This is a genomic window from Aquamicrobium sp. YD-1-mutant5 (assembly GCF_059509755.1).
Window position 1 is genome coordinate 56,430 of record NZ_JCAKKP010000012.1, and the last position, 48,038, is coordinate 104,467.

General features: G+C 61.7%; 47 protein-coding genes, 1 tRNA gene and 3 pseudogenes. 12 read left to right on the forward strand and 39 right to left on the reverse strand.

The window, feature by feature from the left end; all coding sequences use genetic code 11:
- Positions 1–99: 99 nt before the first annotated feature.
- From AC5XE7_RS15625 to AC5XE7_RS15645, 5 genes are all read right to left on the reverse strand, one after another.
- Positions 100–891, reverse strand: coding sequence for a tetratricopeptide repeat protein (locus AC5XE7_RS15625; RefSeq protein WP_183829559.1), 792 nt, complete (start codon positions 889–891; stop codon positions 100–102).
- Between the two features lie 472 nt (positions 892–1,363).
- A complete protein-coding gene (locus tag AC5XE7_RS15630) occupies positions 1,364–2,485 on the reverse strand; it encodes an outer membrane protein transport protein (RefSeq protein WP_495366726.1) in 1,122 nt (373 codons plus the stop codon).
- Between the two features lie 424 nt (positions 2,486–2,909).
- Positions 2,910–5,693, reverse strand: a complete 2,784-nt coding sequence (locus AC5XE7_RS15635; RefSeq protein WP_495366727.1) for a valine--tRNA ligase — start codon at positions 5,691–5,693, stop codon at positions 2,910–2,912.
- A gap of 72 nt (positions 5,694–5,765) precedes the next feature.
- Entirely contained in the window at positions 5,766–7,274 is a 1,509-nt protein-coding gene (locus AC5XE7_RS15640) for an NAD(P)H-hydrate dehydratase (RefSeq protein ID WP_495366728.1), read from the reverse strand.
- Positions 7,271–7,456, reverse strand: coding sequence for a hypothetical protein (locus AC5XE7_RS15645; protein ID WP_280200416.1), 186 nt, complete (start codon positions 7,454–7,456; stop codon positions 7,271–7,273). Before AC5XE7_RS15645 ends, AC5XE7_RS15640 begins: the two co-directional genes overlap by 4 nt.
- 126 nt (positions 7,457–7,582) lie before the next feature.
- Here AC5XE7_RS15645 and AC5XE7_RS15650 point away from each other — a divergent pair, with 126 nt between their 5' ends.
- From AC5XE7_RS15650 to AC5XE7_RS15660, 3 genes are all read left to right on the forward strand, one after another.
- Positions 7,583–7,921 (forward strand): P-II family nitrogen regulator, encoded by a 339-nt coding sequence (locus AC5XE7_RS15650; protein ID WP_035025932.1) that lies wholly within the window; start codon positions 7,583–7,585, stop codon positions 7,919–7,921.
- 45 nt (positions 7,922–7,966) lie between these two features.
- Positions 7,967–9,376, forward strand: a complete 1,410-nt coding sequence (glnA, locus tag AC5XE7_RS15655) for a type I glutamate--ammonia ligase (RefSeq protein ID WP_495366729.1) — start codon at positions 7,967–7,969, stop codon at positions 9,374–9,376.
- A 312-nt stretch (positions 9,377–9,688) separates the two neighbouring features.
- Positions 9,689–9,778, forward strand: a tRNA-Ser gene (locus tag AC5XE7_RS15660).
- Here the strand turns inward: AC5XE7_RS15660 and AC5XE7_RS15665 are convergent.
- The 4 genes from AC5XE7_RS15665 to AC5XE7_RS15680 are packed head-to-tail and all read right to left on the reverse strand — an operon-like array spanning position 9,746 to position 12,451.
- Positions 9,746–11,395 (reverse strand): recombinase family protein, encoded by a 1,650-nt coding sequence (locus tag AC5XE7_RS15665; protein WP_495366730.1) that lies wholly within the window; start codon positions 11,393–11,395, stop codon positions 9,746–9,748. The genes AC5XE7_RS15660 and AC5XE7_RS15665 overlap by 33 nt on opposite strands.
- A complete protein-coding gene (locus AC5XE7_RS15670; RefSeq protein ID WP_226935642.1) occupies positions 11,392–11,781 on the reverse strand; it encodes an HVO_A0114 family putative DNA-binding protein in 390 nt (129 codons plus the stop codon). Before AC5XE7_RS15670 ends, AC5XE7_RS15665 begins: the two co-directional genes overlap by 4 nt.
- Positions 11,778–12,131 (reverse strand): toxin-antitoxin system TumE family protein, encoded by a 354-nt coding sequence (locus AC5XE7_RS15675; protein WP_495366731.1) that lies wholly within the window; start codon positions 12,129–12,131, stop codon positions 11,778–11,780. Before AC5XE7_RS15675 ends, AC5XE7_RS15670 begins: the two co-directional genes overlap by 4 nt.
- Entirely contained in the window at positions 12,128–12,451 is a 324-nt protein-coding gene (locus tag AC5XE7_RS15680; RefSeq protein ID WP_495366732.1) for a hypothetical protein, read from the reverse strand. The genes AC5XE7_RS15675 and AC5XE7_RS15680 overlap by 4 nt, the downstream gene beginning before the upstream one ends.
- Before the next feature lie 180 nt (positions 12,452–12,631).
- Between AC5XE7_RS15680 and AC5XE7_RS15685 the strand changes: the two genes are divergently transcribed.
- On the forward strand, positions 12,632–13,363 hold the full coding sequence (locus AC5XE7_RS15685) for a DUF2971 domain-containing protein (RefSeq protein ID WP_495366733.1): 732 nt from the start codon (positions 12,632–12,634) through the stop codon (positions 13,361–13,363).
- 31 nt (positions 13,364–13,394) lie between these two features.
- Here the strand turns inward: AC5XE7_RS15685 and AC5XE7_RS15690 are convergent, their stop codons facing one another.
- The 16 genes from AC5XE7_RS15690 to AC5XE7_RS15765 form a co-directional block, all read right to left on the reverse strand.
- Positions 13,395–13,610 (reverse strand): DUF2274 domain-containing protein, encoded by a 216-nt coding sequence (locus tag AC5XE7_RS15690; protein ID WP_495366734.1) that lies wholly within the window; start codon positions 13,608–13,610, stop codon positions 13,395–13,397.
- Positions 13,611–13,612: 2 nt separating this feature from the next.
- Positions 13,613–14,749, reverse strand: coding sequence for a TraB/TrbI/VirB10 family type IV secretion system protein (locus tag AC5XE7_RS15695; RefSeq protein ID WP_495366735.1), 1,137 nt, complete (start codon positions 14,747–14,749; stop codon positions 13,613–13,615).
- A complete protein-coding gene (trbG, locus tag AC5XE7_RS15700) occupies positions 14,746–15,747 on the reverse strand; it encodes a P-type conjugative transfer protein TrbG (RefSeq protein WP_495366736.1) in 1,002 nt (333 codons plus the stop codon). Before trbG ends, AC5XE7_RS15695 begins: the two co-directional genes overlap by 4 nt.
- Positions 15,744–16,433 carry a conjugal transfer protein TrbF gene (gene trbF, locus AC5XE7_RS15705; RefSeq protein WP_495366737.1) on the reverse strand — a complete coding sequence of 230 codons (690 nt, stop codon included), beginning with the start codon at positions 16,431–16,433 and terminating at the stop codon, positions 15,744–15,746. The genes trbG and trbF overlap by 4 nt, the downstream gene beginning before the upstream one ends.
- A gap of 11 nt (positions 16,434–16,444) precedes the next feature.
- On the reverse strand, positions 16,445–17,815 hold the full coding sequence (gene trbL / locus AC5XE7_RS15710) for a P-type conjugative transfer protein TrbL (RefSeq protein ID WP_495366738.1): 1,371 nt from the start codon (positions 17,813–17,815) through the stop codon (positions 16,445–16,447).
- 2 nt (positions 17,816–17,817) lie between these two features.
- Complete coding sequence (trbK-alt, locus tag AC5XE7_RS15715) at positions 17,818–18,105, reverse strand: putative entry exclusion protein TrbK-alt (protein WP_495366739.1); 288 nt, start codon at positions 18,103–18,105, stop codon at positions 17,818–17,820.
- A 14-nt stretch (positions 18,106–18,119) separates the two neighbouring features.
- Positions 18,120–18,896: a P-type conjugative transfer protein TrbJ gene (trbJ, locus tag AC5XE7_RS15720; protein WP_495366740.1), complete on the reverse strand. Its 777-nt coding sequence runs from the start codon at positions 18,894–18,896 to the stop codon at positions 18,120–18,122.
- Positions 18,893–21,385 (reverse strand): conjugal transfer protein TrbE, encoded by a 2,493-nt coding sequence (gene trbE / locus AC5XE7_RS15725; RefSeq protein WP_495366766.1) that lies wholly within the window; start codon positions 21,383–21,385, stop codon positions 18,893–18,895. The genes trbJ and trbE overlap by 4 nt, the downstream gene beginning before the upstream one ends.
- Positions 21,386–21,397: 12 nt before the next feature.
- Positions 21,398–21,679, reverse strand: a complete 282-nt coding sequence (locus AC5XE7_RS15730; RefSeq protein WP_495366741.1) for a VirB3 family type IV secretion system protein — start codon at positions 21,677–21,679, stop codon at positions 21,398–21,400.
- Positions 21,679–22,011: a TrbC/VirB2 family type IV secretion system protein gene (locus tag AC5XE7_RS15735; protein WP_021696279.1), complete on the reverse strand. Its 333-nt coding sequence runs from the start codon at positions 22,009–22,011 to the stop codon at positions 21,679–21,681. The genes AC5XE7_RS15730 and AC5XE7_RS15735 overlap by 1 nt, the downstream gene beginning before the upstream one ends.
- A complete protein-coding gene (gene trbB / locus AC5XE7_RS15740) occupies positions 22,008–23,003 on the reverse strand; it encodes a P-type conjugative transfer ATPase TrbB (RefSeq protein WP_495366742.1) in 996 nt (331 codons plus the stop codon). The genes AC5XE7_RS15735 and trbB overlap by 4 nt, the downstream gene beginning before the upstream one ends.
- Before the next feature lie 146 nt (positions 23,004–23,149).
- The gene (locus AC5XE7_RS15745; protein ID WP_495366743.1) at positions 23,150–23,629 is read right to left on the reverse strand and encodes a CopG family transcriptional regulator; all 480 of its coding nucleotides are present in this window, start codon (positions 23,627–23,629) and stop codon (positions 23,150–23,152) included.
- Positions 23,630–23,639: 10 nt separating this feature from the next.
- Positions 23,640–25,628: a conjugal transfer protein TraG gene (locus tag AC5XE7_RS15750; protein WP_495366744.1), complete on the reverse strand. Its 1,989-nt coding sequence runs from the start codon at positions 25,626–25,628 to the stop codon at positions 23,640–23,642.
- A 185-nt stretch (positions 25,629–25,813) separates the two neighbouring features.
- Entirely contained in the window at positions 25,814–26,755 is a 942-nt protein-coding gene (locus AC5XE7_RS15755) for a LysR family transcriptional regulator (RefSeq protein ID WP_495366745.1), read from the reverse strand.
- A gap of 28 nt (positions 26,756–26,783) precedes the next feature.
- Positions 26,784–27,386 (reverse strand): NADPH-dependent FMN reductase, encoded by a 603-nt coding sequence (locus AC5XE7_RS15760; protein WP_495366746.1) that lies wholly within the window; start codon positions 27,384–27,386, stop codon positions 26,784–26,786.
- Between the two features lie 15 nt (positions 27,387–27,401).
- Positions 27,402–28,610, reverse strand: coding sequence for an MFS transporter (locus AC5XE7_RS15765; RefSeq protein WP_495366747.1), 1,209 nt, complete (start codon positions 28,608–28,610; stop codon positions 27,402–27,404).
- A gap of 114 nt (positions 28,611–28,724) precedes the next feature.
- On the opposite strand from AC5XE7_RS15765, the gene AC5XE7_RS15770 reads away from it, so the two are divergent.
- Entirely contained in the window at positions 28,725–29,636 is a 912-nt protein-coding gene (locus AC5XE7_RS15770) for a LysR substrate-binding domain-containing protein (protein ID WP_495366748.1), read from the forward strand.
- A 51-nt stretch (positions 29,637–29,687) separates the two neighbouring features.
- Here the strand turns inward: AC5XE7_RS15770 and AC5XE7_RS15775 are convergent, their stop codons facing one another.
- From AC5XE7_RS15775 to AC5XE7_RS15800, 6 genes and pseudogenes are all read right to left on the reverse strand, one after another.
- On the reverse strand, positions 29,688–30,920 hold the full coding sequence (locus tag AC5XE7_RS15775; protein ID WP_495366767.1) for a DUF3363 domain-containing protein: 1,233 nt from the start codon (positions 30,918–30,920) through the stop codon (positions 29,688–29,690).
- Positions 30,921–31,094: 174 nt separating this feature from the next.
- Positions 31,095–31,742: pseudogene (locus AC5XE7_RS15780) on the reverse strand (relaxase/mobilization nuclease domain-containing protein); the annotation flags it as partial.
- Positions 31,743–32,055: 313 nt separating this feature from the next.
- Entirely contained in the window at positions 32,056–32,988 is a 933-nt protein-coding gene (locus AC5XE7_RS15785; protein ID WP_495366749.1) for a lytic transglycosylase domain-containing protein, read from the reverse strand.
- Entirely contained in the window at positions 32,985–33,320 is a 336-nt protein-coding gene (locus tag AC5XE7_RS15790; RefSeq protein WP_495366750.1) for a DUF736 domain-containing protein, read from the reverse strand. The genes AC5XE7_RS15785 and AC5XE7_RS15790 overlap by 4 nt, the downstream gene beginning before the upstream one ends.
- A gap of 34 nt (positions 33,321–33,354) precedes the next feature.
- A complete protein-coding gene (locus AC5XE7_RS15795; RefSeq protein ID WP_495366751.1) occupies positions 33,355–33,900 on the reverse strand; it encodes a S26 family signal peptidase in 546 nt (181 codons plus the stop codon).
- On the reverse strand, positions 33,897–34,415 hold the full coding sequence (locus AC5XE7_RS15800; protein ID WP_495366752.1) for a DUF2840 domain-containing protein: 519 nt from the start codon (positions 34,413–34,415) through the stop codon (positions 33,897–33,899). Before AC5XE7_RS15800 ends, AC5XE7_RS15795 begins: the two co-directional genes overlap by 4 nt.
- Before the next feature lie 247 nt (positions 34,416–34,662).
- Between AC5XE7_RS15800 and AC5XE7_RS15805 the strand changes: the two genes are divergently transcribed.
- Positions 34,663–35,721, forward strand: coding sequence for an IS110 family RNA-guided transposase (locus AC5XE7_RS15805; protein ID WP_495366753.1), 1,059 nt, complete (start codon positions 34,663–34,665; stop codon positions 35,719–35,721).
- Positions 35,722–35,969: 248 nt separating this feature from the next.
- On the opposite strand, the gene AC5XE7_RS15810 is transcribed toward AC5XE7_RS15805, so the two are convergent.
- Positions 35,970–37,133, reverse strand: a complete 1,164-nt coding sequence (locus tag AC5XE7_RS15810; RefSeq protein ID WP_495366754.1) for a replication initiator protein A — start codon at positions 37,131–37,133, stop codon at positions 35,970–35,972.
- The gene (locus AC5XE7_RS15815; RefSeq protein WP_036284017.1) at positions 37,134–37,403 is read right to left on the reverse strand and encodes a helix-turn-helix transcriptional regulator; all 270 of its coding nucleotides are present in this window, start codon (positions 37,401–37,403) and stop codon (positions 37,134–37,136) included.
- A 465-nt stretch (positions 37,404–37,868) separates the two neighbouring features.
- On the opposite strand from AC5XE7_RS15815, the gene AC5XE7_RS15820 reads away from it, so the two are divergent.
- The gene (locus AC5XE7_RS15820) at positions 37,869–38,156 is read left to right on the forward strand and encodes a DNA -binding domain-containing protein (RefSeq protein ID WP_495366768.1); all 288 of its coding nucleotides are present in this window, start codon (positions 37,869–37,871) and stop codon (positions 38,154–38,156) included.
- Positions 38,157–38,172: 16 nt separating this feature from the next.
- Here AC5XE7_RS15820 and AC5XE7_RS15825 read toward each other — a convergent pair whose 3' ends face one another.
- The 3 genes and pseudogenes from AC5XE7_RS15825 to AC5XE7_RS15835 all read right to left on the reverse strand — a co-directional run bounded on the left by AC5XE7_RS15825 (position 38,173) and on the right by AC5XE7_RS15835 (position 39,675).
- A complete protein-coding gene (locus AC5XE7_RS15825) occupies positions 38,173–38,688 on the reverse strand; it encodes a DUF2285 domain-containing protein (RefSeq protein WP_495366769.1) in 516 nt (171 codons plus the stop codon).
- A 130-nt stretch (positions 38,689–38,818) separates the two neighbouring features.
- A pseudogene (locus tag AC5XE7_RS15830) lies at positions 38,819–39,067 on the reverse strand (transcriptional regulator domain-containing protein); the annotation flags it as partial.
- A gap of 80 nt (positions 39,068–39,147) precedes the next feature.
- Complete coding sequence (locus tag AC5XE7_RS15835; RefSeq protein WP_495366755.1) at positions 39,148–39,675, reverse strand: antirestriction protein ArdA; 528 nt, start codon at positions 39,673–39,675, stop codon at positions 39,148–39,150.
- Positions 39,676–39,983: 308 nt separating this feature from the next.
- On the opposite strand from AC5XE7_RS15835, the gene AC5XE7_RS15840 reads away from it, so the two are divergent.
- Both AC5XE7_RS15840 and AC5XE7_RS15845 read left to right on the forward strand, forming a co-directional pair.
- Complete coding sequence (locus AC5XE7_RS15840) at positions 39,984–40,925, forward strand: HamA C-terminal domain-containing protein (RefSeq protein ID WP_495366756.1); 942 nt, start codon at positions 39,984–39,986, stop codon at positions 40,923–40,925.
- On the forward strand, positions 40,925–43,039 hold the full coding sequence (locus AC5XE7_RS15845; protein ID WP_495366757.1) for a DEAD/DEAH box helicase: 2,115 nt from the start codon (positions 40,925–40,927) through the stop codon (positions 43,037–43,039). Before AC5XE7_RS15840 ends, AC5XE7_RS15845 begins: the two co-directional genes overlap by 1 nt.
- Before the next feature lie 126 nt (positions 43,040–43,165).
- Here AC5XE7_RS15845 and tnpC read toward each other — a convergent pair whose 3' ends face one another.
- The 3 genes from tnpC to tnpA form a co-directional block, all read right to left on the reverse strand.
- Positions 43,166–44,698, reverse strand: coding sequence for an IS66 family transposase (gene tnpC / locus AC5XE7_RS15850; RefSeq protein ID WP_050742833.1), 1,533 nt, complete (start codon positions 44,696–44,698; stop codon positions 43,166–43,168).
- A 69-nt stretch (positions 44,699–44,767) separates the two neighbouring features.
- Positions 44,768–45,124, reverse strand: coding sequence for an IS66 family insertion sequence element accessory protein TnpB (gene tnpB, locus AC5XE7_RS15855; RefSeq protein WP_113943066.1), 357 nt, complete (start codon positions 45,122–45,124; stop codon positions 44,768–44,770).
- Positions 45,121–45,567, reverse strand: a complete 447-nt coding sequence (gene tnpA, locus AC5XE7_RS15860) for an IS66-like element accessory protein TnpA (protein WP_050746558.1) — start codon at positions 45,565–45,567, stop codon at positions 45,121–45,123. Before tnpA ends, tnpB begins: the two co-directional genes overlap by 4 nt.
- A gap of 413 nt (positions 45,568–45,980) precedes the next feature.
- On the opposite strand from tnpA, the gene AC5XE7_RS15865 reads away from it, so the two are divergent.
- The 3 genes and pseudogenes from AC5XE7_RS15865 to AC5XE7_RS15875 form a co-directional block, all read left to right on the forward strand.
- Positions 45,981–46,268 carry a sunset domain-containing protein gene (locus AC5XE7_RS15865; RefSeq protein ID WP_495366770.1) on the forward strand — a complete coding sequence of 96 codons (288 nt, stop codon included), beginning with the start codon at positions 45,981–45,983 and terminating at the stop codon, positions 46,266–46,268.
- A gap of 503 nt (positions 46,269–46,771) precedes the next feature.
- Positions 46,772–47,770 (forward strand): hypothetical protein, encoded by a 999-nt coding sequence (locus AC5XE7_RS15870; RefSeq protein ID WP_495366758.1) that lies wholly within the window; start codon positions 46,772–46,774, stop codon positions 47,768–47,770.
- A gap of 158 nt (positions 47,771–47,928) precedes the next feature.
- A pseudogene (locus tag AC5XE7_RS15875) lies at positions 47,929–48,038 on the forward strand (IS5/IS1182 family transposase); the annotation flags it as partial.

Sequence of the window (48,038 nt, forward strand, 5' to 3'; positions counted from 1 at the left end):
GCCCGCATCCTGCGGAAAAAGAATCACAATCGCGTCTGGCTGTGATCTCCGGGCGCGTTTGGCTTTGAGCAGCGGACGCGCCGGGCTGCCCCCGGTCAGTTACTGGTTGATGCCCTTGGTCAGCATGTCATCGGCCAGAGCGATAGCCGTGCGGCGGTCGGCTTCCGGCGCCAGGGCGAAGGCCTCTTCCTGCATATTGCGGATCCAGCCCTGATCGACAGGCTGGGCGCGCTCAAGGGCTACGGTCATCAAAGCCAGACCGCGAACCGCCTTGCCGCTGTGAAACAGCAGATTTCCGAGCGTTGCCTGCGCGCCGGCGTGCCCCTTTTCGGCGGCAAGCTGCAGCCAGCGGCCGGCCTGCCTTGCGCTGGCCTTCACGCCACCCTCGCCATTGAGGAACATCCTGCCCATTTCGTACTGGGCATTCGGGTTGCGGTAATTGGCTGCCGCGCGCATGAAATATTCCTGCGCAGCGGTCGCATCCGGCTGGACCGGTGTGCCGGGTATTCCTCTGCGGATATAATCTCCCAGCGCAACCAGCGCATCGGAAACATAGCTTTCCTCAGGCGAACCCGGCTCGACATCCTGTTCGGCGATTTCGCTGAAAAACTTGAAGGCTTCATAGTCGTTGCGGGCGACACCATCGCCCTCGGCATACATGCGGGCCAGCTTCCACGTTGCGCCGATCTGGCCATTTTCCGCTGCGTAGCGATATGCCTCGACCGCCTGCTCCTTGTGACCGCTGTGATAGGCGGAGAAACCGAAACGGAAAACGGCGAACGGATTGGACTTCGGCTTCACGCCCGTCTTGTCGTCGAAGACCTTGTCGTCAAAGGCCAGGGCGGGCTCGACAGCAGACAGGGAGGCACAGGCTATCACAGTGCCCAGCATACATGAGCGCAACACTCCTGAAATCTGTCGGGAATGGGTTGACACCAAATGAGCCGGCTGTTGCCGCACGCCGGCATCTCTTCCCGCGCGGGGAAGCAACATCGAAACTGAGCGGGAAATAACCGGGACTTCCATACTCTTCCTTGCGCCTGCCACACTGCCAGCCTGCCTCATCATCCGTTGATGAAACCACGACTGAAAATACCTGCGGACCCCTATTCCTTGCCGCTTGTTTTTCCGGGGGCCTTAACGAAGTGCCCCCGGTTTATGGCGGGAAGTGGGCGGTTCTCGCTGCGGCAGGCCTAGCACAAGGGAAGTTGAACGACTGTTGCAGATTCACCACAAACTGAAGACGTCGCTAACCGAAGGTGAACGCCGTTCGGAAACAGATTCCGAAAAACCCGCCAAACATATGATCTTAAAAGATAAAAGCCCGGCAATGCCGGGCTTTTATGTCATTCAGGAGATCACCTCACCACTTGAGGCTGTAGCCTGCAAGACCGGAAACGGACCAGCCATTACCAACCGCATACTGGCCTGTAGTTTTGGTTTCCTTCACCGATCCAACACGAGAAACGCCACCGCCCAAGCGAAGTTCACCAAATCCATCCTTCATGATGAGACCAGCGCCAAGCGTTACGACATCACCGTGCAAATCGTATCCCGTCGAAGTGCCGCGGTCCCACATAAGGAATGCGGTTCCTGAGATCTGTTCATTGAACGAGTGACCGATACCGCCCATGATCGTCCAGCCATCACGCCAATAGTACTCATTCTTGCTCTCAAAGAGAACATTGGTGGTAAGATCCAACGTCTTGTTGACCGACCAGTCAGTCCACTTCACAGAACCATATGCTAGCCAACCCGGAGCTATACCTGTCTGAAACTTAGCTTCGACGCTCTGGGGAAGCTTCCCCTTACCTTCTGCGGTACCAGGACCCATCAGAGCCCCGGCTGTTGAGCCACTCGCCTCGATCTTGCTGCCAGAACGATAGAGCAGTTGCCCGCGCAGCGCGATATCGGGGATTTCATAAGCAACCCCGGCACGCCACCCCCAAGCAGTTCCCGAAAGGTCAACAGTGCCCATCCCTGTCCCATATGCAGGGTGACGAACGGCAAGATCATAGTCAAAATCATCAACATAAGCGCCACCGAGCAAAGATAATCTGCCCTTGCTCAAATCGAAACCGACAGCACAGGTGGCACCATACTCCATGACTGTGAACTTTTCTTCCAGTTTCCCGAAAGGTATACCCGGCGCCGGCGCGCGCGGCTCAGCAAACGATGAGGCTGCACCAAAAGAATTGCTGATCGTACCAGCGCAGGACAGATTGTCCGAGATGCGGAATTTGGCTGCAAGCGATGGCATCACATAAGTATCGGCATAGTCATGCCCGATGTTTGAAGCACCGCTGACGATCTTGCGCTCGGGGCTCACCACGGTCACGCTGGTGCGGACGTTGAAATTGCCCTGCTCGAACAGAATATCCGTATCTGCGGTTCCACGCGAAAAACCGCCAGCATTGGCCGCAGCCATCGCAAGAAGAGAAAGCGCGGTTGCTCCGGAAAGCGTCGCGATACCCTTAATAACCATGAAGTCCTCTCCCCGAAAGTTCCTGATTTCTAGGTAGAACCAATTAGACGGCGCGATGCAACACCGTTGTGTACACCGTACAAGTACGGGAAAAACCGACAACTGTCCGCAGACTTGCCGTCATCTTGAGCAGGCGCCTGAAAACCCAATTTTTCAGCATCGCAAGCCTTGAAATTGCCCGGCATGTTATATGGGATACTCCAAAACAGGCCGTTTTCGAGAGAAAAAGGGGCCATTGTTACATTATGGCAACAATGGGGCCTAATCTTCCGTATACGTCAATTCTTACGTTACGGGAGGGCCTCGAAATGAGGCCTCAAAGCGCAACCGCAAGTTTTGAGAGTACGCGAATCGCGCAACAAAAAGACCCGAAAACCGGGCAGGGTTTTCGGGTCTTTCAGCAACAGCAAGCTGCCCTGATTGTTTAACCGGCTGAGCGCACCCGTTCGAGAGCGGTGGCAAGCCGGGCCTGCGTTTCCTCGAACTCCGCCAGCTTCTCCCGCTCCGCCGCCACCACATCCTCGCGAGCGTTGGCGACGAACTTCTCGTTTGAGAGTTTCTTGGCGATGCGGGCGATCTCCTCGGTGACCTTGGCCACTTCCTTTTTCAGGCGCGCTTCCTCGGCCTTGAGGTCAACCAGATCGCCAAGCGGCAGACATATCGTTGCCTCACCCAGAACGAGCTGTGCGGAGCCCTTCGGAGCGGTGTCGGCCAGCGTTATATCGCCCACGCGCGCCAGCCGGCGAATGGCCGTCTCATGACGGACAAGGCGTTCGCGGGTGGTGTCATTGGCTTCCACCACGACCAGCGGGGCGATTGCGGCTGCCGGCACATTCATTTCCGAGCGAACCGAGCGGATGCCGGAAACCAGATCGACAAGCCAGTTGATGTCGCCCGCTGCCTCCGCATCCTCGAACTCGGGAGCCGGCCATGCCGCGTGGCACAGAAGCGTCGAACGCTCACGCCCCTCGCCCGCCGTCTGCGCCCACAGCTCTTCGGTCATGAACGGCATCATCGGATGCAGAAGCTTGTAGATCTCATCCAGAACGAAAGCGAAGCAGGCGCGGCTTTCGACCTTGGCAGTTTCATCGTCCCCCATGAAGACCGGCTTCAGCAATTCGACATACCAGTCGCAGACCAGATTCCAGACGAAGCGATAGGCAGCACCCGCGGCCTCGTTGAAACGATAGCTGGTAATGGCTTCGGTAACAGCACGCGCAGTGCGGGTCAGTTCCGTGAGGATCCAGCGATTGACCGCCAGCTTCGCATCGCCGAGCCAGAAATCGTCATTGCGCGCCACGCCATTCATCTGTGCGAAGCGCGTGGCGTTCCACAGCTTGGTGCCGAAATTGCGATAGCCGGCAATGCGGGCGGGATCGAGCTTCACGTCGCGCCCCTGCGCGGCCATGATGGTCAGCGTGAAGCGCAGCGCATCGGCGCCGTATTCGTCGATCAGTTCCAGCGGGTCGATGACGTTGCCCTTGGACTTCGACATCTTGGCGCCGTTCTTGTCGCGAACCAGCGCATGGACATAGACCGTGTGGAACGGCTCCTCGTCCATGAAGTGCAGGCCCATCATCATCATGCGGGCGACCCAGAAGAAGATGATGTCGAAGCCGGTCACCAGCACGTCGGTCTGGTAATAGGTCTTCAGCTCGGGCGTCTGATCCGGCCAGCCAAGTGTCGAGAATGGCCACAGCGCTGAGGAGAACCATGTGTCCAGCACATCCTCGTCGCGGGTGAGAATCGCGCCCGGCTCAAAATTCTCCAGCCGCTCCTCGACCCATGCCTTCCACGGGCCTTCATGAGCGAGATAATGCTGGATGGCCGCGTTCAGCGCCTCTTCCTCGCTCTTTTCCACGAAGATATGGCCGTCCGGTCCGTACCAGGCCGGGATCTGATGTCCCCACCAGAGCTGACGGGAGATCGTCCATGGCTGGATGTTTTCCATCCAGTCGAAATAGGTCTTCTCCCAGTTCTTCGGCACGAAGTTGGTGCGGCCTTCACGAACCGATGCGATGGCCGGCTTCGCCAGTTCGGCGGCATTCACATACCACTGGTCAGTCAGCAGCGGCTCGATCGGCACGCCGCCACGATCTCCGTGGGGAACCATGTGGCGGTGCGGCTCGATCTTTGCGAGGAAACCGCCCTCTTCCATGATCTGAACGATGAGCTTGCGCGCCTCGAAACGGTCGAGGCCGTGGAGCTGTTCCCACACGCCCTCGCGCAGAGGCGTGACCTCGACACCTTCGAGGAAATCCTCGTTGTCGCGGATATCGATCTTCGCTTCGGTTGTCAGGATGCTGATGGCACGCAGGTTGTTGCGCTTGCCGACCTCGAAGTCGTTGAAGTCGTGCGCGGGCGTGATCTTGACCGCGCCGGTTCCCTTTTCCGGGTCGGAATACTCATCGGCAACCACCGGGATCAGCCGGCCAACGATCGGCAGCACGACATTGCGCCCGACCAGATTTTTGTAGCGCTCGTCATCGGGATGAACGGCAACGCCCGTATCACCCAGCATCGTCTCGGGACGCGTGGTGGCGACGGTCACATAGGTGGCCGGGTTTTCAGGGTCGTAGGTCTCGCCCTCGACGGGATAGCGGAAATGCCAGAGATTTCCGTCCATCTCCTTCTGCTCGACCTCAAGGTCGGAGATCGCGGTGAGCAGCTTGGGGTCCCAGTTCACAAGGCGCTTGTCCTTGTAGATCAGCCCTTCCTTGTAGAGGGTGACGAATACTTCGAGCACGGCCTTCGACAGGCCTTCATCCATGGTGAAGCGCTCGCGCGACCAGTCGCAGGATGCGCCCAGACGCTTGAGCTGGTTGAAGATCGAGCCACCTGACTCGGCTTTCCACTCCCACACCTTGTCAATGAATTCTTCGCGGGTCAGATCGCGGCGATGAATGTTCTTTTCCGCCAGACGGCGCTCGACAACCATCTGCGTGGCGATGCCCGCATGGTCCATGCCCGGCTGCCACAGAACATTCTTGCCGCGCATGCGCTCGAAGCGCACCATGATGTCCTGCAGCGTGTTGTTGAGCGCATGGCCCATATGCAGCGAGCCGGTGACATTCGGTGGCGGAATGACGATGGCGAAGGATTCAGCGCCTTCCTCGGCACCGGCGCCGGCGCGAAAGGCTTCTGCCTCGTCCCACGTGGCGGCAATTCTGGGTTCGACGGTCTTCGCGTCGTAGGTTTTTTCAAGCATCAAATGGGGTCCGGACTGTCGGGAACTGGTTTTCACGGTAAATCGGATGGGCAGCTACAAGTCAACCGCGCGTCAACGGCGCGCCGCAGCGACAAGTTCCGCCAATACGGGCGGAATCGCCTGTGGCAGGTCTTCGGCGATCAGACCCGGGCCGAAGCGACTGCCGGCCTCGGCATGCATCCATACAGCCGCGCAGGCCGCCTCGAAGGCCGGCATGCCCTGTGCCAGAAGCCCGGCCACCAGCCCCGCCAGAACGTCGCCAGAACCCGCTGTCGCCAGCCACGGCGCGCCGTTGGAGTTGATGGCGGCACGGCCGTCGGGTGCAGCAATGACCGTATCAGCCCCCTTGGCAATGACGACGCCATGCGCCCGTGCGGCCGCCTGACGCGAGCGCTCCAGCTTGGACAGGTCTTCGTCTGACGCCAGATCCGGGAACAGCCGCGCAAACTCGCCATCATGCGGCGTCAGGACCAGCGCCGGCGCGCCTTCCGCGTCCGCCGCCTCAAACAGAGCTGCCGGCTCATCCCGAAACGAGGTGATGCCGTCCGCATCGAGCACCATTCCCCCGGCTCCCGAGCGAGAGGTCAGCACCGCCAGCGTAAACTCCCGCGCCTTGTCAACCACGCCGAAACCGGGACCAAGCACAAAGGCTGATGGCCGACGATCTGCTAGATATGCGCCCAGTTCAGCGACTTCATCGGCCTTGCGCAGCATGATGGAGGTCAGATGCATGGCGTTCACCGCCAGCGCATTTGCCGGCGACAGGACCGTGACCGCCCCTGCCCCGCTGCGCGCTGCGCCAAGCGCGGAAAGACGCGCGGCGCCAGTTGAAGCCGGTCCGCCTGAAAAGATGCCGACATGGCCACGCCGATATTTATGTGTGTCGACGCCGGGCACCGGAAAATGCGACAGCCACAGTTTTGGAGCATTGGCAAAGGTGCGCACGTTGAGTTCCGCGACTACTGCGTCCGGGATGCCGATGTCGGCCAGAACCACCTCCCCGCAATGGTCCCTGCCCGGCAGCAGCAGATGACCGGGTTTCCTGCGGGCGAAAGTGACCGTCAGCGCCGTCCGGAACGCCGGCCCGGTGATTTTTCCGCTCGCGCCCGAAACACCGGACGGCAAATCGATGGCGACCACCGACAAGCCCCGTGCCGTGACCAATTCGATCGCGCGGGCGCAATCGCCCTCCACTGACCTGGACAGGCCGGCCCCATATAGCGCATCGACAATGACCGACCCTGCATCGGCATCGAATGCGGCAAGCGGTGCAGGCTGAAGCGGGCACTCTGCAGCCGCGACGGCCGCATCGCTTCCCGGCCGCGGCTCTTCCGAGGCCCACAGCGAAACCGCCATGCCGCTTTCGGCAAGAAGTCCTGCCACCACATATCCATCGCCGCCATTGTTACCGGGACCGCACAGCACATGCACCTGTTCGGCAGCCGGGTAATGCCGCATCACTTCCCGCGCCACCGCTGTGCCCGCATTGCGCATCAGCCCCATGCCGTCGAACGGGCCAGCCACGATCGCCCTGTGATCGGCCTCTGCCATTTCCGTCGGCGAAAGAAGTTCGGTTTTCATGGGTAGATTCCCGCAGTTACCGCTTCAGGCACAGCGCCTTGCTTCCATATTAGCATCCGGGTGCGCTTGCGACGATGGCTTTGCCACCAGCTCTTCGCCCACAAAATGTCCACCATGCCTGTTTTTTGTGCACCATCCATATGGACATTGCAGCCCGCGTGGCTTTCCATGCCGTCTGCCATGCCAGTCCTGACCATGCAGGCAGCGAAAATTGCCTTTGTGAGGTTTCATCGACCGAATTGGCACGGTTCATGCTTGAGATTTGCGCGAGTGGGTTTTTCACCCCTTTGCCATTGGAGATTCAGCCCATGAAGAAGATCGAAGCGATCATAAAGCCGTTCAAGCTCGATGAAGTGAAGGAGGCCCTGCAGGAAGCGGGTCTGCAAGGCATTACCGTTATCGAGGCCAAGGGCTTCGGTCGCCAGAAGGGTCATACCGAGCTCTATCGTGGCGCCGAATATGTCGTCGATTTTCTGCCGAAGGTGAAGATCGAGCTGGTGCTGGGCGACGACGCAGTCGACACCGCCGTGGAAGCCATTCGCAAGGCTGCCCAGACCGGACGCATCGGCGACGGCAAGATTTTTGTCTCCAACATCGAGGAAGTCGTGCGCATCCGCACCGGCGAGACCGGCACCGACGCCATCTGACCCTCTTTTTCCATTTCCAACATTCTCAAGCCAAGGAAGCCTGAAATGACTACAGCCGCCGACATTATGAGGCAGATCAAGGACAACGACGTCAAGTTTGTCGATCTGCGCTTTACGGACCCCAAGGGCAAGCTGCATCACGTCACCATGGACGTGGCCGAAGTCGAGGAAGACATGTTTGCCGACGGCGTCATGTTCGACGGCTCGTCCATCGCCGGCTGGAAGGCGATCAACGAGTCCGACATGGTGCTGATGCCCGATCCCGAGACGGTGCACATGGACCCGTTCTTCGCGCAATCGACCATGGTGATTTTGTGCGACATTCTCGATCCTGTTTCCGGCGAATCCTACAATCGTGACCCGCGCGGCATCGCCAAGAAGGCCGAGGCCTACATGAAGGCGGAAGGCATCGGCGACACTATTTTCGTCGGCCCTGAGGCGGAGTTCTTCATCTTCGACGACGTGAAGTACAAGGCCGATCCCTACAACACCGGCTTCAAACTGGATTCGTCGGAACTGCCCTCGAACGACGACACCGACTACGAAACCGGCAATCTGGGCCACCGCCCCCGCGTCAAGGGCGGCTACTTCCCGGTTCCACCAATCGATTCGTGTCAGGACATGCGCTCGGAAATGCTCACCGTGCTGACCGAAATGGGCGTGCGCGTGGAAAAGCATCATCACGAAGTCGCGGCGGCCCAGCATGAGCTCGGCGTGAAGTTCGACACGCTGGTTCGCAACGCCGACAAGATGCTCATGTTCAAATATGTGGTGCATCAGGTGGCCAATGCCTACGGCAAGACAGCAACCTTCATGCCGAAGCCTGTGTTCGGCGACAACGGTTCGGGCATGCATGTCCATATGTCGATCTGGAAGGACGGCAAGCCGACCTTCGCCGGCAACGAATATGCGGGCCTTTCGGAAAACTGCCTGTATTTCATCGGCGGCGTCATCAAGCACGCCAAGGCCATCAATGCCTTCACCAACCCGCTGACCAACTCCTACAAGCGGCTGGTTCCGGGCTATGAGGCCCCCGTGCTGCTGGCCTATTCCGCCCGCAACCGCTCGGCCTCCTGCCGCATCCCCTTCGGCTCCTCGCCGAAGTCGAAGCGTCTCGAGGTCCGCTTCCCCGATCCGGGCGCGAACCCCTACCTCGCCTTTGCAGCGCTGCTGATGGCCGGTCTCGACGGCATCAAGAACAAGATCCACCCCGGCCAGCCGATGGACAAGGATCTGTACGACCTGCCGCCGAAGGAACTGAAGAAGATCCCGACCGTTTCGGGCTCGCTGCGCGAGGCGCTTCAGAATCTCGACAAAGACCGCGCCTTCCTGAAGGCCGGCGGCGTGTTCGACGACGATCAGATCGATTCGTTCATCGAACTGAAGATGGCCGAGGTGATGCGCTTCGAAATGACGCCGCACCCGATCGAGTTCGACATGTACTACTCGGTCTGATCCGGCACCTGCACCATCAAAAAAGGCCCCGCACACTGTTGCGGGGCCTTTTTCATGGATGCGCAGCACCGGTCCGCTGGCTGTGGAACCCGGTTTATACGATTGTCGTGACATATGCAGATTGTTTGTCGGTTATGTCTTGGCAATTGCCAACGGATCGACTAGATCAGCCCCGCGCCTGCTGCTTTGCGGCGGTGCGCTGGACAGGCAGCCCAACGGTCATGGCTGCTTCAGCGGCTTTCGGGCCGACGTCCGCGGAAGTGTGCATTTCCGACCAGCACGGCGAAACCGGCCGCTGCCAGCACACAAGACGGAGAGGTGGCCGAGTGGTTGAAGGCGCACGCCTGGAACGCGTGTATAGGGGCAACTCTATCGAGGGTTCGAATCCCTCTCTCTCCGCCACCTTGGTATAAAACCGGGAACGCCGATTCCCGCCGATTTCCCTCCCTTCGTGGCAATGAGCGTCTTCAACAGGACGTTTTTGTTGCCTTTGATGTAGATCGCATGGTCCGCGACCTCGACACGCTGCGCGAACGCCCGGACGTGTTCCCGCCGATAGCCGCCCTTTCCAAGCCGGAGCCGGGTGCGGGCTTCGGACGCCAGTTCGCGCACAGCCGCCCCGGTGATGCCCTGATGGGCCGAGCCTTTCAGGATGGCCTCGGTCCTCTCGGCATCGGCTCGCGCCTGATCCCGAAGCGCCGTGAGGCCGGCGATGCGTTCGCCAAGGGCAGATTCGGCCGGGTCGAGTGAACCGGCTTCAATGGCGTCGTAAAGCCTCTTGAGGCGGTTGTCGGCCTCGGCGGCGCGCTGGTTCAATTCGGCGATGTGCTGGCCGCGTCGTTCGACGCCTTCCTGCCGGCGATCCAGAAGCGAGGCGAGAACGTCTTCGATCCGCTCGGGGTCGAGAAGCCTTTCCTCGATATGGCTGACCACGATGCGGTCGAGCTTGTCCATCGGGATCGCGCGGCCCTTGCAGCCGGTTTCGCCCTGACGCGCCCGGATCGAGCAGGCATAATAGCGATAGCGGCCATTCTTGCCGGTGCGCAGCGTCATCGCGCCTCCACAATTGCCGCAATGGCAAATGCCGGTCAGCAGGTTAGGGCCGCTGACGACGCGCGGCGGCGTCACCTTCGGATTGTTGACCTTCAAGCGGTTCTGCACGGCCTCGAATATTTCAAGGTCGATCAGCGACGGCACAGGGACCGTGACGATTTCTTCCTCGGGCTTAACGACGCCCTTGTTGGAACGGCGATTGAACCGATGTTCGCCGATATAGGTGCGCCGGGTCAGGACGCGGTGAAGCTGGCCGATGCCCCAACGCCCGCCGCTGCGGGTGAACATGCGGTTCCTGTTGAGGTAGCTGACAATGTTCTTGACGCCCATGGGGCCGGACGTGCCGTCGCCTTCCGATGCGAGGCGGAAGATCAGCCGCACGGTGTCGGCGTGCAGCGGGTCGATTTCCAGCTTCTTCTTCATCTTCGTGCCACGCTGCTCGGCATCGACGACGCGGTAGCCGATGGGCGGCAGCGAGCCGTTCCAGAAGCCTTGCCGCGCGTTCTCCTTCAAGGCGCGCAGGACGTGCTTGGCGTTCTCCTTCGACTGGTATTCGTCGAACAGCGCCATGATCTGCCGCATCATGACGTGCATGGGATCGTCGCCCATCTCCTGCGTGATGGAGACCAGCTTGACGCCGTTCTTCGCCAGCTTGCGGACATAGAACTCCAGCTCGAAGTGATCGCGGAAAAACCGGCTGAACGAATGGACCACGACAACATCGAAGGGCGCGGGCTTGGACGTGCCCGCCTCGATCATGCGCTGGAACTCCGGGCGGCGGTCGTTGGTCGCCGATGCGCCCGGCTCGACGAAGGTTTCGACAAGCTGATAGCCGCGCGAGGCGCAATAGGCTTCGCCCTGCCGTTTCTGATCCGGGATCGACACGTCATGCTCGGCCTGCCGGGCGGTCGAGACACGCAGATAGAGCGCGGCGCGCAGGGCAACGTGCGGGGAATGAATGTTCATAGCGCGTCTCCTTTCGCGGCCCGGCGCTCGATCAGCGGCAGCTCCAGCGCCACGCGATCATAAAGAACGCGGGGCATGACTTTCCGGCCATGCCCCTTCTCCATGCGGACAAGGCCGTAGCTCGCCATCGTCTTGAGGGTGCGGGACAGGCTGGGCTTCGTCCGCCCGGTCATCTGCGACAGTTCCTCCAGCGAGCCGGGCGAGTGTTCGTCGATGACGCGCAGCAGCTCGCGGTTCCCGCTGGACAGGATTTGCGCGAAGGATTCCGTGGACGTGAACCACACCTTCGGATCGTCGGGCGCGGGCTTTTCTTCGCCGCGCGCAATCCGCATGGTGCGGTCCTTCATCTCGTCATAGTCGGCGATCCCGACTTTCAACGTGGTCATAGCACACCTCGCTCCTTCAACACCGCATCCACTGCCTGCCAGAAGTCGGCCAGCAGCGTGGCCGCGTCCTGCCAGCCATAGGGCTTCACGGTCTGGAAGCGATGCCGATGATCCATCGGCTTGCCCCTCTTGCCCCGGCCGACCGGATGGGCGTTATCGAAGCCGACCAGCCGTTCGCCCGAAGGCCCGTGAAGCGTGAGCGAGTAATCGAGGCCGTGCGGCTTTTCCGGTGAGACCGGAACGCGGCTGACGACGAACTTCACCCAATGGCCGCCCTCGGGATCGACAACGAGCACCTGTCCGTCGAGGTCCAGAAGCGTGTTGAGGCTCGGGTCACGATCCCCGCTCATGACTTGTTATTACCATCTGATGTTAATTCAGGCAAGCTCTCATTGCCCGGATCGGCATCGACAGACCCAAACAACCGGTCGAGCACGTCGCCGAAATACCGCTCGAAGATGTCGATCTCGGCCTCGGTGACAGGCACCTTTTCTGGCCAGTCATCGAAAACCGGCAGCGTCTCCACATCAACGATGCGAAGCGGCGATCTGCGGCGCTCCCGGCCATCCGGCGCTGAATCGTCGGCATAGTCGAACAGGTCGTCGGGAAGTGTTTCGGGGACCGGGTGGCGCGGTCGCCCTTTGCGGGCGCGGCGGCGCTCTGCGCACATGGAATCCTCCTTGGTTCTGGTGGATTCCGGGGCGCTATAGGCCCCGGAATTAGGCGAACCATGGAGGGGGATCGGCGGCCCGTAGCGTGCCGCATTTGCGGATATGCGCTGGCGGCACCCCCCTTGATCATCAGCCAAGTTAAACTTAGGCTTTATTTTGTCCGAAAGCCGGAGGGGACTATGACTTACAGGAATTATATTCACTTAACCGAAAAACAAAAAGATACACCAATATATCGAATATTCCCGGTCGGAAGATTTATTCAAATTCTGACAACAAAGAATTTAACCCTTGTGAAGCCAAAAAAGTGGGACGACCCTTTTGAAAATATACTTTTATCTTCAAAATTCAAAATAGGAAGAGAATTGGCTGAAGTTTCAGCAAGAGACTCCGTCTATGGTCAATGCTGGACTTGGCATAGAGAAACCGACGCAATGTGGAGAATTTACTCCCCCAACAAGGATGGTGTCCGTGTTAAGTCAACACCAAGAAAATTGCTGGATTCCTTAAAAAATACCTGTGGAGAATTTGCTGATGTTCAGTGCTTCATCGGTGAAGTTAAGTATATATACAAGAAGGATATGAGAGAGAAATTTGAAGATATTAATATATTTTCCACAGACGGTTCTGGAATTGCGGAGTCTCTTCTTTATAAACGGAAAGAATTTTCGCATGAAAGAGAGGTAAGAATAATATACTCTGGAAAGGACGGAGATTGTGGAAGTGATATTTTTGAATTTCAGATCGACGTATCGAAAACCATTGATAGAGTTCTATTTGATCCAAGAATGAGCGAAGATCTTCGCAAGTCATATATAGAAGCTATAAAATCGCTTGGATATAAGTCCGAGATTAGAAGATCAACGCTTTATGATCCACCCGAGCTGCTAACTATAAATACATCTCAATAGATGCCGATATAAAAATATTACATAAGTAATATCAATTCCGGCGCGCCTTGGCGAACCCGCGATCCGTGGCGATGAACCGCTCCAGCATCGGCACGATCAGCCTGACGGGATCGGCAGCGGGCTGGCCGCTCTCGCGCGCCAGCACCTCGGCATAGGCGGTCAGATCGCGGTGAAGGGACGCGGGCAGTTCCACCGTCACCTTGACGGGCTTGTCGTCGGGGAGCGGGCCGAGTTTCAGCTTGGTCATGGTCAACCTCTTGCCGGCTCGAATACAAGGTCGCGGGTGACGATGATCCTGACCGGGAAACCGGGCCGGATGGTCAGCGTGGGCGCGACCTGCAACTGGCGCTGGACAATCTGCTGGCCGGCCTGATTGATCGTGTCCTGCGCCCCGTCGCGGATGGCGCGAATCAGCCGGTCCTCGTCGCTCGTCGCCAGCTCCGTGCCGACTGCGAGCAGCGTGGACAGTCCTGCGGCCTTCATCAGATCCCACCAGTGATAATCGACGCCATCCTCAAGGCCGGCATAGCCGCTGGCGTCCGCGCCCGGCAAGCGCTCCAGGGCGATGGAACGGCCGCCCGGCAGGATCAGGCGGTTCCACACCAGCAATACCCTGCGCTGGCCGAAGGTCACGCCATCGTCGTATTGGCCGATGATGCGCGTTCCCTGCGGGATTAGCAGCAGCGAGCCGGTGGGACTGTCATAGACGTTTTCCGTCACCTGCGCGGTGATCTGGCCGGGAAGGTCGGAACGGATGCCGGTGATGAGCGCGGCCGGGATCACGGCCCCGGCCTGAAGGATGTAGGGCGAGGCCGGCGGCGCGACGCGATCCGGCGCGACCGTCTGCCGGTCCACGGGCCCATTGAGGAAAGCCGCGTGTCGGTCCTGTGTCGCGGGCTGTCCAGCAAGGCCAAGACCGGCAAGGCCGGGCATGGCCGTCCCAGCTGGCGCTCCCGTGCGCGGCCCGGACTGGAAGAACACGGTGCTCAAGCGTGCAGCTTCTTCCTCGGCGAGCCGGCGCTGTTCCTCGGGATCGACGGCGGGCGTGGTGATGACGGTCGACGCAACCGGCTGTCCCCGGTTCTGGGCGTCGAGGATCGGACGGCCGAGGTCGCCCGGCAGCGCCGGGCCGAGCACGGGGCCGGTATAGTCGCGCGGCAGGCCGGACAGGCCGTCCGCCGTGGGCCGGTTCTCGGTCGAATAGAGTTCGTCGCCTCCCGGTCCTGCGTCGCGGGTCTGGAGCGCGTAAATCAGCGCCCCACCGATGCCGAGAAGCGCGACGGCTCCGACGCCTGCCAGCATCTTGCGGGACAGGCGCGTAACACGGGGCGGTTCGGCGCGCAGGCGCATGGGTGCGATGGTATCGGTGATGGTGTTCTCGCTCATGACGGGGTGTCTCCGGTCGCGCTGGCGGGCTGCGCGGCGGCGGCCTGCGTCGGGTTGGTGCGGACGATCCTGACAACCTGCTGGCGATTGCCGCTGCCAAGGCGCAGCTCGGCCGCGCCGAACAGGCGATCCACGATCAGGACGTTCTGATAGATACGGCTGTTGACGATCTGCGGCTCGCCGTTCGACCCAAGCACGAAGATCGGCGGCATCTCGCCCTGCACGATCCCGGCCGGGAAGACGACATAGACGCGCCTGCCATCGTCGAAGACGGAAACCGGCCGCCATGGCGGGCTGTCGCCCTGCACCTGCAAGGCGTAGCGATAGTTCCGTGCCGCCTCGGCCGGAATGATCGGCGCGGCCGGGACCATCTGGCGTTGGCCAGCAGGCGGTGCGGGATAGGCCCATGCCACGGCCGGCATGTAGAGCGATTCCCGCGCGCGCAGTTCGATTATGTAGGTGCGCCGGTCGGTGGTGACGACAAGGTTGGTGGCAATGTCCGGTCGGGTCGGTTTGACAAGGATATGGACGCGGCGGGTTGCGCCGCCGCCGCTCTCGGTGTCGCCGATGATCCAGCGGGCGGTGTCGCCGGCCGCGATCGGCCCCGCGCCTGTCAGGCTTTCGCCCGGCTCCAGCGCAATGGTGGTGATCTGCCCGACTGCGGCATAGACCTGATAGAGCGCGCCTTCCGACCACGGATAAATCTGGATGGCGTTGTAGTAGCCTTCCCGGAGCGGCTCGACGCGGGCGGCGGCATTGGCGTTCTCGACGCGGCCGGTCGGCGTGCCTGCGGCGGTGCCGCCGCGCGCCACGGTCCATGCCGGGGGCACATGCAGCGGCCGGGGCGTGTTGTCGGTTGCCGCCGCCTGCACGGTCGGCAGCGGCGGCACTCTGGCGTCGTAGCTAAATTGCGGCGTCCGGTTGGTGGCGCAGCCTGCAAGCATAGTGACTGACAACAGCACGGCCGCGATTGTCGGGGTGCGGGTGATCGTCCTCATTGGCTCATCTCCCGCGACCACGAAATTGCATTGACGTAGATTCCCAGCGGATTGGCGCGCAGGCGCTCGGCGCCGCGCGGGGGCTGGATGACGATGGTGAGAATGGCCGTCCATCGTTCCGTGGTGGAAAGCTGGCCGTTCTCGAAGTGCCTTTCCGTCCACGCGACGCGGAAGCTGTTGGGCGAGGCCCGGATGACGCTCGACACCTCGACGGCGACCTGCTGGCGGCCGACCTTGGCAAAGGGGTCATTGGCGCGGGCGTAGTCGTTCAATGCCGCCGCGCCGCGATCCGTGGTCCATTCATAGGCGCGAAGCCAGTTCTGGCGGACAATGATGGCGTCGGCCGGGATCGCGCGGACCTGCTCGATAAAGCGGCCGAGATGGAAAGCGATCTGCGGGTCAGTGGGGCGATAGTCGGCGTTCGCGGGTGCGACGGTCTGCGCCTGACCGAGATTGTCCACCTGCACCACCCACGGCACCACGGTCCCGCGCGTGGTCTGCCAGACCAGCGCCGAGGCGAAGCCGGCAGACAGGATCAGAGAGCCGAAGGCCATGAGCCTCCAGTTGCGAGCCTGCACGCGGGCCGAGCCGATACGCTCATCCCAAGCCTGCGCGGCCTTCTGATAGGGCGTCTCGGGTTCCGGCGATTTGCCGTAATGGGTTGCTGGTCGTTTGAAGATGCTCATGAGCGGTCACTTTAAGAAAGGTTGACGGAGGAACCGGAGCCGTGGCTGTCGCCGGAGCGCACCGCATGGGCGGTCATGGTGGTGCCGTGGTTGAGGGCCTGCCGGCGCTGCATCCGCTGCGCCCAAGCCGGAGGGCTGCCGGCCGGGCTGGGTGGCGCGGCTGCGGGTTCGGCAATTGCGCCGCCGACCGTGCCCATGGTGGAGCTGCCGCCCCCCGCGCCGAATCCCGCCTTCGCGCCTTCGGAGAAGCTGGACTTGATGCTTTCGCTTGCTCGGGATGTTGCGCTGGAGGCTGCGCGTTTGAGCGGAGAGATGGCGGCCGAGCCTGCCGCTCGGGCGACGCCGCCGAGGCCGGAGGCAACGCCTGCCGCCCCGGATTGGCCGAGCGAGCCGACGCTATAGGCAGCGGTCGCCGCGCCCGCGGCCGTCGCGCCGCCCCGAACGGCCGCGGCTCCAGCGGACAGGGCAGCAGCGCCGCCCTTGGCGGCAAGCATGGCCCCGCCGCCAGCCGCCGCGCCGCCGGCAAGCACCATGCCGCCGGCAGCGAGGCCCGTGCCAACGGCCGCGCCTGCGCCGAGCTGCGGCCCGCCCGATACGATGCCGTTGGCGATGCCGGGACCGAAGATGCCGAGGCCGAGCAGCGACAGGGCTGCCAGCACAATCGCCATGGCGTCGTCCACGGTCGGGGTTGCGCCGCCGAAACCGGCCGTGAACTGACCGAACAAGGTCGAGCCGATCCCAATGATGACGGACAAGACCAAGATTTTGATCCCGGACGACACCACGTTGCCCAAGACCTTTTCGGCCATAAACGCCGATTTGCCCCAAAGCCCGAAAGGAATGAGGACGAAGCCGGCGAGCGTGGTCAGCTTGAACTCGATCAGCGTCACGAAAAGCTGGATCGCCAAAATGAAAAACGCCAGCACCACAAGCGCCCATGCGAACAGCAGGCAAGCGATCTGGATGAAATTCTCGAAAAAGCTGATCCAGCCCATCAGGTCGGAAATGGAGTCGAGCAGCGGCCGGCCGGCGTCGAGGCCAGTCTGCGCCACGCGGCCCGGCCGCATCAGATCGGTCACGGAAAAGCCGGTGCCCGACGCCATCAAGCCGAGGCCAGCGAAGCTCTCGAAGACGATGCGCGCTAGGTTGTTCCAGTTGGAAATGATGTAGGCGAAGACGCCGACGAACAGCGTCTTTTTCACCAAGCGCGCGATGATGTCGTCATCCGCGCCCCATACCCAAAAGAGCGCGGCGAGCGTCACGTCGATCACGATCAGGGTGGTGGCGATGAAGGCGACCTCGCCGCCGAGCAGGCCGAAACCGCTGTCGATGTAGGAGGTGAATACGCCTAGAAACGAGTCGATGACGCCTGTGTTGCCCATGGTCAGTGCCCTTCGCTGGATTGCGGCGCGGCGGGTGCTGGCGGGCGACCGAGGAAGCGGTCACGGGATTCTGCCCAAGCGGCGAGGCAGTCGGTGTCATTCGCCGCCGCCTCGCCGAGCCGCTGGCAACGACGCAGGGTTTCGCGCAGCGGATCGGTCGAGGGCTGGAGCGCCGATGCGGGCCTTGGCGCGGAAGGCTCGTCCTTCCGCGCCATGTCGATTGCGGTCGCCGTAACGGCGATGGCGACGAACACCACGGCCCCGAGCCGGGCCAGCATCTTGCCGTCCATGGCGAGCCTCCCGGTCAGTTGTTGCCGTTGTTGAACATCTGCGCGTTGCCCGGCTGATAGCCGCTGCCCGGCGTCAGGAAGCGGCGGCGCTGCTCGCGGCCCTGTTCGGCGGCGGCGGCGCGTTCCGCTTCGGTCAGAGCGTCGGCCCGGCCGTTCGCCGAGATGACGGCGATTAGGTCGGAAAGCTGTTGCGACTGGAGCGCGAGAAGCTGATTGCCGGCCTGCGTGGCTTGCAGCGCGCCGGTTGCGCCCTGACTCTGGCCGACCAGCGCGGCCATCTCGGCACGGTTGCTGTCGATGTTTCCGACCGCGCCCGCCTGAACGCGCATCGCGTCCTGCAAGCCGCCGACCGTATTCTCCCAGCGGCTACGTGCATCGGCGACAAGCTGGGCGTCGGTCGTCGATAGCGAGACGTTGCCATATTGGCTCTGGAACGCTTGGTCGATCTGGCCCACCTCGAACGCGATGTTCTGCGCTTGGCCGAGAAGCTGCTGCGTGCGCTGGACGTTCTGCTGGAGCTGCTGGAGCGAGGAATACGGCAGGCTCGCAAGGTTGCGGGCCTGATTGATGAGCATCTGCGCCTCGTTCTGGAGGCTGGTGATCTGGTTATTGATCTGTTCGAGCGTGCGCGCTGCCGTAAGCAAGTTCTGCGCATAGTTGCTCGGGTCATAGACGATCCGGCCGAAACCGAATTGCGCATGGGCCGGGCTGGCGAGCATGGGCGACAGCGCGACGGGCACGGCGAGCGCCAGCGCGAGGGCCGAAGCCCCTACGAACTTGGGATAGGTCATGGAAGAATCTCCTGTGCGGGGTGGGTATCGAGCCGGGCCGACGCGGCGGATTCCGGTGGGTCGGCAAGATTGGTGAGGTTGGGGATCAGCTCGGCCGCCCACTCGACGCCGCGCGCCCGTAGCCATGCGGCGAGGAAGCCGTCGCGGCCGGCCTCAGTGACGATCTGTGCAATCAGCGTCTGGTCGGATTTGGCGGATGCGGCGCAGAGCGCGAGGCCGACTTCGGACAGGCCCAGCTCGAACAGGCGATTGCCCCTGCGGCTCTGGCAGTAGTAATCCCGCTTGGGCGTGGCCCGTGCGAGGATTTCGAGCTGCCGGTCATTCAACCCGAAACGCCGGTAAATCTCGGTAATCTGCGGCTCGATGGCGCGCTCGTTCGGCAGCAGAAGCCGCGTCGGGCAGCTCTCGATGATGGCGGGCGCGATATTGCTGCCGTCAATGTCGGACAGGCTTTGCGTGGCGAAGATGACCGATGCGTTTTTCTTGCGCAGCGTTTTGAGCCATTCGCGGAGCTGGCCGGCGAAACCTTCATCGTCGAGCGCAAGCCAGCCTTCGTCGATGATGAGCAGCGTCGGGCGTCCGTCGAGCCGGTCGCCGATCCGATGGAACAGGTAGGCGAGCACGGCCGGGGCTGCGCCGGTCCCGACAAGGCCCTCGATCTCGAAGGCTTGAACGTCCGCCGAGCCGAGATGTTCGGCTTCGGCGTCGAGCAGCCGGCCATAGGCACCGCCGACGCAGAACGGCCGGAGCGCCTGTTTCAGATCGTTGGATTGCAGCAGCACCGCAAGGCCGGTGATGGTGCGTTCCTCGACCGGCGCGGAAGCGAGCGAAGTCAGCGCCGTCCAAAGATACTCCTTGACCTCGGGCGTGATGGTCAGCCCCTCGCGCATGAGGATGGCGGCAATCCAGTCCGCCGCCCATGCGCGTTCATAGGTGTCGTGGATGCGGGCGAGCGGCTGGAGCGAGACGGAAGCCTCGGCCCCTTCTGTCAGCCCGCCGCCAAGGTCGTGCCAGTCGCCGCCCATGGCGAGCGACACGGCGCGGATCGAACCGCCGAAGTCGAAGGCAAAGACTTGACTGGCCTCGTAGCGGCGGAACTGGAGCGCCATGAGGGCGAGTAGCACGCTCTTGCCCGCCCCTGTGGGGCCGACGACAAGGGTGTGGCCTACGTCGCCGACATGAAGGGATAACCGGAACGGGGTTGAGCCTTCGGTCCTAGCGTAAAGCAATGGAGCGTCGCCGAGATGCTCGTCCCGTTCCGGCCCCGCCCACACCGCCGAAAGCGGGATCATGTGGGCGAGATTCAATGTGCTGATGGGTGGCTGGCGGACATTCGCGTAGGCATGTCCGGGCAGCGAGCCGAGCCATGCGTCAACCGCGTTGACGCTCTCGGCCATGACGGTGAAGTCGCGCCCCTGAACGATCTTCTCGACCAGGCGCAGCTTCTCGTCGGCAATGCGCGGGTCGGCATCCCAAACGGTGACGGTGGCCGTGACATAGGCCATGCCCGCAACATCCGCCCCAAGCTCCTGCAAGGCCATGTCGGCGTCGAGCGCCTTGTTCGCCGCGTCGGTGTCCACAAGGGCGGACGCCTCGTTCGTCATCACCTCTTTCAGAATCGCGGCGATGGACTTGCGCTTGGCGAACCATTGGCGGCGGATGCGGGTCAGCAGCCGCGTCGCGTCGGTCTTGTCGAGCAGGATCGCCCGCGTGCTCCACCTGTAGGGGAACGGCAGGCGGTTCATTTCGTCGAGCAAGCCCGGCGTCGTCGCGGTCGGGAATCCAACGATGGTCAGGACGCGCAGATGCGCGTCGCCAAGGCGCGGCTCCAGCCCGCCGGTCAAGGGCTGGTCGGCGAGCAGCGCGTCGAGGTGCATCGGCACCTCGGGCACGCGCACGCGATGCCGGTTGGTCGAAATGGTGGAATGGAGATAGGTCAGCGTCGCGCCGTCATCCATCCAACGGCACTCGGGCATGAAGCCGTCGAGCAATGCCAGCACGCGGTCGGTGCGGTCGATGAAGCCGCGCAGCAGCTCCCACGGGTCCACGCCGGTTTTCTCGCGGCCCTCGTAGAGCCATGTTTCGGCGCGGGCGGCTTCCTCGGCCGGGGGCAGCCAGAGGAAGGTCAGGAAGTAGCCTGACACGAAATGCGTGCCGGCTTCCTCGAACCCGGCTTTGCGCTCGGCATCGACCAGCGCCGATGCGGGATCGGGAAAGGTGCTGTCGGGATAGGTCGCGGCTTCGCTTCGCTGCGCCTCGACAAAGATGCTCCAGCCGGAGCCGAGGCGGCGCACCGCGTTGTTGATCCGGCCTGCGACGGCGACCAGCTCGGCGGCGACAGCGGAATCCAGATCGGGACCGCGAAACTTCGCCGTCCTCTGAAAGCTGCCGTCCTTGTTCAAGACGACGCCGGAGCCGACCAATGCGGCCCATGGCAGATAGTCGGCGAGACGGGCGGCGGTGCGGCGGTATTCTGCAAGGTTCATCATCATGCGCCTCCTTCAGACCGAAAGGTGGCCGGGGATGCGGAGATGCCGCCGTCCGACCTCGACAAAGAGCGGGTCGCGCTTCGCCGCCCACACGGCCGCGAAATGGCCGATGGCCCAGATGGCGAGGCCGACCAGCCAGAGGCGCAGGCCGAGGCCCACGGCCCCGGCGAGCGTCCCGTTCATGATGGCAATGGAGCGCGGTGCGCCGCCGAGCAAAATATGCTCGGTCAACGCCCGGTGGACGGGGATCGAGAATCCCGGCACCGCGCCGAGCTGTTCGAGTCCGCCCGCCATCAAACGAGCGCCCCGCCGCCGAAGGAGAAGAACGACAGGAAGAAGCTTGATGCGGCGAACGCGATAGACAGGCCGAAAACGATCTGGATCAGGCGACGGAAGCCGCCGCTGGTATCGCCGAACGCGAGGGTCAGGCCCGTCACGATGATGATGATGACGGCGATGATCTTGGCGACCGGCCCCTCGATGGACTGGAGGATTTGCTGCAAGGGCTGTTCCCATGGCATCGACGAACCGGACGCATGGGCGGCCGGGGCGAGCATGAGGCTGATGGCAAGGGTGGATGCGGCGGTCGCGGCGAAGCGATAGCCGCGCGTGAGCGTGCGGATCATGAAGATTCTCCTGTGCTGGTGGGGATTGCCGAAGGGATGGGATGCCTGATGCGGTAGTCGCCGTCCGGCCCCAGCCCCTCGACGGGGGCAAGCTCGGCCAGCCGGCGCGCGGAACCGCGCCCGGAAAGGACGGCAACAAGGTCGATAGTCTCGGCGATGAGAGCGCGCGGGACGGTGACGACAGCCTCTTGAATGAGCTGTTCAAGGCGACGGAGCGCGCCGATGCCGGTGCCGGCATGGATGGTGCCGATCCCGCCCGGATGGCCGGTGCCCCACGCTTTCAGAAGGTCGAGGGCTTCGGCACCGCGCACCTCGCCGATGGGAATACGGTCGGGGCGCAGGCGCAGCGAGGAACGGACCAGATCGGAAAGCGTCGCCACGCCGTCTTTCGTCCGCATGGCGACAAGGTTCGGCGCGGCGCATTGCAGCTCGCGCGTGTCCTCGATGATGACGACGCGATCCTGCGTCTTCGCCACCTCGGCGAGCAGCGCGTTGGTCAGCGTGGTCTTGCCGGTGCTGGTGCCGCCTGCCACCAAGATATTGGCGCGGGCTGCGACGGCTTCGCGCAACGTTTCCGCCTGCTCGGCGGACATGATGCCCGCCGCCACATAGTCGTCGAGCGTGAACACCGCGACGGCGGGTTTGCGGATGGCGAAGGCCGGCGCGGCGACCACGGGCGGCAGAAGCCCCTCGAACCTCTCGCCACTTTCCGGCAGTTCGGCCGAGACGCGCGGGCTGCGGGCATGAACCTCCGCGCCGACATGATGGGCGACCAGCCGCACGATACGTTCGCCATCGGCGGCAGACAGCCGTTCGCCCGTGTCGGAAAGCCCTTCGGACAGGCGGTCCACCCAAAGGCGGCCGTCCGGGTTCAACATCACCTCGACCACGGCCGGGTCTTCGAGCAGCCGGGCGATTGCGGGGCCGAGCGCGGTGCGCAACATGCGCGCGCCGCGCTGGATCGCTTCCTGTCTGTGGTGGTTGGTGGTCATGTCGGCCCCGGCTTTCTGGCGGGGCGCAACAGGCGGTCCCCGGACGGGGTCGATTAAGAAAGCCCGGAATTGGGTCGGTTCAACAAGTATCTAAGCGGCGGCGGCAATCGGCGGCGAACGGCGGTAAATAGGATGGGTCCGAATACTTACTCTTGATCGCCGTTGCTCTCGGACTCGTCCGGCAACGGATCGTCGGGAAGTGAGTCGAGGTCACGCGACAGCTCTTTGAGGAACCTGTCGCCGGTTGCCAGACGCCGGCCGAGATTCTGCATGAAGCCCTCGAACCGCTCCGCGCCTTTGGCGCGGGCAGCGGATTGTGCGGCTCCCGTGAGCGGCGGGGTGATGGTCATCCAGAAATGGATGAACTGCGCGACCGTCTCGCCGAGGACGGAGAGATCTAGGTCGAGCGTGTCGATCTGGCGGCCGAGCTTGTCCAGGCGGCGCGACATGGCGGCTTCGAGCTGGTCGTCGGCATCGCCGGACAGGTAGGACATGACGGCCGCCTCCACGATGGCGGATTTCGAGACATTGCGGCGCAGCGCCACCGAACGGCGCAGCGCTATCGCCTCGATCTGCGGAATGAGCGCGGGGTCGAAATAGATATTCAGGCGGGTGCGTGTGGTCATGGGCGTGTCCTCAAAGGTCGATTCCATCATCGGGGTTCATCGCCACCTGCCGCGCCACCATCCTCATGCGCTGGCGCATGGCACGGGCCTTGGCCGCGTCAACGTCCGGCTCGTCGTCCAGAAACTCGAACTCCTGTTCGGGCGCTGGCGGCGGGGCGACGATTTCCTCATGCTCGGGCAATTCCGGCTCGCGGCGGATGCCAGCATTGGCCGGATCGCCCTCGGTCCCGTCTGCGGCATCGGTCGCGGAACGGCTTTCCGCCGCGACCACGCGGCCGGACCAATCATCTGCGGATGGGCTGGGCGCCAGCGGAGCGGCGACCAGATCGGGCGGGGTCAGGATGCGTTCCTGAAATCGCACATCCTCGAAATAGCGGGCCTTGGTCGCGCGGATCGGCGGCGTGCCCGCGACCATCACGATTTCGTCGGTGGGCGGAAGCTGCATGATCTCGCCCGGCGTGAGCAGCGGCCGGGCCGTCTCCTGCCGCGACACCATTAAATGCCCGAGCCACGGGGCCAGTCTGTGCCCGGCATAGTTGGTGGAATCGCGCAGCTCGGTCGCGGTGCCGAGCGCGTCGCTCACTCTCTTGGCGGTCCTTTCGTCGTTGGTGGCGAAGTTGACGCGGACGTGGCAGTTGTCGAGGATCGCATTGTTCGGCCCATAGGCGCGCTCGATCTGGTTGAGGCTCTGCGCGATCAGGAAGCCTTTGATGCCGTAGCCCGCCATGAAGGCGAGCGCCGATTCAAAGAAGTCGAGCCGGCCGAGCGCCGGAAACTCGTCCAGCATCAATAGCAGCCGATGGCGCTTGCCGGAGGTGGTCAGTTCCTCGGTCAACCGCCTCCCGATCTGGTTGAGGATCAGGCGAATGAGGGGCTTGGTGCGGTTTATGTCGGACGGCGGCACGACCAGATAGAGCGTGACGGGCTGGCGGCTACCGACCAGATCGGCAATGCGCCAGTCGCATCGTGCCGTCACCCGCGCCACCACGGGATCGCGGTAGAGGCCCAAGAACGACATGGCTGTGGACAGCACGCCGCTGCGCTCGTTCTCGCTTTTGTTCAGCAGCTCGCGGGCCGACGACGCGATGACGGGATGAACGCCAGCCTCGCCTAGATGCGGCGTGTCCATCATGGCGCGCAAGGTCGCCTCGACCGGGCGGCGCGGATCGGACAGGAAGTTGGCGACGCCCGCCAGAGTCTTGTCCTTCTCCGCATAGAGAACATGCAGGATCGCGCCGACCAGCAGGCTATGGCTGGTCTTTTCCCAATGGTTGCGCTTGTCGAGGCTGCCTTCGGGATCGACAAGAATATCCGCGATATTCTGAACGTCCCTGACCTCCCATTCGCCTTGCCTGACCTCCAGCAGCGGGTTGTAGGCGGACGATCCGGCATTGGTCGGATCGAATAGCAGGACGCGGCCATGCTTCGCGCGAAAGCCCGCTGTCAGCGTCCAGTTCTCGCCTTTTATGTCGTGGACGATGGCGGATGCCGGCCATGTCAGCAGCGTCGGTACCACCAATCCGACGCCTTTGCCGCTCCGGGTCGGCGCGAAGCATAGGACATGCTCGGGACCGTCATGGCGCAGATAGTCTTGGGTATGACGGCCAAGCACCACGCCATCGGGGCCGAGCAACCCCGCCGCGCGGATTTCCCGATCCTCGGCCCATCGCGCCGATCCATATGTGGCGACGTTGCGTGCTTCCCGCGCCCGGATGATCGACATGAAGATTGCGGCGGCGATGGCGAGGAAGCCGCCCGATACCGCGATGATGCCGCCCTCGACGAAGATCGCGGGCGCATAGGCGTCGAACGAAAACCACCACCAGAAAAACGCGGGCGGGTAATAGACCGGCAGGTCCGCCAGCTCGAACCATGGACTGCCAAGCTGAGGCTGGAAGCCGAGGCGGAAGGCAACCCATTGCGTCGCCGCCCACGTCATCACCAGAACGATGATGAAGACGACAGCGATTTGCCCCCAAAGGATTCGGCCTCCGCGCAATACAGGCTCCAGTCGACAAAAGAGACGGAGCCGATCAGAGAATAGGCAAAATCGGGACAGGCAACAGGAAAGGGGATGCGGGAGGGCTGCCGGATACTATCGGCGGCAAATAGGACGGGTTGCCTCGGGGCCGTGGCCGATGCTGGTGACTAAGCTGGCTGGCGGAAACGAATCGCGGCTGAAAGTCAGTCGGTGCGGACGATCCGGCCGATGTCGCTGGCGAGGGTGAGCAGGTTGCGCAGCGCGGCGCTGCGGTTGGATGGCGACCAGACAGCCGAAAACGTGATCGGCTCTGGCTCGTCCGCGAACGGCAGAAGGGCGACGCCGGACGTTGGTAGCAGCGCCGTGGCCGCTCCGACGATGGTGACGCCGAAGCCTTGTCCGACCATGGACAGCAGCGTGGCGCGCTCCACGTCGAAGCGCAGGATCGACGGCGCAGGCCAGCGCCCGGCATGGCGCAGCACGATATGGCTATGAACCTGTGGGCCGGTGCCGCCATGCCGGACAAGGAAAGTCTCGCCTGCCAGATCGGCCCATGTGACGGCCGACCGCTCGGCGAGCAAATGTCGGTCCGGTAAAACCGCCAAGAGCGGTTCGGTCCATATGCGCCGGGAATGGCAGTCGGACAGTTCGGGCGTGCCGGCGACGAATACCACGTCCAGCCGGTCGGCGCGGAGCTGCATCACCGCTTCGCGGGCTGTGCCTTCCGTGATTTCGACCTCGATGCCGGGATGGTCTTCTCGATACTGCGCGATCAGTTCGGCGAGGAAGCTACCGGGGATTAGGGCATGGATGCCTATACGCAGGCGACCACATTCCCCCGCCGCTGCCATGCCTGCGGTCTTCACCGCATGGTCGAGCTGATCGACGCCGGCAGCGACGCGCTCGACGAAATGCCGGCCGGCTTCCGTCAGCCGGACGCCGCGCGCGTGGCGCTCGCATAGGAGGACGCCAAGGTCTTGCTCCAGCGCCTTCACGCGCGCGCTGACGCTGGATTGCGCCACGCCGAGCGCATTGGCGGCGTGGCGGAAGTTGAGATATTCAGCGACGGCGAGCGTTTGGATCAGCGACGCGAGGGGGATGCGCGAACCGAGTGAGGTCGGCACCCCCCATGGACGATCAATCATTGGTGCTGATCGCCGCCGCCGCATTTTGCTATCCGGCGTCTGGAACGGGCGTTGCGTCGTCATTGCGCGCATCGCGCAGAGCGCGTGCCCACCAGCTTAAATCTCGAAGCATCGACTCGGCGCTGGTATTCAGGAAATCGAAGTCCTCGATCTGCCGCTCGCCGCTCAAGACCGCGAGATATTGTTCCATGGCGATGTGAACCGCGTTGCGTAGCGGGGCGAGCTGGAGTTCGATGCAAATGAGGCGGAGTTGTTCGATTGCACGGGCGGCACCAACGCCGCCATAGCCGAGGAACGCGGCGGGTTTCCGATTAAATTCCTGATAGGCGTAATCCAGAGCGTTTTTCAGCACGGCCGGAATACTGCGGTTGTATTCGGCGGTGACGAAGATCAACCCGTCCATCTCGGCAATGCGCGCAGCCCAACGCCGTGCCGCCTCGCATCGTGGCGGTGCATATGCAGGCGCGGTTTGCTCGTCGAAGAAAGGCATAGGGAACGCGCGCAGGTCGAGCAGTTCCGCACTTAACTCGGGGTGGCTTTCGATCTGTTTCAGCAGCCATTGGGTGGGCTTGTCGGCAAAGCGGTTTTCACGGGTAGTGCTAATCACGATGCCGATGCGAGTTTGCGACATGAAAGGTTCCTTCTGTTAGGCAGAGTTTTGGCCGCGCTTCGCCCGCAACTGGCCAAGGAGCAGGGCAAGCGCGACAGCAATTGCTGCGATGGACGTGCCCAAGAAGACAGTGCCGGCTATGCTGGCGGCGATGCTCGCGCTGACTGGAGCCACAAACTGGCCGATGAACAGGGCGCTCGCCACGCCACCGGAGAATCGCCCGTGTTTGCTGACAGGGGTGCTTGCGAGGACCAACCCGTTCACGGTTGGCAACAGCAAACCCGTGGACGCGCCGGCAACCGCCATCCCGGCCAGAATGGCCTCGTAATTGCCGCCCACGGCAAGGAACTGACCTATCCCGATCAGGATGAACGCGATGGCGATGATCGACAGCGGCGTCATGCGTTGACGAATCCGGCTGTAGAGAGTTGCGGAAATACCGCCGCAAAGCGTGCAGAGCGATAGCGCGTAGCCAGTCAGCGCCGGATCGTCGAATCCGTGATGCGCCAGATGAAAAGGCAGTTGCACCGGAATGACATAGAACAGGATCATCCCAACAAAGGCGGCGGCATATGCCAGCGTCACCTGCGCCCACTCGACACCCTCCGTTTCCGCTTTCTTGTCAGCGACAGGTTGCTTGTGGACTGCACGGGGGAGGAACAGCAGAAAGAGAGGCAATAGCAACAAGGCGAGCAGATAGGTGGCGAATGGCAGTCGCCAGCTCGTTGCCGCAACCAATCCTCCGAGCATCAGGAAGATCATCCCGCCGAACGAGGAAGCCGCTCCCTGCAATCCGACGACATGATGACGTTTATCGCCTTGATAGAGGCCACCTACCAGCGCCAGCGCGCCCGTGCTGATGCCTGCAATCGCCAATCCAAGCACGGCACGGCTGGCGAGAAGCAGCGGAAGATTCCAAGCGTAAAGCCCGGCCGAACCGGCAAGGGCGAAAAGCACGGCGCAAAACACAAGAACCGCACGCGCGCCTATCCGGTCAACAAGCGCACCGACCGGAGCGGCGGTGACAGCGATCACCAAGGCCGGCAGCGTCAACGCTATCTGCGCTAGGAACTGCGCATTGGGCGTATCCGCGAACGCCTCGGCTATCCCCGGTAGGGATGGAGTGATGGCGGTCGCCGCCATGGCTGTGAGGCAGCTTGCGCCCAGCAGGGCCACGAGCGTTCCCGTGCCCTGTGGAGCGGATGTTTTGCCGCTTCTATCGGCAGAATAGTCTTCTGACGCCATGCAACCTTATCCAACATGCGACTGGTCATTCATGGAAATTAGTATAAAATAGGAAACAGTGGCCTTGTAGGTGGCAAAACGTGGACTAACTGTCCCCATATGTGGACAACGAAAATGAAGCTCAACGACCTCTATTTCTTCGTCCAAGTGGTGGATCACGGAGGTTTCGCGTCTGCGTCACGCATGCTCGGCATCCCAAAATCGAGTATCAGCAAGCGGGTTGCGGCGCTCGAAGAAGACCTTGGCGTTCGGCTCATCCACCGCACGACCCGCCAGTTCGCAGTTACCGATACGGGCGAGGATTTCTATCAGCACGCCAAGGCGGCGCTGATCGAAGCGGATGCGGCCGAGGAAGCGGTCAAGCGCCGGTTGGGTGAACCTCGCGGCCTTGTTCGGATCACTGCTTCGGCGTCCACGGTGCAGATGGCTCTTGCCGATCTGGTGACGGAGTTATCGAGCGTTCATCCGAAAATTCAGATCGGCCTTACCACGACCAATCGCTATGTCGATCTGGTGCATGAAAACATAGATGTGGCGATCCGCGCGCATCGTGAGCCTTTGGCCGATTCCGAGTATGTGCAACGCCGCCTTGGCTTTGCGCCCAACTATCTCGTCGCTTCACCTTCCTATCTCGCCGAGCATGGTGCGCCGACAGAGCCAAAGCAGCTAACAGGCCATTTCGGGATTTTTGTCGAAAGCTCTCGCAACAATCTTCAATGGCAACTGGAAAATGCAGAGGGTGCGCTATTCGATGCTATACCTGTTCCGAGACTCTTCTCGGATGATCCCCATACGACACTGAAAGCAACGCTCGCCGGTGTCGCCATCGCCAATCTTCCGCATGGCCTTAGTTGGCCGCATATCGAGACAGGCCAGCTTGTTCGTCTCATGCCTGATTGGACGGCCGGCGGTTCGATGACAACCATCCTCGTCCCGCATCGGCGCGGGCAACTGCCATCCGTTCGGGCGGTAGTTGAGTTCATCGCCGAACGTATGCCGGCGATGATGCGGTTTGCGTCTGCCTGACCGCTTAGTCCGTAACGGGTCCGCTTCGTTAGCAACGGGACATAGCTGCATCTATAGCCCCAACCCTCTCTGCCTTCCCAACTGCCACGACACTGATCCGCCCTGCACGACGCCCATGACTTCGCGGCCGAGTTGCCGGTCGATGACCGGCCGCCACGGGACAAGGGTGAACTCATGCGATTTCTCGACCACGGCGAACTTGCCGCTCGATAGCTGCACGGTGCCGGTGAACTTGCCGCTGACGTTCTCGCCGTCCGTGGCGGCGCGGAACGGCAGCCCCTTGCTCTCGGCCATCTCTGCACCGACGCGGGCAACCTCCCGCTCGCGCAAGGTGGCGAGAAGGCTGCGCCGATAGAAGATGCGGCCGTTCCGCGCTCGGGTGGCGTCGCCTTGGTCGATATGATGCTCGCGGCGCTGGTCCATCGCCTCGCGCACCTGCTGGCCGAAACCGACCGACGCAAGGTCGGCCGTTTCGCCATGGACCAATCGCCGGTCCAGCCATGTCGCGCCGTCCGATCCGATCTGTTTTTCCAGACCGACCGGGGACAGGACGCGCACGCTGGCCTGCCGGTCGCGGCCGGCGTCATAGACAGCGGCGCGGCCGACCAGATCATCGGGGATGCTCCATTGGTCTGCGTCGATGCGTTCGACGACCCCGGCGCGGCGCAGCGCCTCCAGTCGGCGGACATGGGCATCGACATAGCCCTCATAGTCGCCGCCCGGAACGCGGCCCTCGAATTTCGCCTGCTCCAGATGGCGGCTCGGCCGATAGATACCGCCCTCGGCGATGGCCGTGATGGTGCGGTCGGACGGCCGGGTTGCCACCTCGGCCGGGCCGATCTCGATGATGCTGCCGATGCGGGCATCCTCCAGCCGCTCGGGCGCGATGCCGGCGATGTGGTGCGTCCAGCCGTCGATGCCGTCCACCACAATGGTCAGGTTCTCGCCTAGCTCGTCGGACAGATGTTTATCCACGACGCGACCAAAGATCGGCGTTTCGGGCACTCCGTCATGGATTTGGAAACTCATGGGATCGCGTTCGCCTCCCTGCGGGCCGAGCGCCTTTTGCATGGTGCGGATAATGTCGCCGCGCTCGCCCAACTCGCGCAGGGCCGGCTCCATGTCCTTGCTCAATTCCCAGACGGCAGGCGCGTGTTCGGTCGCCAGCCCCATCTTCTCCAGCTTGCCGAGACGGCGCAGGCGCAGCGTCCGCTCGAACTGCCGTTTCGGCTCTGCCGGTTCATGGCGCAGGTCGAGGAAACGGGCATCGGCTTCCTCGACCATCGCGCGGTCGATCCGGGTGAAACGGTCTTGGTCGATTTCGGCCGACAGCTTACGGGTCTGCTCGATCTCGGTGACGGGGCCGAGTTCCAGACTGGCAAGCTCGCCGGCGCGCTCGCGCAGGCCGGCCGAAAGATAGTCGCCGTTGATGACTAGATCCCCGCCGGCATCGTCGCGGCCGTTGACGACGATATGCACATGGGGGTGGCCGGTGTTGTAGTGATTGACGGCAACCCAATCGAGTTTCGTGCCGAGGTCGGCTTCCACCTGTTGCATGAAATCGCGGGTGTAGGCCGTGAGGTCCGACAGCTCCGCGCCGTCCTCGGGCGAGACGATGAACCTGAATTGATGGCGGTCGTCCTTGCCGCGATCAAGGAAGGCGTCGCCGTCGGTGCGGTCCTCGGTTGCCGAATAGAGCCGGCCGCGCTCGCCGTCGCGTGACGTGCCGTCGCGCTGGACATAGCGCAGATGCGCGCGGGCGCGTCCGCCCTTCCACGCGGCCCGGACGCTGCGCTGCTTGACGATCACGCGGCGGCTGCCGGGCTGGCGATGATGCCATTGGCCGGAGATGTTCCGGGCGCGCACGAAGCTCGCGCCCCGGCCGCGCTTCACGCCCTTGCCGCTGGCGACCACGGCGCGGGACCGCCCCGGCGATGACGGGCGAGCGGATGACGGCATGGAAGGATCGCGGGAGGCTGCCGCCTGCTGCTGCCGGGTGATCTTCTTGACCTGCGTGAAAAAGCTCTTGGTCTTGCCGGCCTTCGGCGTGTCGGATCGGATGCGGCCGGGCTTCGGGCGGAAGCGGTTTTCGTCGTCGGCGCTCATGGGCGCGGCTCCTGACGAAATCGCCGAAAAACGGCCGATATGGGCCTATGGTGCCGCTCGAAACCCTGCAAAGCCAAGGCTTTGCGCGAAATCGCGGCACGCGGCCCCTCAAAACCATGGTGCCGGAACCGGCCACCTAACCAGTGTGCAGACAACAATAATTTCCAGAAGCGGCCCGATATGGTGCCGTCTTCTTTAATCTTGCCCTCCGCCCTTTCTGCCTTTTCTGCCCCTCCTGCCGGGAATCCAGCCGGGCAAAGACCTGCCTGACTGGACACCGGAATGAGCGCCGCCGAGCGCGGGAACGCCGTCCTCATGGCGTTCCCGAACTGCTCGCGTCGGCAACGAAAATGCTGTCGCCTCGTGATTCCGCATCGACGGGATCGCGCGCCGGAACGGTCGCGCGGCCGTCGCCGGATCGTGCGTCGGACGGCGGCGCGGCGACAGCCCGCGCGTCGCCCGGACGCATGACGAACAGCGGTGCCTCGCGCCAATCTGGCGGCGGTGGCGGTGCCGATGACGGCGGTTCGGCTGCAGCCGCGCCGCCGAGGATCGGCGCGAGCGCGGCAACATAGGCCCGCGTTTCGGCCGGCAGGGTGCGGCCGGTCGCAAGGTATTCGTCATAGCGGCCGGGGCCGGCATTGTAGGCCGCGAGCATCGCCGCGACATTGCCGTAGCGGTCGAACATTTCGCGCAGGTAGGCCGTGCCTGCGAGTATGTTATCGCGTGGGTCGTAGGGATCGCGGCCGAGGCCGTAGCGGACGCGCAGGCCCGCCCATGTGTCGAGCATGACCTGCATCAATCCCATCGCGCCGGCCGACGAAACCGCGCGCACATCGCCCGCGCTCTCGGCACGTAGCACCGCGACGATCCAATGCTCCGGTATGCCAAAACGCTGCGACGCCTCGGCGATATGGGCTGCATAGGGATGGGCGGCGGCCGGACGCTCCACGGGCGCGGATTGCGCGACCGCGACGCCCGATCCGACGCAGACGGAAAGCGCGCCGGCCAGTATCAGGACGGCATAATGCCATGCAGTCCTGTCTCCGCTTCGACACCAGCCTGCCAGCGTGCTCGCTGCGGTCAAGGGCAAGGCGCAAGCGCCGGCCGATGGCCGCCCCTGACCCTCGCTGCGCGCGCCGGCCGTCCGGTGGACGAGCGGGACGAAGGGATGAGACGGCTTTTCCGCGAACAAAGGGATGACGATCTTGGACCGAATGGCGGGCCGGACGCGCGCGGCCGTCATTCCTCGTCCTCGACTTTCCGGGGGTGCTTCCAACGCAGCGTCCAGACAGAAGGATCGTCGTTGGACTGGAACAGTTTGGCGCGGATCGGGAACGGGAAGATCGGTCCCTCCAGTCTCATCGACACGAAGTCGCCGGCATTTTCGCTGGCGTCCTTCCATGCCGGGCCGGCGTCCGGGCCGTCCTCGCTATCGAGATGCACCCGGTAGTCGGGCGCGTTCTTCACGTCGCTCGGCTTGGCCGGGACGATGAACAGCTTTTCGTGGAGGCCGAACGAATGAAGCTCCCCCGCATAGCCGGTTTCGGTGCGGGCGAAGGTGCCTATCTCTGCCATGGGAATCTCCTGCGGTTGGTTTCGGGGAATGGTTTCAGTGCGTCGGCGCGCGCCACTCGTAGCGGCCGACGCCTTCCTCATCGGTCCAGAGCGGGACCGCCCGGCCGATGACGGAAGCTGCGGGGGTGAGTCCGAAGTAACGGCCGTCGAGGCTGTCGCGGACTTCCCAATTCATGAGGAAAAGCTGGCCGTCGCCGATGACACGGCAGCCCTGCCAGATGGGCAGATCGCGGCCGAGGCTGTCGCGCTCCAGCACCTCGCCCATCTCGATCCCGTTCACCGTGATCGTGCGGCCGGCGCGGCAAACCCGCTGTCCGGGCAGGCCCAAGACGCGCTTCAACAACGGGACGCCTCGCGCGATATAACCGCGCTCGACCATGAAGGCGGCGAGCGGTTCGGGCGGCATGATGGCGACCAGCTCGGGCACGTCGATCCGGTCGGCCGGCTCAACGGTGTAGAACCCGACTGGCGCGCTGGCCGTGGCGTTCCAGATGAGCCTCAAAGGCCAATCGACGGCGCTGGTGGCGGCGATGCCGATGACGGCGAGCACCGTCACCGTGAGGGTGCGGCGGCGCGTCATGGCTCGATCCTTCGGCGGTGAAGCCATGCGGCATGTCGCTCGGGCGTGTAGGCGTGCGGCTCCAGATTGGCCGTCAAACGATTGTGGACATGCCGCCAGTGCTCCGGTGCGGCGTCGGCCGGATCGAGGCCGAGCGATTCCACGGCGTCGATAGCGGCAAGCGCCCGCTGCACCTTCGGCCAGCTATCGAGGCGCAACAGGATTTCGCCGCCGGGTCGGACGAAGGGCAATGTCTGGAACGGCTCGCCTCGGCCGATGGCCCGCACAATGTCGATGCGGGAAACGACAGTGCCATGGTCGCCGCTCGCCCATCGGACGAAGGCGAAGACGCTGCCGGGCGCGAAGCCGACGACGCTGCGGCGGCGGTCGATGATCTGTTCGTAGCTCTTGCGGCCGAAGCGTATCCAGTGCTCGACCTTGCGTTTCTCGAAGGTCAGCTCGACCAATGTGGTGAAGGGCGCAGGCCCGTCCGGCAGCGGACGGCCGTGCGCGCTCCGGTGGGCGCGACGGGTCATTGTGCGTCTCCGGCGATGTGCTGGTGGGGATTGCGCGCGTGCGCTGCGTCAACGGCGGGCGTCATGGCTCGCCGTTCCCGGCAGAACCGGCACCACGCTTCGCCTGCGCGCGCGTCAAAGAAAAAGAGTTAGCTGGGGTAACTGTTTCTGTTCTCGTCGCGTGTGAGGAAAGCGCCTGTTGCCATACCGTGAACGGTGATCTGACCGGCTCATGTCGGTCCACCACCAACCGGAATGGAGAGAGAAGATGGACTACTTCGCAGGACTGGATGTTTCCCTTGAGATGACGAGCATCTGCATCGTGGATGCTGACGGGACCGTGCTGAAGGAGGCGAAGGTTGCTTCCGAGCCGGACGACCTCGTGGCGTTCTTCGCGCAGTGCGGCATGGTGATGAAGCGGATCGGCCTTGAAGCCGGCGCTCCGTCGCAATGGCTTTACGGCGGCATGGCCGAAGCCGGTCTGCCCGTCGTGTGCATCGAGACGCGGCACGCCAAGGCGGCGCTGTCGGCCATGCCGAACAAGACCGACCGCAACGATGCACGCGGGATCGCCAACATCATGCGCACCGGCTGGTTCCGTGCCGTACATGTGAAGACGCAGACCGCGCAGGAACTGCGCTTCCTGCTGGTGGCCAGGCAGACGCTGGTGCGCAAGCTGATGGATATCGAGCTGGCGATCAGAGGCATGCTGCGCAGCTTCGGTCTGAAGATGGGCGTGGTATCCAAGCGCAACTTCGAGGCGCGCGTTCTGGAACTGGCCGGCGACCGCGCGATGCTGATGCGGGCGCTCAACCCGATGCTGACCGCCAGACGCGCTCTGGCTGTCGAATATACCAACCTGCAAAAGGTGGCGATGGACTTCGCCCGTGACGATGACGTGTGCCGCCGGCTGATGACCGTTCCCGGTGTCGGCCCCATCGTGGCGCTGACCTATCGCGCGACCATCGACGTGCCGTCGCGGTTCCGGCGCTCCAAATCGGTAGGCGCACATCTGGGACTGACGCCGCGCGCCTACCAGTCTGGCGAGGTCGACTGGACCGGGCGCGTGTCCAAGAGCGGCGATGCGATGGCACGAGCGGCGCTTTACGAGGCCGCGCACATCCTGCTCATCCGCGTGAAGCGCTGGTCGTCGCTCAAGGCGTGGGGGATGCGGCTGGTGAAGAACCGGGGGCATAAACGGGCTGTAACCGCGCTCGCGCGCCGGATGGCCGTGCTCATGCACCGCATCTGGGTCGAGGGAACCACCTTCCTCTGGAAGACGGGTGACGGTCAGGCAATCGCTCCGAAGCCCATTCCCGCTGTCTAAGGCCGTCTGCCTGTCATCCGCATGGATGCCGGCTGACATAGGCTGAGAGTTCCGCTGCGGCGGAGAGATGTCCCCCGAGGGGACGAGGGTTCGGGTGAGTACGCAAAGAATCTTGTCCGCATCGCATTCTGCGAGAGCGAGGACGCGAGTTAGCTTGGCCGCCCGACCTTCCGATCCCTGCTTGTGGCGATCCTGATATCGACCACGGAAAGAAGCGTGAGCCGCTCGGGGTGATATTGATGATCCGCTCATGGCGTGTCCTCCGGCTTGATGCCTGGGATCCACGGAAGACGGACAGATCGGGATGGCTCTTTCGCTGCTTGTTGCGAACGCGCACGATCATTGGCAAGATGATCGCGGGTGGCACTGGGCGCGTGCTTCACACCCACAGAAACAGTTAAAGAAGATTCTCTGTTAGATAAGTTAGCGGTCGGATTCCGCGTTTCAGGCCAAAGCGTTAGCTGCGGTTCGTGCGCCTGATCTGCCGATAGTCGTGCGCCTGATGTGCCGATACCCCGTGCGCCTGATCTGCCGATGGCATTAACAGGGTTATCAACAGTGCCTGTTGATGAGTTTTCGGGGCGGATGCGCAGCAACTCACGGCCGTCTTCCCGCTCGATCTGGAGGCGGTAGCCGGGGAGCGGCTGGCGGGCCGCGATCCTGCGCAGGTCAAGCGCAAAGTCAGACGGCCGGGCGAGGCTGCCGGATTTCTGATGAAGGTGGGCGACCTCGAAAATCCAGCCATGGCGCTGGTGCCCGGCGTGCTTTCTGGCGATGCGGTAAAGCCAACGCTCGATGCCGCCTGTCAGCCGGAAATAGGCCGGGTCGATGGTCAGGACCAGCGAGCGGTCGATGACGCTATTGTAGAACCATTCGGGCAGGACGAACTCCATGCCCTCGACGCGGCCGCCGCGCGTCGTCATTTCCTCCCACTCGTTGATCCATGAGAATTGCCGGCGACGCCAATGCGGGCCGTTGCGAATGGTGGTGGCGATGACGGTCGATTGCAGCCGCGCCAGCGCGGCTTTCAAAAGCCGGTATTGGTGATTGCCGGTCGGGCGTCCGATGGCGCGCAACAGATGGTAGGGCGTGAACCGGACGAAGCGCGAAGTGGCAAGGCCGTCATTCTCGGCCGCGACAATCTGCGAGGCCGCCCATATCAGCACATCGGCGTCCCAAATGGTCGCCATGCCATGCTCGGGCATCCCGAACACCTGCACCTCTATGTCGGCGGCCTTATAGAGAATCGGCTTGGTGCGCGGGGTCTTCGCCAGCGAGAAAAACGGCCGTTCCATCAAGTCGCGCTGGTCGCGCGGCGGCGCATCGCCGGTCGCGACCACGAACGGGTCTAGGCGGCTGCGCTCGCTGTCCCCGGTCGGCTGCGCGGGGTCATGATCGTCCTCGCGCAGCATCTAGCACTCGTCCCGTTCTTCGGGCGTGAGTGGACGCGCGGGAAAGACCGTACCTGCGGTCTTGTCGCGGGTGGATTTGCGCTCGCCCGCCGCGCTCCAGTCCTCCAGATCGCGGACGGTGTAGAGGACGCGACCGCCGACCTTGCGATAGGTCGGGCCGGTCCCGTAGGTCCGGTGCTTCTCAAGGGTGCGGATGGATATGCCGAGGAAGCGCGCGGCTTCTTTGGTGCGCAACAGGCGCGGCGGCAGGCCCGCAAGCGGGTTCGGCATGGATCACCTCCAGTCGGAATTGGGCTACCGAGGGCGGCAGCGGACTGTGGCGAACCATGGCGAGGGATCGGCGGCGCGTAGCGTGCCGCATTTGCGTCTATGCGCTGGCGGCACCCCCCCCTCGGACGCTGTGCGGGCAAACAAGATGAGGGATTTCAGCGGCTCAACGCCTGCCGCACCGAAAAGCCAGAGACATTCGCGGGCGGGTTGGCTAAAGGTATAGGCAGAGCAGACGCGCTGCTCTGGGGCGTCGAAACCCCTGACTAGTGGTTGTTGCCGGCCGAAACGGCAGCGCACTCCTTGACCTATGGTCGGGGTGCCTGTGGCGTATACAACAGGCTTTCCGAGCTAAAGGCCATGGGGCCGTCTAGTCACGGTTTCGAACTCCCCGATCACCAAGAGTCAGAGAGAACCGTTTGCGGGGGCGCACCGCAGACAAAACCCTCTCGGATACGGGGAATGACCATGCGAACTCCCGTCGAACTCGATCCCGATGTGGACGACGAAGCGCCAACCGGCGACACCATCACCGTCTATGACGAACTGCACTACGTCACCTATCTGCGTCTTCTCGATGCCAAGGCCGAGGGCGCGGACTGGAGGGAAGTCGCGCGAATCGTGCTGCACCGCGATCCGGTGGCCGAGGAACTTCGGTCCCGCCGTTGCTGGCAAAGCCATCTCGAACGCGCGCAATGGCTATCGCATAAGGGCTATCGGAAAATTCTGGAGCAGGCGGCAGGCAACAAAGCGTGAAAGCCGCGCCTCTCGATCAACCGGGCTTGATCGGATAGTGGAGCAGCAGGCGATAGCCGCCCCGCATCATCTTGATCCCGTGCGCGATCAACCTACGAGCCTTGTTCTTGCGCGGATCGGTCTCAAAGTCTTCCTTGGTGCCGCGAAAGCCGAGCAGAACTTCGGCGACGGTGCGGTAGCTCTCTCCGCGCAGCCGGGCGTCGAGCGCGCGCAGGGACAGGATATGCCATTGCCGGAGCTGCGCGGGAACCGCACGAAAATCGGGGCCGGGCGCGCGGCCGTTGAGGGACCGCCAAAGACGGCGGGCGGCATGGGCGCGCAACTCCAGAAAGGAATCCATCGGCAGGGTGACGGCATAGAAGGCGGCGGCGTCGGGCACCGCCTCGGACAGCCAGAATTGATGCGCGACGCCATCCACCTGCCAGATGCCGTGCCAGCCATCGGCGGCGCGGCGCAAGTCGAGGCCGGCGAGATGCGCCAGCGTCAATATCGGTTCGGTGTCGCCGTCTTCGGGATCGACCGGCGACAACATCACAGCTTGCGGTTGAAGGCTCGGCGTCCAGATAGGGGATTGCTGGTCGTGCGGCGCGTCGGGGTCGCACGGGAAATCGCAACCCCCAGCGATGGGCGAACGCTTCAAGGTCGCGTCCGGTCGCCTGTCCGGTCGATGCGACGATCTGGAAGTCCTGACGATATTCGTCGTTGCGCCGTAGATATTCCCAAGCGAAACCGGCGGCCGGAATGTGCTTCGCGTGTCTGTATGCCGCCGGGAAACGCCAGTCGATGCTAAGCATGGCGTTACCTCTCGATGTCGGGGCGCGCGAAACCACGCCCGGACGAAAGAGGTTCACGGATTTATGGAGATATAGAACCCGCTCATGGCAGATACGTTGAGCGGCTAACCCGATCATTTTTAGTTATTTTCTTCTTAACATTGTTGATTTGAGTCTTCCAGTCGCCTGCCCGAATGCGCGGACAGGCGACCATGTTTTCACCTGTTGGAAAACACATGCACCTCGCCGCGCGCGGTCTCGATGGTGAACAGGTCGCCGCCCATCTCTGCGTCGCGCGCCATCGCGTCCCAATCGACATAGTAGCGCAGCGCCTCGGGGATCGTGACGCTTTCAGTGGTCAACTCTTCCATATAGTCGGCAAGGCTGGCGAACTGACCATGATAGCAGTCCTCCAAGGTCGATTCGGCTTGGTCCATGTCGCCGCTGAACTGTTCCAGCAGGCCCGCGCCGAGCGCGCCGTGCTCTGCGATGAAAGCCGCCATCCGCGCTACGCTGTCGATGCCGGCATATTCGGAGATGCTGACGCCCTCGAAGCCCTCATAGTCGTGAATGGCGTATTCCTCCGCGTCCTCGACAGGGGAACGGGCAAGCATCGTGGCAATCTCGCCCCTGATCTGGTCGACGTCCTGATCCGCGTTGATCCAAGCCCCATGCAGAAAGCCGCTATTGTAAGCTGCAAGGCAAGCAACATAGATGCGGAGGCTGCTGTCGGATACGTTGGTCATGTCTCTGATCCTCGGGTCTGAAGGTCAGCGAAGCGGAACGCCGCGCCTGACCTTCTGGCCGTCGCCGAGACCGGGTGTGCAAACGGAGGGAGGCTGCGCGGGGAACCGGCTGCACGGAGCGCGTCAAGCGCGGAGGAAGCTGGGCGGAAGCCTTTCGAAGTGCGCTGAGGGCGGAGCCCTAAGGCCTGTGTTAACGAACCAATCAGAGAGCGTCAGTGACAGGGCAATGATCTGCGCTGAGGTCATCGACAAAATACCTAGTCATGTGTCCTCCCAAATTGTAGCGTCATCTGACGGGGACAGTCTCGATGGGAGAGTCTATTTTTATGTCTGGGCTGGCATTTGAAGTTTTGATAGATGACTCTCTTTCTTCAGTAACATCGACAGCTCAGCTCACAGAAGTCGTCAATAGTCGTATAATAAGTTTAATAAATGACTTTGAGGATGCGGAATGGCGTTATCCAAAATTTCAAAATTACTTGTGGGATAACATCGCTCAAACTGCCCTATCTGAGAAAGAACGGTCCTCTCTTGTCGATCAAAGCCACAGCAGTCTGATCGCGGCAGCTCAGAATCTGAGGCTTACAGACAATGATGAAATCGGACAGGGCAGTGAGATTGCTGAAGTATTTCTGTATGGCCTGATGCGTCATCGCTTTGGCGCACTGCCCGTAGTGCCGAAAATTTTTTATAAGCAAAATGTTCAGGATAACGCCAAGGGGGCGGACAGTGTTCATATCGTCGTTGATGGAGACGATTTTACGCTTTGGTTTGGAGAGGCAAAATTCTACAATTCCATTGCCGATGCTCGCTTGGATTCCGTCGTAACCTCGGTCATGAATTCACTTTCGACTGACAAGTTAAAAAAAGAAAATGCCATTATAACCAGCGTATCTGATCTTGACGGCCTACCAATCGCGCCAGATCTACGAGCCAAAATAAAAGCCGCTTTGGACAACAGAGAGTCCATCGACAACTTGAAGGCAAAAATTCATATTCCAATCCTGCTTTTGCACGAATGCTCGATTACCTCAGGCGCAAAAGACCTCAGCGACGCCTATAAGGCGGAAATTATCAAGTTTCATAAAAGCCGTGCGGACGCTTATTTTCTTAAGCAAATCGCAAAATCGAGCTCGGTCCATAAGTATGACGATCTAAATTTTCACATCATCCTGTTTCCAGTCCCTAGCAAGAAGAAAATCGTCAGCGCCTTCGTCCAAGCCGTCGCTTTCTATAAGGGGCAGAGCTGATGGATATTTTTGATACCTGCTACGAGATAAACAGGCTTCTGACGCTCAAGAACGAGATCGCCGCCAGAAATCTCCTGATCCGCCTACTGGCAGACCTCGATCATTCCAAAACTCCTTATCCGCAAGTGGTCAATCATATGATCCGCGCGACTGGGCTATTCCCCTACCTGCAACTGGCAAACGCTTCATGGGATCAGAAATATGTTCATCATGCATTTGAAGTTGATGTTGGTCGACGCGTTGCAACACTCCATCGCGAGCAGTCGAGCGTTCTCGCCAAGCTTTTGGATGGCAAGAACATAGCGATTAGCGCTCCGACTAGCTTTGGAAAGAGTTTTGTCATTGATGCATTCATTGCAGCCAAAAGGCCGAGCAATGTAGTGATCATCGTCCCGACTATTGCCCTGATGGACGAAACGCGCCGCCGATTGTTCAAAAAATTCTCCGAAGAATATACAATCGTCACAGCGCCCGATACGAAACTTGGAATAAAAAATATCCTTATATTTCCGCAGGAGCGTGCCTTCGGCTATCTTGATGCGCTTGACAGCATAGACTTGTTAGTGGTCGATGAGTTTTACAAGGCAAGCCAAAAACATGACCGTGATCGTGCGCCTGCGCTCATCAAAGCGATCCTGAAGCTCTCGAAGAAGGCAAAACAGAGGTATTACCTCGCGCCAAACATCAAAAAATTGAGCGACAACGCCTTTACTCGCGACATGGAATTCGTCGAGCTTCTAGACTTTAATACCGTATATCTTGATATTAAGGAGCCATATAAGGAGTTCGGGAAAGACGAATCCAAGAAGGGTGAAAAATTAATCGATTTAATTTCTCAGCAGACACAAAAGTCATTGATATATGCAGGGACATACTCTGAAATAAAGAAAATATCTGAACTTGTTATATCAAAGATTCAACCTGTTGATCGTATATATACAAGCCATTTCTCTAAGTGGCTTAGGCAAAATTATCAGTCGGACTGGAGTTTGGCCGATTTAGTTGATCGTGCAATTGGCGTTCATAACGGCAGCATGCATCGGTGCCTCAGCCAGCTACAAATACGTCTTTTCGAGTATGAAGACGGATTTGATAGCATTGTATCCACATCATCAATAATAGAAGGCGTCAATACATCTGCTCAAAATGTCATTGTGTGGAAAAGCAAGCTAGGAAACACAAATCTTAAAGACTTTACATATAAGAATATCATCGGTCGTGGCGGTCGAATGTTTAAGTATTTCGTCGGAAACATATACCTTCTTGACGCCCCGCCAAAATCTGAGGACGTTCAGCTTGATATTGAGTTCCCAGAGGAAATACTTGGAACTCTCGATGAGGTTCGGGATTCAGATCAACTCACGGATCGGCAAGTGGAGCGGATAATTGAGTATCGCACACAAATGTCGGCAATCATTGGGGACGAAAATTTTGCGCGCATAAAGCGCGACAACATCCTGCAAGATAGCGATGCGGATTTCTTGCTTCGGCTAGCAATGGATATGAGAGATAATCCCGACGAATGGCGTGGCTTTGGTTATCTGAACTCCAGCGACCCCGATAACTGGGACAATATGCTCTACAGGGTATTACGACTTAAACCCGGAAATTGGGATACGCAATTTGGCAAACTTGTGACGGCAACTAAGGCTATGGCGCACAATTGGGATCGTGATTTGCCTCAACTAATATCGACCCTTAAAGGTGATGGCGTCGATATTGACGATTTTTTCAAGCTCGAACGGACTATGACGTTCAAGTTGGCGGCCCTTCTGAGCGATACAAACGAACTTCATAAGATGATTATTAATCCATCAATCGATATTTCTGCCTTTATTGGTAGAATGAGCAGAGCGTTTTTACCGAGTGCAGTCTACCATCTCGAAGAGTATGGCTTGCCACGCATGATTTCCAAAAAAATCCACTTATCTGGCTTAATTGACTTTCAAGACCCTAGCATGGACCTATTGAAGGCAATTGATCGCTTTAAGAATATCGGAAAAGAGGCAGTGTTAGCGATTAGGTCACTTGGTCCCTTTGATCGCTACGTAGTTCGTTTCTTTTTCGATGGGATCACGCTTGACGATCCGGAGCCGACGGAAAAGGCAATCTAGCCTCTGGATTTTTCGCGGGCGCGCGAACGTTTAGGGCCGGGACGCGAGCGTCCCGGCATCCCTCCACCCCCGTTGGGCACCTATTTCTAGCCTCCATTTTGTAGGGCTATAGCGTAAGCGCTGTTGTCAGGCCACGGCCCTGAACTCGGGAGCCTGAATGTAGGCCCAGGGGAGGAGATCGTCGATCTGGCTGTTGGGGTGGCCGTTGACGATCCTGGTGAGCACGTCGGCGAGGTAGCCGAGCGGCTCGACGCCGTTGAGCTTGCAGGTTTCGATCAGCGAAGCGACGACGGCCCAGTGCTCGGCGCCGCCATCCGATCCAGCGAAGAGTGCATTCTTGCGGTTCAGCGCGATCGGGCGGATCGAACGTTCGACGGTGTTGCTGTCGATCTCGATGCGACCGTCGTCGAGGAAGCGCGAGAGGCCATCCCGGCGCGAGAGCGTGTAGCGGATCGCCTCGGCGAGCTTTGTCTTCTGGCTGATCAGCTCGAGCTTCTCGCGCAGCCAGGGTACGAGATCGGCGACGATCGGGAGGCTCTTTTCCTGGCGCACGGCACGACGCTGCTCCGCCGATCGTCCACGAATGTCATCTTCGATTCTGTAGAGCTCCGCGATCCGCCGGAGCGCCTCGCTGGCGATCGGCGCGGGACCGGCTGCGGCAAGTTCGTAGAAGCGGCGGCGCACATGTGCCCAGCAGAAGGCGAGCGTGGCACCGCTCTTGTCGGCGAGCACGCGATAGCCACCATAGCCGTCGACCTGCAGGATGCCAGTAAAGCCCGCCAGATGAGTGATCGGACGTTCGGCCTTTCGGTCCGGCGCATAGACATAGGCGACGCCCGGCGGGTCGGCTCCTTGCCACGGCCGATCATCGCGGGCATAGGCCCAGAGTTGCCCGGTCCTGGTCTTGCCACGGCCGGGATCGAGCACCGGCGCCGTCGTCTCGTCGGCGAACAGTTTTGGCGAAGCCTTCAACTTCGCCAGCAGTCGCTCGTGCACCGGACGCAGGTGCCAGGCGGCGCGGCCGACCCAGTCGGCGAGCGTCGAGCGGTCGAGATTGATGCCCTGCCGGGCGTAGATCTGCGCCTGGCGATAGAGCGGCAGGTGATCGGCGTATTTGGAGACCAGCACCTGGGCGACGGTCGCATCGGTCGGCAGGCCGCCTTCGATCAGCCGGCCGGGAGCCGGAGCCTGAACGACCACATCGTCGCAGGCGCGGCAGGCGTATTTGGGCCGGCGCACCACGATCACGCGCAGCTGCGCCGGAACGATGTCGAGCCGCTCGCTCACATCCTCGCCGATCCGGTGCAGGCCATTGCGACAGCACGGACAGACGTGATTGTCGATGTCGACGATCGTTTCGATACGAGGCAGATGCGCCGGCAGCGCGCCACGGTTGGCTCGCCGCTTTGTGGCGCGCTCATTGCGTTCGCGCGGGTCGACACGTTCGGCCTCTTCCTCGCCGGCGGCCTCGATCTGCTCGGCCTCTTCGAGGCCCAGCAGCAACTGGTCTTCCGGCAGCGTCTCGGCGCGCCGGCCGAAGCGGTGACGCTGCAGTTCCCTGATGATCTGGATCAGCCGCGCATTCTCGACGTCGCGCGCCAGGACCATCGCCTTCAGCGCATCCGGATCGTCGGGAAGCTGGTCCGCCGTCATCGCCATGAGCGGATCAGACCATATTCGCCGGCACCGGGCGACCGTGGAATCCGGGCTGATTCACTTGGTCGCGGATCAACCCGCCTGCGCCGGAACGCGCGTCGGGCGGGCTTCATGGACCCGTCGCCAGTCGAGACCTTCGAGCAGCGCCGACAGCTGCGCGGCGGTCAGCCGCATGATCCCGTCCTGCACCTTCGGCCAGCGGAACTCGCCATCCTCCAGCCGCTTCGCATAGAGGCAGACGCCGGTGCCGTCCCAGAAGATCAGCTTGATCCGGTCCGTGCGCTTGGCACGGAAGACATAGACCGCACCGCTGAACGGATCGGCGCCCATCGTCTCGCGCACCAGCGCGGCCAGCCCCTCCGCGCCTTTGCGGAAGTCCACCGGCTTTGTCGCCACCATGACCTTGACGGCGCCAGTCGGCCCGATCACGACGTTGCCTTCAACGCACGGATCACCGTCGCAACCGTCCTGGCGTCGGCGCCACGGCCGACCCGCATCGCAACGCCGTCGATCTCCAGCTCGATCACGCCGGCGTCTGGCGCGGCCTTCCGCTTCCGCGTCGATCTCGCGCGCTTCCCCGACGGTTCAGGCTCCGGCGCCGCAATCACCGCCGGAACAAACAATGGCTCCGGTGCCGGCGCTCCCGCCAATGGCTGACGCGCGGCCCGACGCCAGGCGAACAACTGCTGCGGGGACAATGCATATCGCCGGGCCACTGCGCTCACGGTCTCGCCGGCATCGTAGCTTTCCGCCACGATCCGAGCCTTCTCCTCCGGCAACCATTCGCGCCGCCGGCCGGAACCCGTGAAAACCTCGAACCGCCGCGCGGGCTCAGGATCGCTGGATTTAAGCGTAAACTCTGAAATCGTCATGTGTCGAAGCCCTCAAAGGCTCCGAACATCGTCGCTCACGACCACGCGCGAAAGGTGCCGCCGGAACAGCGCTTACGCTATAGCGTAGGTGTAGTTCTCTGTTTCATCGGCTTCGGCCCGCCAGATCACCCTTCCAACTTATTGAAATCACTGCACATTAATGATGGATCGTGATTTCATCCCCACTTTGTGATTTTTCTACTCTGATGGCTTCAGGGCTTTCCAGCGCATCCCGACTCGCAGGACTGGTGTCCGCTGAACCCATGTCCCAATCACCACAACGCATCAAATGCGAGCGATAGACTCAACTGGACCTTAGCCCGTGGATGCCAGAATGGCCGCATGGCAGGGAATTACCATAGGGCCACAGCGCCCAACGAAACCGCTATCGCCAGCCCAAGCCCGGCCGGCTTATCGGCCGTCTGTTCTTTCCCGCTGTGTTGATAGGGGCGTCCGCCATTTCGTTCGGCTGGTCTTCCGGCGCGAAGCCCGAACTGTCCGCAGCGCCTTTGGTGGCGATGCTGCCCGGCTCGGACTGCAACATCAAAGGGAACATCTCGATTGATACCGGCGAGCGCATCTATCATGTGCCGGGCCAGAAGTTCTATCAGAAGACGCGCATATCGCACCAGCACGGCGAACGCTGGTTCTGTAGCGAGGCGGAAGCGCGCCGGGCCGGCTGGCGGAAGTCGCGTCAATAATCGCCCGGGGAGTGGTCATATGGGGGTAGCAATGCGCTTCAGTTATTGGATGGCATGTGGGGCGGTGATCGTTGGAGCGGTGGTGGCAATGAAATATATGCCCACTGCATCTTCCCGGACCGCTGCTCTTTTGCAGATACCCGAGCTTCCATCATCCGTGTCAAATCTGAATTGCCACAGCCGGGGCTGGCAGGAAGACTTTACCCAATGCGCGGGAAAAGCAGACTTGTCAGATATTCCCGCCCTCATGGCCGGATGGGCATTCGCCCCCTCGGAGAATACGTCCACGGCTTGCCCAGATAAACCGGAGCAAGTGAAGGAGACAAACGCGTGCTATCGGCTTGATACACCAGAGGCGGGCCACAGTTCGTACGTTGCATTTGCGTTCAGCAGCGAGACCGGGGACTTTTACGCTACGATATTTCGAACTGGGTGGGGTCGGTAATGGTTGGTTGCCAAATGGCTACCGTCAGTCACCGCAGCAGTTTAAAGGGCAGGTTCTGATGGCAGTTCTTCTGAGGTTGGCGCGGGTCACAGCCGCCACCGCTCTGTGTCTGGTGGTGTTCGCCGCCCTTTTTGAACTCTTCAATGCGGCACCAAATTTGATCTTCTCACCGGGGAGCATCCCTGATGCGCTTCTATGGGGCGTGTTCTTCCGCGCACCGGGATTTCTCTTTTTTGGAACTGTCCCAATGGTGCTGGCCGCCGGGATATGCGAATGGCGCTCGATAAGGAGTTGGCTGCCCTACCTTGTGATCTGGTCTGCGGCCGGGCTGCTGGCCACGCGAATGGGAGCCGTGGTTACCGTTCTTCTTTCAGCCGCAGCGGTCAGCTATCTTTATTGGGTTCTGGCTGGTCGGTCGGCCGGCATGCTTCCTTACTTTGAGAAGCTGCGCAGACGCGACGGGAAATTCCGGTTTCTGAACTATGCGGCCTATGCAGTGCTGGCTTTTCTTGGGTTCCAACTGGCAGGCTACGGCTACTATGGCGCGAAGCTGTTTTGGGTTTCCTATATTTCCGAACCCGGCCTCGGAACCCCGGCCTTCCAGAAGATACAAAAACGCAAGCTATCAGCCGCCCAGAAGGTCGCGCTGATGGATTTTCCAGACGCCGCATCGTGCCTTAAGAAGCCCAAGCTGTCTGGTCCCGTCAACCTCAAGGAAATGGACTGGGATAAAATCGACAACAAGGAAGAGGCCGAAGTCTGTATATTCAGGCTCTTGGCTTCGTACGACGATTTATCAGCGGCCACGGAGTGGTTTGAAGCGCAGGGCTTCCGCGTGCCGGAGAACTTCAGCAGCGCGCGCCCCCATACTGACCGAACAGGTATGCTGCGCGTTTCAGCATCGCATCTGATAGGCACGAATGGGCCGAAGTTTCCTACGCGGGGCGTGGTGCGGCGAGCTTTTCGCTACCTTGCTTATAGCATGAACGTGAACGCATTTTGGTCTGCCGACGGCAAGCGGTTACTGGCGGTAGATGTCTCGTACATCTATTTGTAATCCCAGACCGGCCAGCTTGCCATTGGACATCGCACCGGAGCCGTGACTTGATCATTATCGACGTTATTGTTGAGGTTATTGGCTACCCCACCTCTAGGCTCAGGACCTATTAATTTGGTTTGATCTGCGATTCACGGTCTTTGCTGAAGGAGGCCGTGATGGGTGATTTGTTTCTGCTGAGCGAGTGCCAGATGGCGCGCATATCGCCGTACTTCCCGTTGTGGCACGGGGTTCCGAGAGTAGATGACCGGCGGGTTGTGAGCGGGAT

Coding starts and splice junctions, on each gene's coding strand:
- AC5XE7_RS15625 (WP_183829559.1), bottom strand. CDS start 891: ATGCTGGGCACTGTGATAGCCTGTGCCTCCCTGTCTGCTGTCGAGCCC.
- AC5XE7_RS15630 (WP_495366726.1), bottom strand. CDS start 2,485: ATGGTTATTAAGGGTATCGCGACGCTTTCCGGAGCAACCGCGCTTTCT.
- AC5XE7_RS15635 (WP_495366727.1), bottom strand. CDS start 5,693: ATGCTTGAAAAAACCTACGACGCGAAGACCGTCGAACCCAGAATTGCC.
- AC5XE7_RS15640 (WP_495366728.1), bottom strand. CDS start 7,274: ATGAAAACCGAACTTCTTTCGCCGACGGAAATGGCAGAGGCCGATCAC.
- AC5XE7_RS15645 (WP_280200416.1), bottom strand. CDS start 7,456: ATGGCAGACGGCATGGAAAGCCACGCGGGCTGCAATGTCCATATGGAT.
- AC5XE7_RS15650 (WP_035025932.1), top strand. CDS start 7,583: ATGAAGAAGATCGAAGCGATCATAAAGCCGTTCAAGCTCGATGAAGTG.
- glnA (WP_495366729.1), top strand. CDS start 7,967: ATGACTACAGCCGCCGACATTATGAGGCAGATCAAGGACAACGACGTC.
- AC5XE7_RS15665 (WP_495366730.1), bottom strand. CDS start 11,395: ATGAACATTCATTCCCCGCACGTTGCCCTGCGCGCCGCGCTCTATCTG.
- AC5XE7_RS15670 (WP_226935642.1), bottom strand. CDS start 11,781: ATGACCACGTTGAAAGTCGGGATCGCCGACTATGACGAGATGAAGGAC.
- AC5XE7_RS15675 (WP_495366731.1), bottom strand. CDS start 12,131: ATGAGCGGGGATCGTGACCCGAGCCTCAACACGCTTCTGGACCTCGAC.
- AC5XE7_RS15680 (WP_495366732.1), bottom strand. CDS start 12,451: ATGTGCGCAGAGCGCCGCCGCGCCCGCAAAGGGCGACCGCGCCACCCG.
- AC5XE7_RS15685 (WP_495366733.1), top strand. CDS start 12,632: ATGACTTACAGGAATTATATTCACTTAACCGAAAAACAAAAAGATACA.
- AC5XE7_RS15690 (WP_495366734.1), bottom strand. CDS start 13,610: ATGACCAAGCTGAAACTCGGCCCGCTCCCCGACGACAAGCCCGTCAAG.
- AC5XE7_RS15695 (WP_495366735.1), bottom strand. CDS start 14,749: ATGAGCGAGAACACCATCACCGATACCATCGCACCCATGCGCCTGCGC.
- trbG (WP_495366736.1), bottom strand. CDS start 15,747: ATGAGGACGATCACCCGCACCCCGACAATCGCGGCCGTGCTGTTGTCA.
- trbF (WP_495366737.1), bottom strand. CDS start 16,433: ATGAGCATCTTCAAACGACCAGCAACCCATTACGGCAAATCGCCGGAA.
- trbL (WP_495366738.1), bottom strand. CDS start 17,815: ATGGGCAACACAGGCGTCATCGACTCGTTTCTAGGCGTATTCACCTCC.
- trbK-alt (WP_495366739.1), bottom strand. CDS start 18,105: ATGGACGGCAAGATGCTGGCCCGGCTCGGGGCCGTGGTGTTCGTCGCC.
- trbJ (WP_495366740.1), bottom strand. CDS start 18,896: ATGACCTATCCCAAGTTCGTAGGGGCTTCGGCCCTCGCGCTGGCGCTC.
- trbE (WP_495366766.1), bottom strand. CDS start 21,385: ATGATGAACCTTGCAGAATACCGCCGCACCGCCGCCCGTCTCGCCGAC.
- AC5XE7_RS15730 (WP_495366741.1), bottom strand. CDS start 21,679: ATGGCGGGCGGACTCGAACAGCTCGGCGCGGTGCCGGGATTCTCGATC.
- AC5XE7_RS15735 (WP_021696279.1), bottom strand. CDS start 22,011: ATGATCCGCACGCTCACGCGCGGCTATCGCTTCGCCGCGACCGCCGCA.
- trbB (WP_495366742.1), bottom strand. CDS start 23,003: ATGACCACCAACCACCACAGACAGGAAGCGATCCAGCGCGGCGCGCGC.
- AC5XE7_RS15745 (WP_495366743.1), bottom strand. CDS start 23,629: ATGACCACACGCACCCGCCTGAATATCTATTTCGACCCCGCGCTCATT.
- AC5XE7_RS15755 (WP_495366745.1), bottom strand. CDS start 26,755: ATGATTGATCGTCCATGGGGGGTGCCGACCTCACTCGGTTCGCGCATC.
- AC5XE7_RS15760 (WP_495366746.1), bottom strand. CDS start 27,386: ATGTCGCAAACTCGCATCGGCATCGTGATTAGCACTACCCGTGAAAAC.
- AC5XE7_RS15765 (WP_495366747.1), bottom strand. CDS start 28,610: ATGGCGTCAGAAGACTATTCTGCCGATAGAAGCGGCAAAACATCCGCT.
- AC5XE7_RS15770 (WP_495366748.1), top strand. CDS start 28,725: ATGAAGCTCAACGACCTCTATTTCTTCGTCCAAGTGGTGGATCACGGA.
- AC5XE7_RS15775 (WP_495366767.1), bottom strand. CDS start 30,920: ATGGTCGAGGAAGCCGATGCCCGTTTCCTCGACCTGCGCCATGAACCG.
- AC5XE7_RS15785 (WP_495366749.1), bottom strand. CDS start 32,988: ATGACGGCCGCGCGCGTCCGGCCCGCCATTCGGTCCAAGATCGTCATC.
- AC5XE7_RS15790 (WP_495366750.1), bottom strand. CDS start 33,320: ATGGCAGAGATAGGCACCTTCGCCCGCACCGAAACCGGCTATGCGGGG.
- AC5XE7_RS15795 (WP_495366751.1), bottom strand. CDS start 33,900: ATGACGCGCCGCCGCACCCTCACGGTGACGGTGCTCGCCGTCATCGGC.
- AC5XE7_RS15800 (WP_495366752.1), bottom strand. CDS start 34,415: ATGACCCGTCGCGCCCACCGGAGCGCGCACGGCCGTCCGCTGCCGGAC.
- AC5XE7_RS15805 (WP_495366753.1), top strand. CDS start 34,663: ATGGACTACTTCGCAGGACTGGATGTTTCCCTTGAGATGACGAGCATC.
- AC5XE7_RS15810 (WP_495366754.1), bottom strand. CDS start 37,133: ATGCTGCGCGAGGACGATCATGACCCCGCGCAGCCGACCGGGGACAGC.
- AC5XE7_RS15815 (WP_036284017.1), bottom strand. CDS start 37,403: ATGCCGAACCCGCTTGCGGGCCTGCCGCCGCGCCTGTTGCGCACCAAA.
- AC5XE7_RS15820 (WP_495366768.1), top strand. CDS start 37,869: ATGCGAACTCCCGTCGAACTCGATCCCGATGTGGACGACGAAGCGCCA.
- AC5XE7_RS15825 (WP_495366769.1), bottom strand. CDS start 38,688: ATGTTGTCGCCGGTCGATCCCGAAGACGGCGACACCGAACCGATATTG.
- AC5XE7_RS15835 (WP_495366755.1), bottom strand. CDS start 39,675: ATGACCAACGTATCCGACAGCAGCCTCCGCATCTATGTTGCTTGCCTT.
- AC5XE7_RS15840 (WP_495366756.1), top strand. CDS start 39,984: ATGGGAGAGTCTATTTTTATGTCTGGGCTGGCATTTGAAGTTTTGATA.
- AC5XE7_RS15845 (WP_495366757.1), top strand. CDS start 40,925: ATGGATATTTTTGATACCTGCTACGAGATAAACAGGCTTCTGACGCTC.
- tnpC (WP_050742833.1), bottom strand. CDS start 44,698: ATGGCGATGACGGCGGACCAGCTTCCCGACGATCCGGATGCGCTGAAG.
- tnpA (WP_050746558.1), bottom strand. CDS start 45,567: ATGACGATTTCAGAGTTTACGCTTAAATCCAGCGATCCTGAGCCCGCG.
- AC5XE7_RS15870 (WP_495366758.1), top strand. CDS start 46,772: ATGGCAGTTCTTCTGAGGTTGGCGCGGGTCACAGCCGCCACCGCTCTG.